Source organism: Streptomyces violaceorubidus (assembly GCF_000717995.1).
In the GTDB taxonomy this organism is placed as follows: Bacteria; Actinomycetota; Actinomycetes; order Streptomycetales; family Streptomycetaceae; genus Streptomyces; species Streptomyces violaceorubidus.
The window spans coordinates 114,155-171,825 of the sequence record NZ_JODM01000018.1 but is presented as its reverse complement, the minus strand read 5'-3'; the positions used below and the strand labels follow the sequence as shown (position 1 = coordinate 171,825).

Annotated in this window: 31 protein-coding genes and 2 pseudogenes (2 of these 33 running past the window's edge); 12 read left to right on the top strand and 21 right to left on the bottom strand. The window is 72.8% G+C overall.

Annotation, left to right across the window (positions count from 1 at the left end; translation table 11 throughout):
• Window positions 1-567: the 5' portion of a type VII secretion protein EccB gene (gene eccB / locus IE94_RS0121460; RefSeq protein WP_030186756.1), read on the bottom strand. 897 nt of this gene lie to the left of the window's left edge; the window shows 567 of its 1,464 coding nt (coding positions 1-567); the start codon lies at window positions 565-567; its stop codon lies beyond the left edge, outside the window.
• Window positions 568-615: 48 nt separating this feature from the next.
• Window positions 616-2,016 carry a type VII secretion integral membrane protein EccD gene (eccD, locus tag IE94_RS0121455; RefSeq protein ID WP_030186754.1) on the bottom strand — a complete coding sequence of 467 codons (1,401 nt, stop codon included), beginning with the start codon at window positions 2,014-2,016 and terminating at the stop codon, window positions 616-618.
• A gap of 262 nt (window positions 2,017-2,278) precedes the next feature.
• Here eccD and IE94_RS0121450 point away from each other — a divergent pair, with 262 nt between their 5' ends.
• Window positions 2,279-6,214, top strand: a complete 3,936-nt coding sequence (locus IE94_RS0121450) for a type VII secretion protein EccC (RefSeq protein WP_030186752.1) — start codon at window positions 2,279-2,281, stop codon at window positions 6,212-6,214.
• 74 nt (window positions 6,215-6,288) lie between these two features.
• Here the strand turns inward: IE94_RS0121450 and IE94_RS0121445 are convergent, their stop codons facing one another.
• The gene (locus IE94_RS0121445; RefSeq protein ID WP_245235298.1) at window positions 6,289-7,539 is read right to left on the bottom strand and encodes a S8 family serine peptidase; all 1,251 of its coding nucleotides are present in this window, start codon (window positions 7,537-7,539) and stop codon (window positions 6,289-6,291) included.
• Window positions 7,536-10,859, bottom strand: a complete 3,324-nt coding sequence (locus IE94_RS0121440; RefSeq protein ID WP_030186748.1) for a right-handed parallel beta-helix repeat-containing protein — start codon at window positions 10,857-10,859, stop codon at window positions 7,536-7,538. Before IE94_RS0121440 ends, IE94_RS0121445 begins: the two co-directional genes overlap by 4 nt.
• 572 nt (window positions 10,860-11,431) lie before the next feature.
• Here IE94_RS0121440 and IE94_RS0121435 point away from each other — a divergent pair.
• Window positions 11,432-12,496, top strand: a complete 1,065-nt coding sequence (locus IE94_RS0121435) for an RICIN domain-containing protein (RefSeq protein ID WP_051777590.1) — start codon at window positions 11,432-11,434, stop codon at window positions 12,494-12,496.
• 328 nt (window positions 12,497-12,824) lie between these two features.
• Window positions 12,825-15,572, top strand: coding sequence for a helix-turn-helix transcriptional regulator (locus IE94_RS0121430; protein ID WP_245235297.1), 2,748 nt, complete (start codon window positions 12,825-12,827; stop codon window positions 15,570-15,572).
• A gap of 204 nt (window positions 15,573-15,776) precedes the next feature.
• Here the strand turns inward: IE94_RS0121430 and IE94_RS0121425 are convergent, their stop codons facing one another.
• Window positions 15,777-16,202, bottom strand: a complete 426-nt coding sequence (locus tag IE94_RS0121425) for a hypothetical protein (RefSeq protein WP_063829727.1) — start codon at window positions 16,200-16,202, stop codon at window positions 15,777-15,779.
• Between the two features lie 177 nt (window positions 16,203-16,379).
• On the opposite strand from IE94_RS0121425, the gene IE94_RS0121420 reads away from it, so the two are divergent.
• On the top strand, window positions 16,380-16,853 hold the full coding sequence (locus IE94_RS0121420) for a Dps family protein (RefSeq protein ID WP_030186743.1): 474 nt from the start codon (window positions 16,380-16,382) through the stop codon (window positions 16,851-16,853).
• Window positions 16,854-16,874: 21 nt separating this feature from the next.
• Here IE94_RS0121420 and IE94_RS0121415 read toward each other — a convergent pair whose 3' ends face one another.
• The gene (locus IE94_RS0121415; RefSeq protein WP_030186742.1) at window positions 16,875-17,411 is read right to left on the bottom strand and encodes a CGNR zinc finger domain-containing protein; all 537 of its coding nucleotides are present in this window, start codon (window positions 17,409-17,411) and stop codon (window positions 16,875-16,877) included.
• 126 nt (window positions 17,412-17,537) lie between these two features.
• Here IE94_RS0121415 and IE94_RS0121410 point away from each other — a divergent pair, with 126 nt between their 5' ends.
• A complete protein-coding gene (locus tag IE94_RS0121410; RefSeq protein ID WP_030186741.1) occupies window positions 17,538-17,966 on the top strand; it encodes an SRPBCC family protein in 429 nt (142 codons plus the stop codon).
• A gap of 8 nt (window positions 17,967-17,974) precedes the next feature.
• Here the strand turns inward: IE94_RS0121410 and IE94_RS0121405 are convergent, their stop codons facing one another.
• The 8 genes from IE94_RS0121405 to IE94_RS0121370 all read right to left on the bottom strand — a co-directional run bounded on the left by IE94_RS0121405 (window position 17,975) and on the right by IE94_RS0121370 (window position 29,600).
• Window positions 17,975-19,519: an LCP family protein gene (locus IE94_RS0121405; protein ID WP_245235296.1), complete on the bottom strand. Its 1,545-nt coding sequence runs from the start codon at window positions 19,517-19,519 to the stop codon at window positions 17,975-17,977.
• A 92-nt stretch (window positions 19,520-19,611) separates the two neighbouring features.
• The gene (locus IE94_RS0121400) at window positions 19,612-20,811 is read right to left on the bottom strand and encodes an SGNH/GDSL hydrolase family protein (RefSeq protein ID WP_030186737.1); all 1,200 of its coding nucleotides are present in this window, start codon (window positions 20,809-20,811) and stop codon (window positions 19,612-19,614) included.
• Window positions 20,808-23,165, bottom strand: a complete 2,358-nt coding sequence (locus tag IE94_RS0121395; RefSeq protein WP_030186736.1) for a glycosyl hydrolase family 95 catalytic domain-containing protein — start codon at window positions 23,163-23,165, stop codon at window positions 20,808-20,810. The genes IE94_RS0121400 and IE94_RS0121395 overlap by 4 nt, the downstream gene beginning before the upstream one ends.
• Window positions 23,166-23,250: 85 nt before the next feature.
• A complete protein-coding gene (locus tag IE94_RS0121390) occupies window positions 23,251-25,068 on the bottom strand; it encodes an alpha-galactosidase D (protein ID WP_030186735.1) in 1,818 nt (605 codons plus the stop codon).
• A gap of 45 nt (window positions 25,069-25,113) precedes the next feature.
• Entirely contained in the window at window positions 25,114-26,034 is a 921-nt protein-coding gene (locus IE94_RS0121385) for a carbohydrate ABC transporter permease (RefSeq protein ID WP_030186734.1), read from the bottom strand.
• Window positions 26,031-26,945, bottom strand: coding sequence for a carbohydrate ABC transporter permease (locus IE94_RS0121380; RefSeq protein ID WP_037923126.1), 915 nt, complete (start codon window positions 26,943-26,945; stop codon window positions 26,031-26,033). Before IE94_RS0121380 ends, IE94_RS0121385 begins: the two co-directional genes overlap by 4 nt.
• 19 nt (window positions 26,946-26,964) lie before the next feature.
• Window positions 26,965-28,284: an ABC transporter substrate-binding protein gene (locus tag IE94_RS0121375; protein WP_030186730.1), complete on the bottom strand. Its 1,320-nt coding sequence runs from the start codon at window positions 28,282-28,284 to the stop codon at window positions 26,965-26,967.
• Window positions 28,285-28,337: 53 nt separating this feature from the next.
• Window positions 28,338-29,600 carry an ROK family transcriptional regulator gene (locus IE94_RS0121370; protein ID WP_078606546.1) on the bottom strand — a complete coding sequence of 421 codons (1,263 nt, stop codon included), beginning with the start codon at window positions 29,598-29,600 and terminating at the stop codon, window positions 28,338-28,340.
• Window positions 29,601-29,779: 179 nt separating this feature from the next.
• Between IE94_RS0121370 and IE94_RS0121365 the strand changes: the two genes are divergently transcribed.
• Window positions 29,780-31,924 carry an alpha-galactosidase gene (locus IE94_RS0121365; RefSeq protein WP_030186727.1) on the top strand — a complete coding sequence of 715 codons (2,145 nt, stop codon included), beginning with the start codon at window positions 29,780-29,782 and terminating at the stop codon, window positions 31,922-31,924.
• A 51-nt stretch (window positions 31,925-31,975) separates the two neighbouring features.
• On the opposite strand, the gene IE94_RS41560 is transcribed toward IE94_RS0121365, so the two are convergent.
• The 3 genes from IE94_RS41560 to IE94_RS0121350 form a co-directional block, all read right to left on the bottom strand.
• A complete protein-coding gene (locus tag IE94_RS41560) occupies window positions 31,976-34,735 on the bottom strand; it encodes an ATP-binding protein (RefSeq protein ID WP_030186723.1) in 2,760 nt (919 codons plus the stop codon).
• Window positions 34,736-34,821: 86 nt separating this feature from the next.
• A complete protein-coding gene (locus IE94_RS0121355; protein ID WP_030186722.1) occupies window positions 34,822-35,010 on the bottom strand; it encodes a hypothetical protein in 189 nt (62 codons plus the stop codon).
• A gap of 151 nt (window positions 35,011-35,161) precedes the next feature.
• Window positions 35,162-36,181, bottom strand: coding sequence for an alpha/beta fold hydrolase (locus IE94_RS0121350; protein ID WP_030186721.1), 1,020 nt, complete (start codon window positions 36,179-36,181; stop codon window positions 35,162-35,164).
• Window positions 36,182-36,363: 182 nt separating this feature from the next.
• Here IE94_RS0121350 and IE94_RS37235 point away from each other — a divergent pair, with 182 nt between their 5' ends.
• Window positions 36,364-40,419 (top strand): ricin-type beta-trefoil lectin domain protein, encoded by a 4,056-nt coding sequence (locus IE94_RS37235; protein WP_051777587.1) that lies wholly within the window; start codon window positions 36,364-36,366, stop codon window positions 40,417-40,419.
• Between the two features lie 140 nt (window positions 40,420-40,559).
• Window positions 40,560-40,916, top strand: coding sequence for a peptidase inhibitor family I36 protein (locus IE94_RS0121340; protein WP_030186719.1), 357 nt, complete (start codon window positions 40,560-40,562; stop codon window positions 40,914-40,916).
• 73 nt (window positions 40,917-40,989) lie between these two features.
• Here IE94_RS0121340 and IE94_RS0121335 read toward each other — a convergent pair whose 3' ends face one another.
• Window positions 40,990-42,069: an LLM class flavin-dependent oxidoreductase gene (locus IE94_RS0121335; protein ID WP_051777586.1), complete on the bottom strand. Its 1,080-nt coding sequence runs from the start codon at window positions 42,067-42,069 to the stop codon at window positions 40,990-40,992.
• Window positions 42,070-42,377: 308 nt separating this feature from the next.
• Here IE94_RS0121335 and IE94_RS0121330 point away from each other — a divergent pair, with 308 nt between their 5' ends.
• Window positions 42,378-42,644, top strand: coding sequence for a hypothetical protein (locus IE94_RS0121330; RefSeq protein WP_157849368.1), 267 nt, complete (start codon window positions 42,378-42,380; stop codon window positions 42,642-42,644).
• A 140-nt stretch (window positions 42,645-42,784) separates the two neighbouring features.
• Here the strand turns inward: IE94_RS0121330 and IE94_RS0121325 are convergent, their stop codons facing one another.
• The gene (locus IE94_RS0121325) at window positions 42,785-45,112 is read right to left on the bottom strand and encodes a M4 family metallopeptidase (RefSeq protein WP_245235295.1); all 2,328 of its coding nucleotides are present in this window, start codon (window positions 45,110-45,112) and stop codon (window positions 42,785-42,787) included.
• Window positions 45,113-45,853: 741 nt separating this feature from the next.
• On the opposite strand from IE94_RS0121325, the gene rpmF reads away from it, so the two are divergent.
• On the top strand, window positions 45,854-46,027 hold the full coding sequence (gene rpmF, locus IE94_RS38250; RefSeq protein ID WP_078606544.1) for a 50S ribosomal protein L32: 174 nt from the start codon (window positions 45,854-45,856) through the stop codon (window positions 46,025-46,027).
• A 79-nt stretch (window positions 46,028-46,106) separates the two neighbouring features.
• On the opposite strand, the gene IE94_RS0121315 is transcribed toward rpmF, so the two are convergent.
• Window positions 46,107-47,549 (bottom strand): aldehyde dehydrogenase, encoded by a 1,443-nt coding sequence (locus tag IE94_RS0121315; protein ID WP_030186713.1) that lies wholly within the window; start codon window positions 47,547-47,549, stop codon window positions 46,107-46,109.
• 205 nt (window positions 47,550-47,754) lie between these two features.
• Between IE94_RS0121315 and IE94_RS41170 the strand changes: the two are divergent.
• Window positions 47,755-48,237, top strand: a pseudogene (locus IE94_RS41170) (TetR/AcrR family transcriptional regulator); the annotation flags it as partial.
• A gap of 70 nt (window positions 48,238-48,307) precedes the next feature.
• On the opposite strand, the pseudogene IE94_RS40650 reads toward IE94_RS41170, so the two are convergent.
• Window positions 48,308-55,519 (bottom strand): annotated as a pseudogene (locus tag IE94_RS40650) (DUF5010 domain-containing protein); the annotation flags it as partial.
• Between the two features lie 773 nt (window positions 55,520-56,292).
• Here IE94_RS40650 and IE94_RS0121305 point away from each other — a divergent pair.
• A protein-coding gene (locus IE94_RS0121305; RefSeq protein WP_030186710.1) for a helix-turn-helix transcriptional regulator crosses the window boundary here: on the top strand, window positions 56,293-57,671 show its beginning. It continues 1,414 nt past the right edge of the window; only the first 1,379 of its 2,793 coding nucleotides appear in the window; the start codon lies at window positions 56,293-56,295; its stop codon lies beyond the right edge, outside the window.

Genomic DNA, 57,671 nt, shown 5'->3' with positions numbered 1-57,671 from the left:
ACGGTCGGGGCCCTTCGCGACGAACGCCTCCCCGGTGCCGAACGCGGTGCCCCCGACGGGGGATCCGGCCACCAGCGTGGTGCGGGAGTCCGAGGCCCGGGCACCGACCGTCGAACAGACCAACCACGTGTCACGGTCCAGGTTGCCGGCCCGCGGGAGAGCCTCGGGGGCGCCGGGGATACCGATGGGCCGGCCCACGGGCGTGCCGTCGAGGGAGGCGGTGGCGACGGTGGAGGTGGTGAGCTTGTCACCGGCGATCAGCCGTGCGGAGGCGTAGTTGCGCACCGGCCTGAGCCGGTCCTCCACGTAGAGGTAGCGGGCGCCCGTCTCCTTGTTCACGACGAGGGTGCCCGGTGTCTTCCACGAGGTCTTGCCCCCGGGTGAGATCAGTCCGTAGACCACGGCGCCGGCGGCGATGAGCACCGTGATGAGCACCCCGATGAACACCCCGCGGGTGGTCCGGCCCAGCGGGGTCTCCGGGGCGTCGGGTTCGGCGAGGAGCATGCCGGCCGTCAGCCGGCTCATGATGAACCCGTGCGCCTGGACCTGGTCGCGCTTCGACTGCATGGTGGTGGCCTACCTCGCGGCTTTCTTCGGAATCGGCATGGGGCGCGGTCAGCCGGAGATGGCGCGCAGTTCGCCGAACACCCCGACGGCCCACAGGGTGAGCGGCAGCAGGCTGATCGCCAGCGCGGACTGGAGCAGTTCGGCGGCGCGGCCCCAGTAGGGCAGCATCCGGCGTCCGGGGACGGTCCAGGTGACGACGGCCAGGAGCGCGGCCAGGCCCAGCAGTCCGGCGACGAACAGCGGCCGGTCGCCGGGCGCGAGGTGGGCGCCGGCGCCCACGAGGACGAGGGCCGCTCCCATGGCGCCGGGGACGACCAGGACCAGCCGCTGCCACACGTTGACCATGCCGCGTCCGTGCAGGAGCAGGACCAGGGACAGCACGACGGCGATCAGCACCTCGGGGAGACTGGGGCGGTGCACCAGTGGAACCAGGCATCCGGCGCACACGACGCCGATCGCGCCGTACAGGGCGATCATCCAGCCGCTGGCCAGCTCCGTGCGCGTGGCCACCTCGGGGCCGTCGTACGGGTCGATGCCCTCCTGGAGCTGCCCGGGGTTGTTCGGCAGCGGCGGCATTCGCATGCCGGCGAGTTTGAAGGCCATGGCGGGGACGAAGCCGCCGACAACCACCAGGAAGGCGCAGACCGCGCAGGCGGCCTTGTCCACGGGGACGTCGAAGACGCTCATCAGCGCCCCGGAGACGGCGGCGGCCACGCACACCACCGCGGTGGCGAGGAAGAGCGGGGGGTAGAGGGCGACGGCGGCGAGGGCGAGTACGGCAGCGCCCGCTCCCGCGGCGCCGGCGGCCAACAGCCTTGCCCCCAGCACGTGGTAGGCGTTCGGGCCCTCGATCTGGCCGTCGGGCAGCAGCCAGCCCGCCAGCGACAGCGCGGGGACCGCCATGACGCCGAGGGCGCCCGCGGTGCCACCGTCGCCGAGGGCGCGGGCCGCCGTGGCCGCTCCGGCGAGCAGCAGCAGACCGGTGACGCCCGCGGCGGCCGCGCGGGGCGCGACGGGGCCGCCGGGCCAGGCGAGTACGCCCAGCGCGATGAGCAGGACGCAGACCAGGAAGCCGCGCAGGAGTTGCCGGCTGCGGTCAGCGGTCCAGGCGTGGAGCCGGTCCCGGGTGACGTCGGCGATGCCCTGGACGAGGTCGTCGAGGCGGACCTCGGGCATCTCCTCGGACCGGGGGCGCAGGTGGAGGACCTCGCCGTCGTGCAGGTCGAGGGCCTCCAGGGTGGCCTCCTCGTCGAGGGCGGGGCCGCCCAGGCGCTGGATTACCCAGCCGCCGTGGTCGAGGCCCTCCTCCTCCATGCCCTCCACGCAGTACCGGAGCACGGTGGGGAGGAGGTCGGCCACCGGAACGTCCACCGGGACGGCTAGGTCGATCGTCCTGGAGGGCGCCCGGACGGTGAGGCGGCACAGGCTGGCCACCGAGGTGTCGCTCATGGTCGGCACGTTCGCTTTCGCGCAAGGTGTTCAGGGCGGATGGTCGTGCGGGTGGGAGACACCTGTCAACACGGGTGTGTGTTATTCGCTGAGGTGTTCATCCGTCTATCGTGTGCAGGGTACCTCCGTCCGCCGGGCTGTTCTCACGGCCCCGCTTCTCCCGCCAACGGGCCCGGTGACACCTCACTGGCTGCCGCCCGAAGGAGCCGATGCGTTGAGTTCCGTGCTTTTTCGTCGTCCCGCGCGTCGTCGTGGACCGGACATGCCCCAGGGGGAGTTGAGCCTCCAGGAACCTCCGGTCCTCGCGGAGACGGTCCCGGACAACTCCGCGGTGTGGACCTACGCGCCGATGGCGATGATGTCCCTGTCCATGATGCTGATCTTCCTGCGTCCGGGCGGGTCGAACGGTGTCTTCGTCTACCTGTCGCTGGGTCTGATGCTGCTGGCGTCCGCCGCCATGATCATCGGCCAGTTCATGCGGCGCACCAGCGAACGCAAGCAGCGGCTGCGAGGTGAACGGCGGGACTATCTGAGGTATCTGGGGCAGATACGCAAACAGATCCGGCGCGCGGTGATCGAGCAGCAGCTGGCGCTCGCCTGGCGTCATCCGGACCCGGCGGCACTGCGCGCCCTGGTGCGCACCACCCGGCTGTGGGAACGCCGTGTCAAGGACGAGGACTTCGCCGAGGTCCGGATGGCCGTCGGCGACCAGCAGCTGGCGATGAAGCTGACCCCGCTGTCCACCAAGCCGGTCGAGGACCTCGACCCGCTCGCGGCCCATGCGCTGCGACGGTTCATCCGTGCCTACAGCACGGTGCCCGATCAGCCGGTCGCCGTCTACCTGCGTTCCTGGTCGAGGGTGCTGATGCGGGGTGACGCGGACGCACGGCGGGACCTGGTGCGCGCGATGCTGGCGCAGCTGGCCGTCTTCCACGCCCCGGAGGAGATGTGGATCGTCGTGTGCACCGCCGACGAGCACCGGCCGGCCTGGGAGTGGGTGAAGTGGCTGCCGCACGGCCAGCACCCGCAGGAGGAGGACGGGGCCGGTCCGGCGAGGATGGTGACGTCCGCGTTCAGCGACCTGGAGGACCTGCTGGGTGCCGAGTTCGGCGAGCGCCCCGCCTTCGACCCGGAGACGCCGCCCGGACGTGAGGAGCCCTACGCGGTCGTCGTCCTGGACGGGGTCACCGTGCCTTCGGGCCACCGCATGGACGGCCAGGGTTTCCGCAACGCGGTGGTCATCGACCTGGCCGACACCCTCCAGTGGCGGCCGGGGCGCAGTACGCTCCGGCTCGACGTCACGCCCGAGCGGGTCGCGCTGGTGCGCACCGACCGCGCCCGCAAGGAGCAGACGACGGACCTGGGCAGGCCCGACGCGCTCGGTCCGGTCGCGGCCGAGGCGCTGGCCAGGATGGTCGCGCCGTACCGCATGCGGCTGTCGGCTTCGGCCGCCGAGCCGCTGGACTCGGACACCGAGCTGACCACGCTGCTCGGCATCGGCGACCTCCACCGGCACGATCCGCAGACCCTGTGGGAGCGGGCGCGGGGGGCGTCGAGGCTGCGGGTGCCCGTCGCGGTCGGCGCCGACGGGCTGCCGGTGGAACTGGACATCAAGGAGTCCGCGCAGGGCGGCATGGGTCCGCACGGGATGCTGATCGGCGCCACCGGCTCGGGCAAGAGCGAGCTGCTGCGGACCCTGGTGCTGGGCCTGGCCCTGACGAACTCCTCGGAAACCCTGAACTTCGTCCTGGTGGACTTCAAGGGCGGGGCGACCTTCCTGGGCCTGGACGAACTGCCGCACACCTCGGCCGTGATCACCAACCTGTCGGACGAGGTGGCACTCGTCGCCCGCATGCAGGACGCCCTGCACGGGGAGTTGATCCGCCGCCAGGAGCTGTTGCGGGCGGCCGGCAACTACTCCTCGGCCCTGGAGTACGAGAAGGCGCGTGCCGCGGGCGCGGAACTGGCCCCGCTGCCAAGCCTGTTCGTCGTGGTCGACGAGTTCAGTGAACTCCTTTCGGCACACCGCGAGTTCATGGAGCTGTTCGTGATGATCGGCCGACTGGGGCGCTCGTTGGGCGTCCATCTGCTACTGGCCTCGCAGCGCCTGGACGAGGGGCGCATGCACCAGTTGGAGAGCCATCTGTCGTACCGGATCGGCCTGCGTACCTTCTCGGCCATGGAGAGCCGCGGTGTGCTGGGGGTGCCCGACGCCTACCAGCTCCCCTCGCAGCCCGGCAGCGGCTATCTCAAGAGCGGTGTGGAGGCCCTGACCCGATTCCGGGCGGCCTACGTCTCGGGCGAGTACCGCAGGCGGGGCGGAGCCGGCGCCCAGGCGCGGGTGGCCAGCCAGGTGGTGCCCTGGACTTCGGGGTACGTGGTGCCGCGCACGGTGCAGCCGGCCGCGCCGGAGCCGGTCGCCGAGGAGGAGCAGGACAACGGCGACACCCTGCTCTCGGTGGCGCTGGACCGGCTGCGCGACGCCGGGCCGTCGGCGCACCAGGTGTGGCTGCCCCCGCTCGACGAGCCGACCCCCCTCGACGCGCTGCTGCCGGCGCTCGGCCCCGTCCCGGGGCGCGGGTACGCGGCGTCGTCGTGGGCCGGCGCGGGCCGGCTGAAGGCACCGGTCGGCCTGGTCGACAAGCCTTTCGAGCAACGCCGTGACCCGCTCGTGGTCGACCTGTCCGGCGCGGAGGGCCACGTAGGCATCGCAGGTGGTTCGCAGAGCGGCAAGTCCACGCTGCTGCGCACCCTCATCGCCGCGCTGGCCCTCACCCACACCCCGCGCGAGGTCCAGTTCTACTGCCTGGACTTCGGCGGCGGTACGCTCTCCGGCCTGTCCGGGCTGCCGCACGTGGGCGGCGTCGCCTCCCGGCTGGACAGCGAGCGCATCAGCCGGACCGTCGCCGAGGTCACCGCGGTCCTCAATCACCGGGAGCAGTTCTTCCTGGACCACAACATCGACTCGATGGCGACCTACCGGCGGCGCCGCGCGGCCGGCGAGTTCGCGGAGGAACCTCACGGCGACGTCTTCCTCGTGGTCGACGGGTGGCAGACCCTGCGCCAGGACTTCGACCACATGGTGCCGACGTTCAACCAGTTCGCGGCCCGCGGCCTGAACTACGGCGTCCACCTGGTCGTCGCGACGGCCCGGTGGATGGAGATGACCACGCAGGTGCGCGACCAGATCGCCACCCGCCTCGAACTCAAGCTCGGCGACAACATGGACTCGGTGATCGACGTGCGGCGGGCGGCGCTGGTGCCGCGCGTCCCCGGCCGCGGACTCACGGTCGAGGGCAAGCTGCACTTCCTGTCGGCACTGCCCCGCGTCGACGGCAGTTCCTCCGCGGACGACCTCACCGAGGGCGTCGCGGACCTGGTCGAGCGGGTCGCCGCCCGCTGGGACGGCCCCGGCGCACCCGTCGTGCGCATGCTGCCCCACCGGCTTCCCGTGGCCGACCTGCCCGCGCCCGAGGGCGCCACCGGTCTGCGGATGCCGCTGGGCCTGGACGAGGAGACGCTCTCCCCCGTCTGGCACGACTTCGCACGGACCCCGCACCTGATCGCCGTCGGTGACACCGAGAGTGGCAAGACGAACCTGCTGAAGCTGGTGACGTCCGCGATCACCGCCAGGTACACCCCGCAGGAGGCCCGGATCCTGGTGGTCGACTACCGGCGCGAGCTGGTGGAGAGTGTGCCGGAGGAGTACCGACTGGGGCACGCGGTGTCCCTGTCCGCCCTGGGGGAACTGGTGGGCGGCTCCCAGCAGGCGCTGCAGACGCGACTGCCGGGAGAGGACATCAGTCCTGCCCGGATGCGGCAGGCGGACTGGTGGTCGGGGCCGCGGCTCTTCGTCCTGGTCGACGACTACGACATGCTGGGCGGCAGCAACGCCTTCGACCATCCGTTCGCGCCGCTCTTCGAGTTCCTGGCGCTCGGCCACGAGGTGGGCCTGCACGTCGTGGTCGCCCGTTCCGCCACCGGCGCCGGCCGCGCCCAGGGCGACCAGTTGCTGCGTCGCCTGATCGAGGTCAACACCCCGGGCCTGCTCATGTCCTGCCCGCCCACCGAGGGCTATGTGTTCGGCAACGTCAAGCCGCGCACCCTGCCGCCGGGACGGGCCCTGCACATCGCCCGGAACAAGGCGGCCCTGCTGCAGACGGCGGTGGTGGAGGAACCGCTGCCCGAGCAGGAGTAGGTGCCGGGACCACGTGCGCGGGGGCGGGAAGGGACCAGCGGTCCCTTCCCGCCCCCGCGGGCGTCGCGGATGTTTCAGCGGCGCGGTGGACGCCAGCCGCGGGCCCGCCCCCGGGGGACGGCCACGGCGGCCCAGCCGACGAGCAGGAGCAGCGCCAGCCCCGCCGCCGCGACCAGCACCGCGGTCCGGGTGGCCCGCTCCCCCTGGGTGTGATCGGGCATCCGTACGGCCCGCTCGTGCGCGCCGGTGGTGGCGCCGGCCTCCTTCGTGCCGCCGTCCGCCGCCGAGGCCACCGCCGCGTAGGCGTCCAGCCGGGGCACGTAGTCGGGATAGGCCGTGGAGATCAGGCGCCGGGCGACCTGTGCGGCGGACATACCGGGGAAGGCCGACCGTACGAGGGCGGCGGCCCCCGCGGCGTAACCGGCGGCCAGCGAGGCACCACTGCCAACGAAGTGCCCGCCGCCCCGCGGCCCGATGCCGACGACGCCGTCGCCCGGGGCCGCCAGGTCGGCGTTGACCGGGAGCAGCGCGTCGTCCTTCCGCACACCCTGGACGTCCAGGTCCAGGACGCTCAGCACACCGGGATAGGCCGCGGGCCAGTAGTCGCGGGGGACGGGGGTCGCGTCGGGGGCGGCGTTCTTCGGCGGGTCCGGAACGGCGGCGGCCACGATCAGGGCGTCGTGCTTCGCGGCGTGGGCCACCGCGTCCCGCAGTACGGAAGACTTGCTCTCGAACGCCGCCGACACCTCCACCACCCGGGCACCGGCGTCCACGGCGGCACGGATGCCCGTCGCGACCGCGGACGGCGAGGGCGTGCCGTGCGGGGTGGTGGCACGCGTCGCGACGATCGTGGCCCGGGGCGCGACGCCGTGGAAGGCGACCCCGCCGGTCGGCGCCGCGGCGATGAGACCGGCCACAAAGGTGCCGTGTCCCACGCAGTCGTCGCCCCCGTCGCCGACGGCCTCCACCCGGCCCGCAAGTGTGGGCGCCTGCGCGGACACACCCGTGTCGACGACGCCGACCTTGACGCCCGACCCCTGGGAGATGCGCGCGGCACGTGGCAGTTCCACGCTCTGGTGCTCCCACGGCATGGCGGACGCCTTGGCGGTGGACTGCTTGGTGCACTCGGCGTCGTCGGCCAGCACGGCGTTCATCACGGGCAGTTTGACGGTGGGCGCGCCGTCGGCGGCGACGGCGACCGGTCCGGCGGCCAGCACGGCCGCGGCCGTCAGGGCGGGTGGCAGCAAGTGCGACACACCCAGGCGTACGGCGGGTCCGAGGCCCTTGGAGGGACGCGGAGGCCGCTGTCCCGGTCGGCGGTTCACGCGGGCAGTCCTTCCCGCCGGGGAGCGTCCTCGGGCAGCAGCAGCCGCAGGTCTTCCAGACCGGGTGCGGCCATGCGGCTGATCCGGCCCGCCTGACGCGTCATCATGCCCTCCAGTACCTGGCGGGCCAGGCGGGCGTTGCCGAAGGAGCGGTCGCGGGGCAGCGAGTCGAAGTACTCCCTCAGCACCGGGCCGGAGCCGGGACCGCACTCGTAGCCCGACGCCGCGGCGTGCGCCCGGACGATGGTGACCAGTTCGTCGGAGGAGTAGTCGGCGAATTCGACGCGGCGGGAGAACCGCGAGGACAGGCCCGGGTTGGAGGCCAGGAAGCCCTCGATCTCCTGCGTGTAGCCCGCCACGATCACGACGACCTCCTCGCGGTGGTCCTCCATCAGCTTCAGCAGCGTGTCGACCGCCTCGCGGCCGAAGTCCGAGGCGGAGGCGCCCGCCGGGGTCAGCGTGTACGCCTCGTCGATGAAGAGCACACCTCCGATGGCCCGCTCGAACACCTCGCGGGTGAGCTGTGCGGTGTGGCCGATGTACCGGCCGACCAGGTCGGCGCGGGAGACCTCGACGAGCTGACCGCGGGGCAGCACGCCCAGGGAGGCGAGCAGTTCGCCGTAGAGGCGGGCCACGGTGGTCTTGCCGGTACCGGGCGGCCCGGTGAAGACCAGGTGGTGGCTGATGCGGGGCGCGGGCAGGCCCGCCGCCTCGCGCTGGCGCGCCGTGGACAGCAGGTTGACCAGATCGGTGACGTCCCGCTTCACGGCCGCGAGCCCCACCAGGTCGCCCAGCCGGGCCAGCGGGTTGTTCTCATCGGCGGACTGCTCGGCCGCGACCGCGGCCGCGGCCTCCACACCCACGTCTTCGGGCAGCAGCAGTTGCAGGTCGTTCTCCGTGATCTCGGCGAGACCGGCCAGCCGGGTCGCCTGGCGGTCCACCATCTCCTCGAACACCCGGCGCGCCTCGCGGCCGTTGCCGAACGTCGCGTCCTTGGGCATGCGCTCGAACCGCACGGCCAGCGCCTGGTGGGTGCTCTCGTCCAGCCGGTACTGGTGGCCGAGGCACATCTTCTCGACGATGGCGACCAGTTCCGGCACGCTGTAGTTCTCGAACTCGATGGTCCGGGAGAAGCGGGAGGCCAGGCCCGGGTTGGACGCCAGGAACTCGTCCATCTGGGAGGAGTAGCCCGCGGCGACGACCACCACGTCGTCGCGGTGGTCCTCCATCAGCTTCAGCAGTGTGTCGACCGCCTCGCGGCCGAAGTTGGCGCCGGAGCCCTTGCCGTCGGACAGCAGCGTGTACGCCTCGTCGATGAACAGCACCCCGCCGAGTGCCTGGTTGAAGGCCTCGGTGGTCTTGATGGCGGTGCCGCCGACGATCTGGGCGACCAGGTCGGCCCGGGAGACCTCGACCAGGTGTCCCGACCGGAGCGTGCCCAGCCCGGCGAGGATGGTTCCGTAGAGCCGGGCCACAGTCGTCTTGCCCGTGCCCGGGGGGCCGGCGAAGACCAGGTGCCGGCTCATCGGCGGCGCCGGCATGCCGAGCCTGGCACGGCGCTGTGCGAGCTGGGTGAGGTTGACCAGCGTACGGACCTGCTGCTTGACGTTGTCCAGGCCGATCAGCGCGTCCAGCGCGGCCAGGGAGGCGTCGTCGCCGGCGGCGTCGCCGTGCTCCTGGGTGCCGGGGGAGGCGGCCGGGTCGGTGCCCTCGGCGTCGCCGACGCCCCAGGCGTCCCGCTTGCCGTTGCCCGTGCTGGTCAGACCCTCCACGGCGACCCGGTCGCCCTCCTTGGCCTGGATGACACCGCCGCCGGCGTTGTCCCGGACCGTGCAGTTGACGACGGAGACAGGTGCCGTGGAGTCGATGCGGATGCCGTCCTTGGCACCGCCGCTGATCTCGCAGGAGTTGAGGGCGGCCCGCCCGCCGTCGGCGATCAGGACGCCGTGCTCGGTGCTCTCGTGGGCCTTCACCCGGGTGGCCGTCAGGTCCCCGTCCCTGTCCACCAGGACGCCCTGGCGCGCCGCCGAGGTCACCGCGCAGTCCCGCACCGTCATGGTCCCCTCGGCGCCGACGAGGAGGCCGGCGCCCTGCGGGGATTCCACCGTGCCCCCGCCGACGTAGACGTTGCCGTCGTCCGCCACGTGGACGCCCGCGTCCCCGGGCTGCTGGAAGAGGCAGTCCTCGAGGCGCCCCCGGCCGTCCTTGACCACTTCGACGCCGTGGCCGGCCGGGGAGATGATCCGGCCCCGGCGGACCAGCGGATTGGCGCCGGTGCGGATCGAGATGCCGACGCCCTTGGCGTCCACGACCTCCAGCCGGTCCAGTTCGGCCGCGGACTCCTCCTCCAGCAGCAGGCCTGTGCCTGCGCAGTCGCGCACCGTGAGACCGACGAAGACCGGCGAGGACGATCCGGTGACCCGGACCGCCGGTGCCTCGCAGGAATCGGCCCAGCAGTCCTCGAAGGTGCCGCGCGAGCGGTCCGAGACCAGTACGCCGTGCTCCTTGGTGCGGGCGACCCGGCAGCGGCGCAGCAGCGGGTCGCTGCCCATGCCCACCGCGATGCCGGTGCCGGAGGTGTTGGTGACCCGCACGTCCTCCAGCACGGTGCGCGACGCGCTGGTCAGGTGCAGACCCGTGCTCGTGTCGTGTACCACCGTGCGCAGCACGGTGGTGGTGCTGCGGCCCTCCAGGGCCACCGCGGGCTGGTCGGTGGAGGAGATGTCGCAGTCCTCGACCGAGCCCTGGGCCTCCCCGTTGGCGAGGACGCCGTTGCCGCGCGCGTCGCGGATGGTGCAGCCCCGCACCGTCACCCGGCCCTGCTCGCCGATGACGACGCCGCTCGTGCCGAGGTGTTCGAGGGTGGAGGACTCGACGGAGCTGTCCGCCGGGGAGGTGACGACGACTCCGGCGCCGCCCGCGTTCGTCACCCGGCAGTCGCGCAGGGCCAGTGACCCGCTGTTGCGGGCGAGCAGCGCGGTCCAGGAGGAGGCGGTGATCTCGCAGCCGTCCATGGCCACCTGCCCGCGGGGGGCGTCGACGACCGGGAGTTCCTCGTCACGGCCGCGCAGCACCAGGTCGGTCAGCATGACGGCGTCGGCCTTCAGCGTCAGCGCCGTGCCCCGGCGCGGCGCTATCTCCACCGTGCCGCGGGCCTTGGCGGTGACGATGGTGACGGGCGTGGTGATCGTCAGATTCTCCGGGTAGGTGCCGGGGAGGACGCTGAGCACCGCACCGCTGCGGGCCCTGGCGAGCGCCTCCCCGATCGTCGACAAGCCGTCGGGACTGTCCGGACCGACGGTGAGTACCTGGCGGGACACGCGTGGTTCCTCCTCAGACGGGTACCCCGGACGGCAGCGGACCGGGGGTACCTTGCACGGGCGGCGACCATGTCTGCCGGGCGCGCCCGGTCGCCGGGTTGACGAACGGGCGGACACGTCGTCGACCGTGCGGCGAAAACCTGTGCACTCCGGTTTCCAGCCACACCCACTCGGTCGCCTCGGTGACCAACTCGTCCGGTTCCCGCAATCAGGGTAGTTGAGGTTCGTCTGCCGGGTGGACCCGGCAGCCAGGCACACATGTCGCCACGCGCCGTCCACGGCGCTTGTGCACATGTTCCGGTGACTCATACCTGCCGGTGGTAGGGTGCGCGCCTGTTCCCACCACAGGTCCGGGCAGCCCTCGTCGGCACCGCGGCGCCGTGTGGCCGGTTCCCGACCGGCGCGTCCGGCACGCCGGTTCGAACGGTGGCCCGGAGACCGGGAAGAGTAACCGGTCACACGCTCCGGGGGAACCCCTAGGACACAAGTCCGCCACACCTGTGACCGGAACGGCTCCCCGGAGCTCCGCCGTACCACCTGCCCGTGCCCCGAGCACTGTCCGGAAGGCCCCCATGACACCTCCACCCGCGCCCCCGCCGACGGGGGATCTGCCCAAACGTGTTCCGGGCAGTGGCAAGAAGGTCAGCCCGTCTCCCGCGTCCGGCCGGCCGGACCTCGCCCCCGACCGGCCGGACGCGGCCCCCCGCGCGGCCGGCCGGGAGGACTCCCTGCCCCGGCTCACCCAGTTCTCCTCCCTCGGGTCCCGTTCGCACTTCGACGGTCCGCGCGAGGAACCGGCGGCCTCCCGGCCCTCGTCGCCGCCCTCGGCACAGGACCGGCCGGGCGGCTTCCTGAGACGGCCGGGCGACCGGGCCCGGCGCGAGGGGCTGCGCGGCGCCCTCGGCGTGGTCGGCGTCGTGGGACTGCTGGCCGCGGGCGCCGTGGCGCTGGTCCTCGTCCTGACCGGCCAGGACGAGGGCGTGAAGGACGGGGCGTCGGTGTCCGTGGACGGCGGCGACTACCGTCCGGAGGACATCTACGGGCCGGGCGGTGAGGCGCGCCCGTCGGCGAGCGCCTCCCCCGGCGACAAGGGGAAGAACGGCAAGGACGGCAAGGCTTCACCGGCTCCCTCCGCCACCGCTTCCCCCACGGGCTCCGCGTCGGCCCAGGTGTCGAAGGCTCCCGGGGACAAGGCCGGCGCACCCGCCGGAAGTACTCCGGGCGCCGGGCAGGAGACTTCGGCGTCACCGTCGGGGGTGAGCGTCGTCAGCCACGCCTCGCAGCGCTGCCTCGACGTCGTGGGCGGCCGGCCCGTCGCCGGGGCCCGGCTGATGATCTGGGACTGCCGAGCGGACTCCGCCTCGCAGCGCTGGACGTTCCCGGCGGACGGCACCATGCGCTCACTGGGCATGTGTGTGCAACTCGCGCAGGGCTCGACCGCCGACGGCGCGGAACTGCAACTCGCGCGGTGCGACGGTGGCGACGCCCAGCAGTTCGAACTGAACCAGCGTCACGACATCGTCAACGGCCCCGCCGACAAGTGCGCGGACGTCCAGGACGCCCTGACCGACAACGGCACCCGCATCCAGCTGTGGTCCTGCAACGGCCTCGACCAGCAGAAGTGGTCGCGGTCCTGAGCGCACGCCCGCCACGGGCCGCGGACCGCGCCGTCCCGCCTGAGCGGCGCGCTCCGGCGTGACCCACCGCGATCGCCCTGTGACCAGCCAGGACACGATGCGCGACGGAGGCGGAGCGCTCCTAGAATGGCGGGCACAGACGGAGGGACGCGGATGACGGGGAGCGCGAGGGCACGCACGGGCGGTCCGGTGCGGCACCGCCGCGTCGGCATGCCGCCAGGCCGCCCGGCGGCGCGCGTACGGCCCGTGGTTCCGACCGCCGGCCGCGGCGGGAAGGGGTCGGCGTCCGGTGCACCGCGTTGAGGCGCCGCGACCGTCCGCCTCCCTCGTGGGACGCGAGCACGACCTGGACCGGGTCCGGGGACTGCTGGAGGGGCACCGGAGCGGCACCCTTCTGCTGTCCGGGGAGCCCGGCGTCGGCAAGTCGGCCCTGCTGGACGCCTTGGCCGCCGCGGCCGCCCGGGACGGCACCCGGGTGCTGCGCGCGGCCGGCGCCGAGTTCGAGGCGGACGTCGCCTACTCGGCGCTGAACCAAATCCTGCTCCCGCTGCACGGCATCCTCGACCGGCTCGACGCCGCGGCCCGGGAGGCGGTGAGCATCGCCCTGGGTTTCGGCGCCGGACCGGCACCCGAGCGCCTGGTGGTCTGCAACGCCGCACGCGCCCTGCTGCGGGCCGCGGCCGAGGACGGGCCGGTCCTGCTCGTCGTGGACGACCTGCCGTGGGTGGACCGGGCGAGCGCCGCGGTCTTCGGCTTCCTCGCCCGGCGGCTGACCGGTGAGCGTGTCCGCTTCGTCGCCGCCTCCCGCACGGGCGTCGACAGCTTCTTCGACAGCAGCGGCCTGCCGTCGTACGAGGTGCCCGCGCTCGACGGGGCCTCCGCCGCCCGCCTGGTCGACCTGTACTTCCCCGACCTGGCGCAGCCGGTGCGCCGCAGACTGCTCCACACGGCGCAGGGCAACCCGCTGGCCCTGCTGGAGCTGCCCGACGCGCTCCGGGCCGACCAGCGCCGGGCCCGGGAGGTGCTGCCGGCCGTCCTGCCACTGGGCGAGCGGTTGCAGTCCCTGTTCGCCGACCGGGTGCGCCGCCTGCCCGCCGACACCCGCGCACTGCTGCTGCTGGCCACCCTGGACGACACCGGCGACCTCGGGGTGCTGGCCGCCGCCGCCCGGGCGAGGGGCGATGACGCCGGCCTCGTCGCTCTGGACGCGGCCGAGGAGGACGGGCTGGTCCGGGTGGAGGATTCCCCGCACCGCCTGATGTTCCGCCACCCGCTGATCAAGTCGGCCGTGGTCGCGGAGGCCACCAGCAGCGCCCGGCGCGCGGCCCACCGTGCCCTGGCGGACGTACTGGCGGACAAGCCCGAACGGCGTGCCTGGCACCTGGGCGAGGCGACGCTTCAGCCCGACGAGGACGTGGCCGCGCTGCTGGAGGGCACGGCACGCCTGATCCAGGACCGCGGGGACGCCGTCGCCGCGATCGCCGCACTCACCCGGGCCGCCGACCTCAGCCCCCGGGACACCGACCGGGCGCGCCGGCTGGCCGAGGCCGCCTATGTGGGCGCCGAGGCGATCGGCGCGCTGAGCAGTGCCTCGGCGCTGCTGGAGGACGCCCGGCGGGCGGACCCCGGCCACGGCGCGTCGCTGCGCAGCGCCAACGCCGCGGTCCAGCTCGTGCTGAACAGCGACGGCGACCTGGCCACCGCCCACCGTCTGCTGGTCGGCGCCATCGAGGACGGCGAGCACGGCTTCGACGCCAATGACCCGGCCCTGATCGATGCGCTGCACTTCCTGCTGCTGCTGTGCAGCTACGGTACTGACGAGGCCCTGTGGGCGCCGTACTACGCGACCGTCGCCCGGCTGCGGCCCGCTCCCCCGCCGCTCCTACTGGTGGCCGCCCGCACCTGGGGCGACCCGGCGCACGCCGACACGGCGACGCTGCAGGAGCTGGACAGGATCATCGCCGGGACCACGCAGGACACCGACCCCGCCCAGATTGTGCGGGTGGGGACCGCGGCGGTCTACCCGGACAAGCTCGCGGCGGTCCGTGAGGTCTCGTGGCGGCTGGTGCGCCAAGGCCGCGACGGCGGAGCGGTGCGCCGGCACATCGGCGCACTGACGCATCTGAACCTGGACGACTACCACCGCGGCAGGTGGACCTCGGTCCTGGAACTGTCCGAGGAGGGGCTCCTCCAGTGCGAGCAGTCCGGGTACTCCGTCTGCCTGTGGTTCTTCCAGTTCACCAAGGGCCTGGTCACCGCGTCCCGGGGCGACACCGAGACCGCCCACGCGCTGGCCGAGGCGATGATCAACTGGGCGGCGCCGCGCGGCATCCGCGAGGCCGTGCACACCGCCCTGCACGTGCACGCCCTCGCCGACATCGCCGACGGCGACTTCGACGCGGCCTACCGCCGGGTGACCGCGATCAGCCCGGCCGGCAGTTTTCCGCCGTACGTCGCGCACGCCTGCTGGGTGTTCTTCGAGCTGGTGGAGGCCGCGGTGCGCACCGACCGGCGCGCGGAGGCGGTCGCGCACGTGCGTGCGCTGCGCGAGGAGACGAACATCGCGGGGCTCTCCCCGCGGCTCGCGCTGCTGGCCGACGCCGCCGAGGCGCTGGTGACGGAGGACGACGCCGAGGCGGCCCTGCTGTTCGACCGGGCGCTGGCCGCACCGGACCCCGAGCGCTGGCCGTTCACCCTGGCGCGGGTGCGGCTCGCCCAGGGCGAGCGGCTGCGGCGGGCGCGGGCGCTGTCGGAGTCCAAGGCCCCGCTGACGGCCGCGCTGCGGACCTTCGAGCGGCTGGAGTCCACGGCCTGGGCGGAGCGGGCCCGCAAGGAGCTGCGGGCGGCCGGGCGGGTCGCCCCGCACGGCGAGGGCGGCACCGGGACGGCCCTGACCGCGCAGGAGCGCGAGATCGCGGAGCTGGCGGCCACCGGCCTGACCAACAAGCAGATCGCCGAGCGGCTGTTCATCTCCCACCGGACCGTCGGCGCGCACCTCTACCAGATCTATCCCAAGCTGGGCATCGCCTCACGGGTGGCGTTGCGCGACGCGCTGCGACGCCAGGAACAGGACTGACCAAACGGGCGGTGCGGCCGGTCCGTCCGCGCCAACCGGCTCCTCGTGAGCGACCGCCGACCCGGGACGGGGGGGCTCCGGGCCGGCGGCCGGGGCGGTCCGTCTCGTACCACGGGGACAGAACCGCTCCGTCGCCCGACGCCGACGAAAGGGGCGGCGGCGAGCGTCCTCCACCTGGGCAACGGTGCGGACCCCCGAGAAGGTTCAGTCGGTGGCCGGAGAAATGCCGCGCCACGGCTCCCCGCCGCCGTCCGCACCCTCGGCCCCGGGGTCCAGGGGCTCCAGACGCCGGAAGACCCAGGCGATCGGGTCGTACTCCCGCCCGTCGGGCAGTTCCACGACGGGCGGGGCCGCCGGCCCGCCGTCGGCCGGTGCGGGCCGCCAGACGCCGCCGAAGTGACGGGCGAGGACCTCGCCGACGTAGCACCCGAAGGCGACGAGGGACTCCGCCATCTCCCCGCCGTTGACCCCCTCGGCCCGGAAACCGTCGATGATCTCTTCCACGGCCAGGAGGCTGTCGGGGCTGTAGTCCAGCGTCGCACCGCTGATGTCGGCCGCGGCCTCGACGATGGCGGCTGCCAGTCGGGGCACGTCACCCGGTTCCGGTGGGGGGATGTGGTGCGTCTGCATGCGGGTCCTCGGGCCGTCGCTTCCATGTGGTCGAGGCGCTCCGCACTCCCTGTGCGATGCCCCGGCTCGTATCGAAGCACACGTGTCACAGTCAAACGACTGATCTGCCATGCGCGTTCGGCCATCATCATGAGGTGTGAGGACACCGCTGACCAGAGCGAGAGGAACCGCACACCCATGAACGTCATCGACAATCCGCTGCCGGAGCAGGACCGCGCGGTCGCGGGGGTCGCCCTTCAGGAGACCCTCGTCGACCTGCTCGACCTGTCCCTGGTGGCCAAGCAGGCGCACTGGAACCTGTACGGTCCGCGCTTCAGCTCCATCCACATCCAGCTCGACGACATCGTCACCATGGCCCGCGCCTACTCCGACACGGTGGCCGAACGGGCCGCCGCCCTGGGGATCAGCCCGGACGGGCGGGCCGCCACCGTCGCGGAAACCAGCGGACTCCCCGCCTTCCCCGCGGGCTGGACGAAGGACGGCGACGCGGTCGAGGCGATGGTCCGGACGTTCTCCGCGGTCATCACGCGGGCGCGTCGGCGGATCGAGCAGACGGGCCCGGTGGACGCCGTGACCCAGGACCTGCTGATCGGCCTGACGGCCGAGCTGGAGAAGCAGAGCTGGATGTTCCAGGCGGAGAACCGCGACTGAGCGGCGCGGGAGGATCGCTCCTCATCGGCGCCGCGCCCGCATCGCCGCGGCCTTGACGCGGTTCCCGCAGCTCAGCATGGAGCACCACTGCCGTCGGCGGCCCCGGGAGCGGTCGAGGTAGATCTGCGTGCAGTCGGGGTGCCCGCACTCGCGCAGCAGCGCGGCGTGTTCGCCGGCGACGATCTCGACACTCTCGCGGGCGAGGTCGGCCAGGGCCTGTGCGGCCGTTCCGTGCCGGTCCACGCCGCCGGAGCGCAGGACGGCCTGCACCGGCACCGTGGCGGCCCGCCGGTTGACCGCGACGACCGCCGCGGCGGGCAGCGCACGGCCTTCGAGCCGGGCCCGGACCAGTGCGTGCACCGCCTCCCGCAGGGCCAGGGCGGCACTGAGGTCGGCCGCGCCGCATCCCGGCTCCTCGTCGAGGAGCCCGGCCTGCACGAACCAGGCGTCCAGCAGCCCGGGCGAACCGAGCCGTTCCAGGGGAACGGGCCCCCGGCGGGCCTGCAGGGTGCCGACGAAATCCAGGGCGCGCGTCCCGCAGGGAAACACGTGTCTCATCTGATTCTCCTGACAGATGACCGACTGCCCCCACACACAGGATAACCGCCTTGACAGGTGACGCCTACCCGTGGGAGTCTCACGTCACCGGTCAGAACAGTTACTTCTCGGTGAGGAATCAATCCCATGGCGGTCATCCAGTTCCACCTCGTCTCCCCGCTCAGCCCGAAGGACGTCCTGGGCGTGCTGACCGACTTCGGGCCCTCGCGCGCCGAGGCGTGGCCCACCATCGACACCGAGCACTTCGAGGTCCACAGCCTCGGTGACACCTGGGCCGAGGTCACCGAGGGCACCGCGGCCGCCTGGGAGCGCGCCCGCTACGAGTGGAAGCCGGACGGGGACACGGTCACCATCACCACCCTGGACTCCAAGGTCTTCGGCCCCGGCGGCGGCTGGGTCTTCAAGATGACCCCCGAGGGCGGCGGCACCCGGGTCGACGTCAAGCTGACCCGGGAACCGGAGGGGTTCAAGCGCAAGGCCCTGGCCTCGCTGCTGCCGCTGGTGGCCACCTCGTCCCTGAAGAAGTCCTTCGCGGTGCCCTTCAAGGCCAAGTGACCCCCTCCTCAGGAGTCCGAGTCGGGCACGTCCTTCGCCAGCGCGTAGGCCTGGGACGGCGTCATCGCGACCCCGTCGAGGCTGACCGTCCGGTACCGGCCGACCTGGGCGCACTTGCCCGCCCGGTCGGCGGTGGCGGCGTGGGCACGGGCGGTGGCGCCGTCCGCCGGGACCGGCGACGGCGCGGCCCCGGGGTAGGTGGTCCCGCTCGGCCAGTCGGCGCCGATCACCAGGGTCAGGCCCGCTCCACCGCCCGGCGCCGTACGGGAGGCCGGCAGGCCGAGCGCGGCGGCCGTCCGCAGGGCCTGCTCCCGCAGGCCGGGGCCGTAGCCGAGGGTGGTGGTGGGGGCGGAGCGCGGCGCGTTGCCCGCGACGGTGCCGGAGCCGAAGCCCTGCACGGTCAGCGCGCCGGCGACGGCGGCGGCCCGGCCGGTGATGCCGGTGCCGTTCTCCACCCGCACGGCGATCCGGGACACCGGCACGGACGGGACGGGCGGGGACGGGACGGGCGAGGGGGTGGACCTGCCCGCGCCGGAACCGGCGCTCAGCGACCGGTCGCCCGCGATGTCGGCGAACAGCGCCCGGGCCTCGGGCGCCACGACCACGCGGTCGGTGTCGTCCGGGTCGGGGTCGGTCTGCATGGTGACGAACGTGACGCGCCCGGTGGGCACCTTGTTCAGGTCGGCCGCGAGAGCGACCAGGGCGCGGACGCTGCCGAGACCGTCGTCCACGGTCAGCGCCTTGGTCGCGGCGTCGGCGAGGCGGTAGACGGCGGCCGGGTCGGTGAGCGTGTCCCCGCTCTTGACCTTGCGGAGCACGGCGCCCAGGAAGAGGTGCTGCGACACCGTGCGGCCGAGGTCGCTGCCGTCGCCGAAACCGTGCCGGGAACGGAGGAACTCCAGGGCCGCCACCCCTTTCAGGGTGTGGGTGCCCTTGGACAGCTTCAGGTGTGAGTAGGTGTCGTAGACGTCGTCGCTGACGCAGACGGAGACACCGCCCACCGCGTCGGACATCTTGACCACGCCGGAGAAGTCGAGCTGCGCGTAGTGGGTGACGGGTATGCCGGTGAGCCGGTGGACGGCGGCCACCTGGCAGGCCGGCCCGTACCGCAGGGCGCTGTTGATCTGCCCCCGGTAGCCGGACTCCGAGGCGCCGGTCGCGCTGTCGCGGCAGGCGGGGATCTCGGTGACGGTGTCGCGGGGGATGCTCAGCACGGTCGCGTTGGAGCGGTCGGCCGCTATGTGCACCAGCAGTTCCACGTCCGCGTTCCCGCCGCCCTTCTGCACGCCCGTGTGCGCGCAGCCGCCGCCGAGCCCGCAGTCGGCCGCGCTGGTCCGGCCGTCGGAGCCGATGACGAGGATGTCGACCGGCGTGCGCCCGGAGGCGTCGGGCCGCTCCGTGCCGCCACGGGCGCCGATGGAGACACTGCGGATGTTGCCGTCCAGCCGCTGGTAGAACCACCAGCCCGCGCCGGAGGCCGCGATGACCACCAGCGCCAGCACCAGTCCCAGCAGGCGCAGCGGCCGACGCCTCCGGGCACGATGGGTGGTCACATGTACCAGGATGACATATAGGCGGTATGTGTGAACATGGGTGTGTTCTCATTCACGGTCCGGCGCCCCGGCTGCCGCTGCCCCGCGCTCGGTCAGGCGGGCGGATCGCCGCACTGGAGTGCCGTGAGGTCCACGGCGTCGGCCATCGCCTGCATGCCCTTGTCGTTGGGGTGCAGATGGTCGCCGCCGTCGAGGGCGGGCAGCATGAGCTCCCGGTCGTAGGGGCTGCGCAGGACTCGGTCGAAATCGGTGAACGCGTCGAACGCGTCGCTGGTGCGCACGAACGTGTTGACCTCCTGGCGCACGGCCTCGGCGTCGGCGTCCCACTCCCCCCAGCCCTTGAACGGGGCGATCGTGGCGCCGACGACGCACTTGCCGGCCGCGTGCGCCCGCGCGGCGATCTGCCGGTACCCGTCGACGAGGTCGTCGGCGGTGACCCCGGTGTGGGCCTTGAGGTCGTTCACACCCTCGAAGAGGAACACCGTGCGCAGGCCCGGCAGGGACAGCACGTCCCGGTCGAGGCGGTTCAGGGCGCTCGGCCCGGCACCGTCGGCGAGGACCTTGTTGCCGGAGATGCCCTCGTTGGCGACGCCCCGGACCTCGGAGCCGGCCCGTTGCAGGCGGCGGGCGAGGTAGTCGGGCCAGCGGCGGTTCAGATCCGAGGTGGACTGCCAGCCGTCGGTGATGGAGTCGCCGAGCGCGGCGACGGCGCCGGTGCGGGCGGGGGTGCGCACCGCGACAGCGTCCAGGTAGAACCAGGAGCCGGTCCGTCCCGTCCAGTGCTCGTCGCTCTCCTCACCACCGTGGTCGCCCTCGGCGGTGTACGAGGTCTGCATCGCCATGCCGTGCCCGCTCGCCGGACCGGCCGCGTCGGGGCTGTGCAGGCTGACGACGAGGTTCGCGCCGCCGGGCAGCCGGCCGGGCAGCGGGTCGCTCCACAGCGTCGCCCCGGCCGGGACTCTCACCGAGGGCGCACCGCCGAAGGTGAGCCGCCGGTTGCTGCCGGGCACGAGCCGGGCGCCGGTGTCCTGCGTGCCGGCCCACACGCTGTCCAGGGTCAGCGGCCGGTCGCCGAAGGCGTTGGAGAGCCGGACCCGCAGGCCGTCGCCGCCCGCGCTGGTGCGCAGGACGAGCCGGTAGGCGCGGTCGGGCACCCCGTCGCCGAGCCGGTCGGCACTGGCGCCCCAGGTGACCACGGAGTGCGTGCCCGAACCGGCGGCCGGAGCGGGTGCGGCGACCGCGAGGAGTACGGCGGCCAGGGCGGCGGTCCCCGCCGGGCGTGCCGCCCTCATCGGGCGAACCCGTTCAGCGTCACGGACTCTCCCGGCTTCAGGGCGACCGTGCGCGAGGTGCCGCCGTGGACCACCGTGGTGCGGCGTCCGCCGGTGCTGCGGATCCGCACCGAGGTCGGCTCGCCGTCCCGCCACGCCAGGTCGACGGTGAAGCCGCCGCGCGCCGGGAGCCCGCTGACCGAGCCGGCCGACGACCAGGCGGCGGGCAGGGCCGGGAGGAGTTCGAGGTGGCCGGGGCGGGAGTAGAGGACCATCTCGCTGACGGCGGCGGGGGTGCCGAGGTTGGCGTCGATCTGGAAGATGCCCCGGCCCGGCCCGGTCTGGTAGATGTCGAAGAGGTTGAAGGCCGTGCCGTTGGCGCCGCCCGTGGAGGGCCGCAGGTTGTTGACGACCAACTGGTACGCCTTCTCGGCGTTCTTCAGCCGGGCCCAGCACAGCGCGCGCCAGGCGTTGGCCCAGCCGAAGCTCTCCGTGCCGCGTGCGGTGAGCAGGGCGGTGGCGCCCTCGACGATCTCCTTCGGGGTGGAGCCGTCGGGGCGGATGCGGTCGCCGGGGAAGAGACCGACCAGCGGGGACAGGTGGCGGTGGGTGGTCTCGCCGAGGTTCTCCGGGCTCATCCACTCCTTGAGCCAGCCGGTCTTCGGGCTGACGCCAGGCAGGTACAGCTTCTCGCGCAACCGTGCGATCCGGGCGGCGTGTTCGTGGTCGCGCCCCAGTTCCTCCGCCGCCCGCGCGTAGTTGCCGAACAGCGTCCACACCAGCTCCTGGGCGTAGGTGATGCCCTTGGCGTCCAGGGGACCGTGTTCGGGCGACCAGTCGCTGTCCGCGATCAGGACCTCGCCCGTGCCGTCGGGTGCGTCGGCGGTGACCAGCCGCGCCTCCCAGAAGTCGACGGCGCCCCGCAGCAGCGGATGGATGCGCTCCAGGTGGGGGCGGGAGAGCGTGTACTCGTAGTGCTCGAAGAGGGTGTTGCACAGCCACGCGTTGCCCGCCGGGTGCCACCACCAGCCGTTGCCGCCGTGCGGGTTGGTGGAGATGGCGACCGTCCAGCCGGCGGTCTTCCCGGAGGAGTTGCGGTAGCGGTTGCGCGGGTCGCCGAAGAGGCGGTGGGTGAGGTCGGTCCAGGCGGGGAGCTGGGCGAGGCAGTAGTCGGTGAGGGCGTCGAAGCACGGGGACAGGCCGGTGCGGTCGGCCATCCAGTAGTTCATCTGGAGGTTGATGTCCGTGTGGTAGTCGCCCATCCAGTCCGGGTCGTTGCCGTCCAGCCAGAGCCCTTGCAGGCCCATCGGGAGGCTGCCGCGCGAACCGGCGATCATCAGGTAGCGGCCGAAGTGGACGTACGCGGCCTCCAGTTCTGGGTCGGGCTCGCCACCGGTGTGGCGGAGGTTGACGCGCTCCCATGTGTCCAGGCCGCGCGCGCGGGCGGTGGAGGTGCCGAGGTCCAGGTCGAACCGGCGGTACAGGGCCTGGTGGTCGGCGACATGGGTGCGGCGCAGCACTTCTGCCGGGTGGGCGGCGGCGTCGCGGACCTTGGTGCGGGCGAGCTCGAGGGGGTCGAGGGACGGGTCGCGGTACCCGGCCGCCGCGTCGGGCGCGTAGTTCGTGCCGCCGCCGACCACGACGGTGAACTCCCGGCAGCCCGCGACGTCGATCCGGTCGCCGCGCACCCGCACCCGGCCGCCGCTGCCGTACGCGGTGACGGCGGCCCCGTAGCGCAGCCCGCCGGGGAAGGAGGCGCCGAAGGAGGGGGCCGGGTCCTCGCCGTGCGTGCCCTCCAGGGTGACGGTGCCGGTGTACCGGCCGCCGCCGCTCTGCGTGAAGTGGACGACGATCACGTCGTCGGGGCGGCTGGCGAAGACCTCCCGCCGGTAGGTCGCCCCGCCTTGGACGTAGGTGCAGCCGACGACGCCCCGGTCGAGGTCGAGCGTGCGGCGGTAGCCGGTGACGGAGCCCAGGTCGTGGTCGGGGAGGTCCACGGTGAGGCGGGCGAGGAGGGTGAGGGAGCCGAAGTCGTCGCGGCCGTAGGGGAACTGGCCGTCGGCGTCGAGGGTGTCGTTGAGACCGCCGGTCCACATCGTGGCGTCGGTGATCAGGAGCAGTTCGCGGCCGGGGTCGTTGCTCGCGAGGGCGCCGAGGCGGCCGGTGCCGACGGGCAGGCCCTGTTCGATCAGCGAGTGCGCGTCGCCGGGGGCCCGCCACCACAGCAGGTGCCGGGCGTCGGTGCGCCCGGCCGGTTCGTCGGCGGGGCGGGCGGGGGCGGCGGAGGCGGTGAAGGCGGGCAGGCCCGCGAGGGCGGCGGTCGCGGCCAGGGTGAGCAGGGTGCGTCTGGCGGGTTCCGGGGTGCTGCTGGTCATGGCGGCTCCTGTACTCGGGGAGGAGGGGGCCCGGCGGGGGCGGACCGGGCCCCCGGCACGGGGGGCGGGGAGACCTCACGGAGGGTCAGGAAGACCTGATGACGTCGATCCGGTCGATGTCCGGCGCGTAGTCGGAGCCGCTGTCGACGGTGACGGTGTTGGCGCCCGCCTTCAGCTGCACGGGGACGGTCGCGGTGGAGACGGTGCCCCAGTCGCCGGTGGCGGCGAAGGTGTGCCGGACGGCGCCGTTCCCGTTCGCCGAGACGGATGCCGGACGGGCATCGCCGCTGACGTAGGAGATCCGCACCTGGTAGGTGCCCGCGGCGGGGACCACCACGTCGTTGAAGGTGAGCCTGCCGCCGGTGTAGAGGTTGCCGACCTTCTTGCCGCCGGAGCAGGCGGAGCAGTCGGCGACGGAGGCGCTGCCGGCGAGGGTGTTGCCGCCGGACTCGGCCTCGTAGCCGGTCCGGGAGACGTCCGCGGCGCCCTTCGGGGTGAGGGTGAACAGGCGGGAGCCGTGCGCGGGCAGCGCCTGGGTGATCCCGTCCCGGTGGGTGCCGAGGCTCTCGTGGTTCCACAGGTCGCGCACGGCGGCCCGGCCGGTGAAGCCGAGGGCGGAGAAGTCGGCGGTGACGGCGGCGGGGCGGTCGGCGAGGTTGAACAGGGCGACGGTGTACGTGCCGTCGGGGTTCTTCGCGGCCCACACCTGCTGCGGGTCGGAGGCGGTGACCAGGTGAGCGGGCGGGGTGTCGCCCTGGTTGACCGCGATGACCTCCCTGTTGGTCAGCAGCGACAGTCCGTAGGAGTCGAGGCGGGTGAGGTCGTCGCCGGTGTACAGCGGTGACTTGGCGATGGCCCACAGGGTGGCGGCGCTCTGCCGTTCGGCCTTGGTGAGGCCGTCCATCTCCCCGTTGCCGACGTCCAGGGCGTCCAGGTCGTTCCAGCCGCCGGGGCCGGCGTGCCGGGTCCACGCGGGGAGGTCCACCCAGCGGTCGTCGACGGAGTTCTCCCAGCTCACGAGGGTGTTGCAGTAGCACTCGACGTCGGTGTCGATGCGCCAGCCCTGGGAGTGCTTCTTCCAGTCGGCCGCGTGGCCGATGTTGAGGGACCAGGACAGTTCGAGGTGGATCGGGCGGCCGGTGGCGGCGATGGCCTTCTGCCAGGCGGCCACGTCGGCGACGTTGTCGTAGTTGTCGCCGCTCTTGAAGGAGCCGGGGCCGACGCCGTCGAGCTTGAGGAAGTCGTAGCCCCAGTCGGCGAACATCCGGGCCTGGGAGTCGACGTACTTCTGCGCACAGGGGTCCGAGAAGTCGATCTTGTACGCGCTGTCCCAGCCGTTGGTGGTGCGCAGGTCGTCGTACACGATGTCGGCGGTGGTGCAGCCCTCGGCGTTCCAGATCGGTGTCTTCCCGTCGTCGTACGCCTCCTTCTCCAGGCCGACGGGGAGGTAGATCCCGGCCTTGAGGCCCTTGGCGTGCAGGTCGTCGGCGACGGCCCCCATGCCGCGCGGGAAGCGCTTGGGGTCGGCCTTCTGCCGGGCGTAGCCGTCGAACTCGGGGGTCCACGCCCGGTCGCGCCACCAGCCGGCGTCGATGTTGACGTACTCGTAGCCGTACTTCTTCAGCTTGGCGGCCATGGCGTCGGCCTGCTTGAGGACGTTGGCCTCGGTCAGGTAGCTGTAGTCGCCGTCCGGGTTGAGGCCCGGGTACTTCGAGGACTGCATGCTCCAGCTGGACCAGCCCATGTAGGGCTTGGCCGCGGGCGCGGTGGACGACGCCGGGGACGAGGGGGCGCTGTCGGCGCGGGCGGCCGGGGCGGTCGTCGCCAGGCCGGCGGCCACGGCCAGGACGACCACGGCTCTCAGACCGCGTGCGGGCAGGACGGAGTACGAGGATGACCCCATGGGCCGTACCTCCAGGGTGGGTTGCTTGCGGCGGGAGGGGGCGGCTCAGCCCTTGCCCGAGCCGAGGGTGAGTCCGCTGACGAACTGCCGCTGGAGGGCGAAGTACACCAGCAGCGTGGGGACCGCGGTCATCAGGGCGCCGGCCGCGATCAGGTTGGGGTTGGTGAAGTAGGCGCCCTGGAGGTTGGCCAGGGCGGAGGTGACGGGCCGCTTGTCGCCGGTCTCGATGAGGGTGAGCGGCCAGAAGAAGTCGTTGTAGATCCAGATCGATTCGAGGGTGGCGAGCGCGGCGAAGGCCGGCCGGCACAGCGGGAGGACGATCTGGAGGAACTGCCGCCACACGGGGGCGCCGTCGACGAGGGCGGCCTCGGTGATCTCCTTGGGGATCGTCTTCATGTAGTTGCTGAGGACGAAGGTGCAAAAGCCGCACTGGTAGGCGATGTGGATGGCGATGATGCCCCAGGCGGAGTTGTAGAGCAGCAGGCTGTCGCTCATCCACCACGGCAGCGGGACCAGGAGGTACAGGCGGTACAGGGGGGTGATGAGCACCTGGGCGGGCAGCAGGTTGCCCGCGGTGAACAGCATCAGCAGGGCCAGGTTGAGACGGAAGTCGAAGCGGGTGACGAAGAAGGCGACGGCCGCCGAGAAGAGCAGGGTGCCGAGGACGGCGGGGACGGTGATGAGCAGGGAGTTGAAGAAGAAGTGCGGCATGCCCGACTGGGACCAGGCGTCGGTGAAGTTCGCGAGGCTCACCTCGCGCGGCCAGGAGAAGTAGCCGTGCGCCGCGGTGTCGCCGTAGGGCCGCAGGGAGGTGTAGACCGCCCACAGCAGCGGGACGAGCCAGGCGGCGGAGACCGTGGCGAGGAGCAGGTGGCGGCCCGTGTCGCGGCGGGGGCGGGCGGGCCTCGGGGCGGACGGTCGCCGCGCGGGGAGCCGGGTCTCGGGGCGGGGCGTGGTGGTCCTCACGCGTCCTCCTTGCGGAAGGTCTGGACGAGGAACGCGCCGATGGCCGCCAGGGAGACCAGCAGCAGGAGCACGGCGAGCGCGGAGCCGTACCCGATGTGGCCGGACTCGCCGACGATGTTGTCGGTGATGAGCAGGGAGAGCAGTTCCATGCCGGGTTTGCTGCCGGTGCCGCCGCCGAGGACGTAGACGATGTCGAAGGCGCGCAGCGACTCCATCACGGTGACCACCACGATGATGACGTTGACCGGCTTCAGGGCGGGCAGGACGACGCGGAAGAAGGTCTGGCGGCCGTTCGCGCCGTCGAGCGCGGCGGCCTCCTTGAGGGACGGGTCGAAGCTCTTCAGGCCGGCCAGGTAGAGGATCATGATGTAGCCGGTGTGGCGCCAGGCCGAGGCGACCAGGACGGCCCAGAGGTTCAGGTCGGGGTCGCCGAGCCAGTCGATGTGCCCGCTGCTTCCGGCGGCGTCCAGCAGGCTGTTGAGCAGGCCGGTGTCGGGGTCGTAGATGATCTCCCAGATGAAGCCGACGACGGCGAGGGAGAGCACCATCGGCAGGAAGATCGCCGTCTGGTAGAAGCGGGTGAACCGGATCCTGTGGTCGAGGTGGTAGGCGAGGAAGACGCCGAAGGGGGTCGGCAGCAGGGCGGTGAACAGCAGCCACAGCACGTTGTGGCCGACGGCCGGCCAGAACGGCGGGTAGTTGGTGAGGATCTGGGTGTAGTTCTCGAAGCCCGTCCCGTGGATGCCGGACAGCTCGATGCCGTCCCAGGTGGTGAAGGACAGCGCGATCGAGGCGAGCGCGGGCAGCCAGACGAGGGCCAGCAGCGCCAGCAGGGGCACGCCGACGACGAGCGCCAGGAAGAGGCGGTCGCCGCGGCCCAGGCGGGAGGGCGAGGACGTCGCGGGAGGCATGGGAACCGGTCCGCGGGGCTCAGGCGGTGAAGAAGCGCGAGCGCTGCGACTCGATCTTCTTCAGCGTCGCGGCGCCGTCGTCGGGGTGGCCGAGCCACTCGGTCAGGCCGGGCAGGACGACCGTGGAGATGAAGCCGGGGTCGCTGTCGCGGTCGGCGAACTGGCTGATGTGCTTGGCCCGCGCGATCAGTTCGGCCGACTTCTTCTGCAGCGGGTTGTAGGAGGCGGTGCTCGCCTTCTCGTTGACGGCGAGGTTGCTGGGGTCGGCCTTCATGTACGCCTCCTCCGCCGCCGCGCCGCCGAGGTAGGTGAGGAACTTCTTCGCACCGTCCTCGTTCTTCGGCCTGCGGCTGAGCATGAAGCCGTCGGTGGGGGCCTCCACCGCGTCCTGTCCGTGCGCCGGGTCGATCTCGGGGAAGGCGAAGAAGTCCAGGTCGGCGCGTATCTTCTCGTCGGTGACCTGCTGGCCGAGGAAGAGCCCGATGACCGCCATGCCGGTCTTCTTGTCCAGCAGCGACTGGGCGGCGTCCTGCCAGGACCGGCCGCCGCCGCTCTTCTGGTAGTGCGGGGTCAGCTCGCGCCACAGGTCCAGGACGCGGGTGGTCCGCTGGTCGGTCCAGGAGGTCTCGCCGCGCATGAGCGCCATGTGGAAGTCGTAGCCGTTGGCCCGCAGGTTCAGGTAGTCGAAGGCGCCGAGGACCGACCAGCTGTCCCCGCCGCCGTAGCCGGAGGCCACCGGGTCGAGCCCGTCCGCGCGCATCCGCTTGGCCAGGGCGATGAACTCGTCCCAGGTGGCCGGGGCCTCGTAGCCGCGTTCGGCGAACAGGCTCTTGCGGTAGAAGACCGCCCACGGGTAGTTGTACAGCGGCACGAAGTAGTACGTGCCGTCCTCTCCCCGCGAGAGCTGCCTGGTCGCGTCGCTGAAGCCGTCGCCCAGCTTCTCCCACACGTCGTCGAGCGGCGTGGCGAGGCCCTTCTTGGCGAAGTACTGCATGCGGTACCCGGCGAACCAGGTGAAGACGTCGTCCGGGGTGCCCTGGAGGTAGCTGGTGATGCTCTTCTGGAACGTGTCGTGGTCGACGGTGTTGGTCGCCACCTTCAGGCCCGAGTCCCGGGTGAAGGCCTTGGTGACGGCGGCGTAGGCGGACTTCGGGGCGGCGTCCGCGCCGTTGGAGCCGAAGGTGACCGTCTTCGGGTCCACCTTCGGCCCGCCGCCGCAGGCCGTGAGGACGGGCGCGGCCAGGGCGGCGGCCGTCAACCCGAACAGGCCGCCGACGACTCCTCGGCGTCCGGGGCCGGAGCCGGGAGCGAGGGGCGTGGGGCGGCTCGCTTGCGTCATGGGTGCTCCTCGTACGTACTGGTCCGGTCTGGGCACGGGTCTTCTCGGTGCGCTCACGGGCGCGGTCCGCCCGCGGTGGCGGGCTTGCCGGCGAGCAGCGGTGCGGTGGCGGACGGCCCCGCGGACGAGGGTCCGTTGCGGGACTGGCCGATGAAGGACTGGATGGCGCTCGCGGCGGCGCCGCGGGCCCACTCCTCGAAGGGCAGGGGGCGGGTCCTGACGTCGCACCGCGCGGCGGAGCCGAAGGCGGCGGCCGCGAAGGAGTCGCGGATCTGCTCGGCGAACAGGTCGTAGGCGGCCAGCCCCTCGCCGGAGATGATCACGCGTTCGGGGCCGAGCAGATTGGCCACGGTGGCGATGCCCCGGCCGATCGCCTCGCCCGCCCTGGCGTACGCCTCCTGCGCCGCGGCCACCCCCTGGTGGGCCAGCGCGGCGGCCTCGGCCGCGTCGGCGACCTCGGTGCCGGTGGCCCTGCGCACCCGGTCGACGATGGCGGCCTCCCCCGCGACGGCCTCCACACAGCCGCGGTTGCCGCAGTGGCACAGCGGGCCCGCGGGGTCGACCGTGACGTGACCGATCTCGCCGGCCACGCCGTGCGCCCCGGCCACCACCCGGCCGTGCACGACCAGTCCGCAGCCGATGCCGGCGCCGACGGTGACGAGCGCGAAGTCGGACAGGCCGACACCGGCGCCGAACCACTGCTCGGCGACGGTCAGGGCGCGGACATCGTTGTCCACGGTGACCGGCAGGCCCGTGGTCATCGCGGCCAGTTCGGCCAGCGGCACCTCCCGCCACTCCAGGAACGGCGAGTAGCGCACCAGGCCCCGGGCGCGGTCCACGTCGCCGGAGACGGCCACGCCCGCGCCCACGACGTGCACGCCCAGGCCGTCGGCCTCGGCCAGCAGTTCCTGGGTGAGGTCGGCGAGGGTGGCCAGTACCGCCTGGGGGCGACGGTCCGCCAGGGGCAGGTGCCGGGCGACCAGTACCCGGCAGCACAGATCGGTGAGGACGCCGATGACCTCGTCGCCGGTGACCTTGACGCCGAGGAACAGGGCCCGTCCGCCGTCGACCCGGACCAGGCTGGCGGGCCTGCCCAGGGCCGGGCGGGACTCGTCGTCGGCGCTCTCCGCCAGGTATCCGGCCTCGATGAGGGGCCGTACGGCCTTGGTGACGGCGGCCGGGGACAGCCCGGCGCGACGGGCCAGCTCCAAGCGGGTGAGCGGGCCCTGGGAGAGGGCCGTGACGAAGACCTGCGAGGCGGCGGGCGTGTGCGCGGGGAACGACTCGGCACGGGGAGACGACGACGGGGCGGACATGGCGGGGAACCTAGGCGGGTTATTTTCCGCTGTCAATGAAAGAAACATGATTGGTTCGATGGTTGACCACAGACGCACTTCTGCTTTCAAATGACCCGTGCACGCGCGGTGTTGCCTGGTGATCAAAGGCCCTGCTGCTCCCCGCGACTCCCGTCGTCCCCACGCGAACACGAGGCCTGATGCCGATGATCTTCCGTGTCCCCGACTCCGGGCTCTGGCTGCTGTCGACCCCGCGCACGTCCTACGTCCTGCGCGTCGACGCGACGGGCGCCCCCCGGCACGTGGCGTGGGGTCCGAGGCTCACCCCCGAGGAGGCCGGGGACCTGCTCGTGCCCGACCCGTCCCAGGAGGTGAGCAGCTTCGAGGGGCGGGACCCGGTCGGCGAGGAACTCCCCGTCGACGGCGGCACCCGGTACGGGCCGCCCTCGCTCCAGGTCCGCCACGCGGACGGCACCCGCGCCTTCGAGTGGCGGCCGACCGGTCACCGGGTCGTCGAACCCGCCCCGGGCAACGCCGAGTTGGTGCTGGAGTTCCGGGACCGGCTGCGCCCGCTGCACGTGGCCCTGCACTACACCGTCCGCGACGACACCGACGTCATCGAGCGCCGTACGGTGCTGCGCAACGCCGGTGAGGAGCCCGTCGACCTGCTGCGGGCCGACTCCGCCGCCTGGTCGCTGCCCGCGCTGCCCGACTACCGGGTCAGCCATGTCACCGGGCGGTGGGCCGCGGAGTCCCGGCTGCGCCGCGAGCCGCTCCCGCACGGCGAGACGGTGCTGACCAGCCGGCGCGGCATCACCAGCCACCACGCCGGGCCCTGGGTGATGCTGGACGACGGCCGGGCGGGCGAGGAGCACGGCAGGGTGTGGAGCACCGCGCTGGCCTGGAGCGGCAGTTGGCGCCTCACCCTCCAGCGCACCCACGACGGCCGGGCGGGGGTGACGGGCGGGGCCGGCCACGACGGCGTCGCGGTGCCGCTGGGCCCCGGCGAGGAGTTCACCACCCCCGTCTTCGCGGGGCTGTTCACCGAGGGCGGTTTCGGCGCCGCGAGCCGGTCCTGGCACGCGTACACCCGGCGGCACGTCCTGCCGCACGGGGCGGAGACCGCGCCGGTGCTCTACAACTCCTGGGAGGCCACCGGCTTCGACGTCGACGAGGCGAGCCAGCGGGCCCTGGCCGAGCGGGCCGCCGCGCTCGGCGCGGAGCTGTACGTCGTCGACGACGGCTGGTTCGGCGCGCGCCGCGACGACCGGGCCGGCCTCGGCGACTGGACCCCGGCGCCCGAGCGCTTCCCGCACGGCCTCGCCCCGCTGTCCGAGGCGGTGCACCGGCTCGGCATGCGGTTCGGCGTGTGGGTGGAACCGGAGATGGTCAACCCCGACAGCGACCTGTACCGCGCGCACCCCGACTGGGTGCTGCACCAGCCCGGCCGCACCCGCAGCGAGCTGCGCCACCAGCTCGTGCTGAACTTCGCCCGCGACGACGTCGCCGACTGGGCGTACGGCTGGCTGACCCGGCTCGTCGCCGACGCGGGCGTGGACTTCCTCAAGTGGGACATGAACCGCGCCCTGAGCGAGGCGGGCTGGCCGGACCGGCCCGGCGGCCACGACCGCCTGTGGACCGCCTACGTGCACCATCTCTACGGCGTCCTGGACCGGCTCCGCGCCGACCACCCCGGGCTGCGGATCGAGACGTGCAGCGGCGGCGGGGGACGCGCCGACCTCGGCATCCTGCGCCGCACCGACCAGGCGTGGACGTCGGACAACACCGACGCGGCGGACCGCCTCCTCATCCAGCACGGCTTCGGGCAGGTGCTGCCGGCCCGGGTGATGTCCGCCTGGGTCACCGACGTGCCCAACCACTTCACCGGCCGCACGGTGCCGCTGCGGTACCGCTTCCACGCCGCCATGGCGGGGCTGCTGGGCATCGGCGGCGACCTGGGCCGCTGGTCCGAGGAGGAGCTGGCGGAGGGCGCGGAGCTGGTCGCCGCCTACAAACGGGTGCGGCACCTCGTGCAGCACGGGGACCTGTACCGGCTCGCCGGGCCGCGGGGCGAGGGTCCGGCGGTCGTGCAGTACGCCGCCGGGGACGGCGCCGAGACGCTGGTCCTGGCCTGGCGGCGGGGGCCCGGGGAGCAGGGTCCGCCGCCGGAGGCACCGGTGCGGCTGCGCGGCCTCGCGCCGGGCGCCCGCTACCGGGACGCGCGCACCGGCGCCGTCCATCACGCCGGTGTCCTCGCGGCGTACGGCCTGCGCCTGGACCTGCCGCACGGGGACTGGGCGAGCACGGCCGTGCACCTGGTGCGGGTGGGCGGCGCGGAGGACTGAGGCGGCCGGGGCCGGGCCGACACGGTCCGGCCCCGTCCCCTCAGTACACGTTCAGTGCACGTTCTCCATGTCCAGGGCGTCGCGCAGGGCGGTGCGGGAGCTGATGCCGAGCTTGCGGTAGAGCTGGTAGAGGTGCGTTCCTATCGTGCGGTGGGACAGGAACAGCCGTTCGGCGATCTGCTTGTTGGTCAGTCCGGACGCCGCGAGGGTGGCGATCTGCCGTTCCTGGGGCGTCAGCGCCGTCCGGCCCGAGGTGGCCGTCCCGGCGCCCGCGCCACCGGCGCGCAGTTCGGTGCGGGCGCGGTCGGCCCAGGGGCGGGCGCCCAGTTCCTCGAACGTGTCCAGGGCCGTGAGCAGGTGGTCCCGGGCCTCCTTGGCCGCACGGCGGCGGCGCAGGCGTTCCCCGTACAGGAGGTGGACCCGGGCGGTGTCGAAGGGCCAGCGCCCGGGCTCGACGGCGGCGAGCGCACGGTCGAACAGGGGGAGGGCGGCGTCGCCGGGTGTGGTGAGGGCCTCGCAGGCCAGGGCCAGCAGGCGCAGGCGGGGTGAGAGGGCGGCCATCGCGCTGTCCTGGACGGCCCGGGCGTGTGCGGCGGCCTCGGCGTGCCGCCCGGTCCGCACGGCCGCCTCCACCAGGTCCAGGGTCCCCGCCATGGCCTGCGGCAGGTAGGGGGCCAGCGTGCCGGGCGGGGTGAGGGCGCGGGCGTGGTGCCAGGCGCTCTCCGCGTCGCCGCGGCCGAGGGCGGCCAGGCCCCGGACGTGGTCGGCGAGGGCGCGCAGGCCGTGGGCCCCCCGCGGGGCCGCCCAGCGGACGATGTCCTCGGCCAGTCGGGCGGCGGTCTCCGTGTCACCCGTGGCGGCGGCGACGAGCGCCCGCACGTACTGGAACTTGCCGGTGAAGTAGCGGTGGTTGTGCTCCTCGCACAGGGAGATCCCCTCGTCGGCCAGGTCGGTGGCCTCGTCCCACAGGCCCGCGTCGTAGTGGTCCTGGGCGAGGTGTATGAGGGCCGCGATGTGGCGGCGGGCCGGCGTGGCGCCCGCGCGGCCCTGTTCGACCAGGCGGTACGACGCCCGCCGGGAGTCGGCCAGCCGGTCGGGGTAGAACGAGCAGGTGCCGATGCGGACGATCCGGGCCGCGTCGGAGCCGATGTCGTCCAGCAGCGCGTCGAGGCGCGGCAGGGCGCCGGGACCGGTGCGCGCGGGGTCGCCGAAGGTCTGGACGCACACCCACAGCAGGTCGGGCGGCGCGGGTGTCAGCCGGTCCAGGGCCCGCAGCAGGGGCCGCCACAGGAGCGGGTCACCGCCGTACCAGCACAGCATGGTCAGTGTGAACAGGGCGTCGACTAGGGCGCCGTCGGAGGCGTCGTAGTGGTGGTCGCCGGTCTCGATCGCGCCGACCAGCAGCCGGTGCGCGGTGCCGATGTCGCCCTCGCCGTTGATCAGGAGGAAGGCGGAGGCCGCCGCCGCGTGCAGCGACCGCCGGCCGCCGGGGTCGGCCTCCCGGGCTCCCGCCAGCAGCCGCGAGGCGGCGGACAGGTCGCCGGAGTCGGCGCCTATGTAGGCCGCCTCGGCCAGCCGCCGGGCCACGTCGGCCGTGTCGGGGCTGAGTTCGGCGGCCCGGGTGAGCGCGGCGACCGCGCCGAAGGCGTCGCCGCGCCCCAGGCGCAGTCGCGCGGCGTCCTCCAGCCGGACCGCGACCGTCTCGTCGGGGTGCGCCGTGGCCTCGCCGAGGTGGTGCGCGCGGCGTTCCGGCCGGTCGCCGAGGACTCCGGCGAGGGCTTGGTGCGCCCTGCGCCGGTCGGCCGCGGTGGCCCGGAGCACCACCGCGGCGCCGATCAGCGGGTGGGCGAAGGACAGGTGCTGGGGGAACGCGCTGACCCGGACCAGCCGGTCGCGTTCGGCGGGCGCGAGGTCGTCGAGCACGGCCCGGCCGGCCGCCGCCTCCACGGTGGCGAGGTCGCCGGTGCCGTCGAGGGCGGCGAGCAGCAGCAGTTCCCGGGTCGGTGCCGGCAGGGCGCCCACCCGGGCGGCGAACAGCGCCTGGAGCCGTTCGCCTAGCGGCAGTACGGCGGGGACGGCCCGGCGCGCCTCGCGCTGGTCGCGGTCGAGCGCGGCGGGCAGTTCCACCAGGGCCAGCGGGTTGCCGCGGGCCTCGGCGACGATGCGCCGACGCACCGTCGGGGCCATGGCCGGGTGGGCGCGGGCGACGAGAGCGGCCGAGGAGGCGTCGTCCAGGGGCTGCACCCGGTACTCGGTGAGCAGGCCGGTCTCGAAGAAGCTGTCGGTGCCGGTGCGGGCGGCGGCGAGGAAGCCGACGCGCGAGCCGGCCAGCCGCCGGACCACGAAGCCGAGGACGGAGAGGGTCGCCCGGTCGAGCCACGGCAGGTCGTCGACGACGAGGCACAGCGGCTGGTCCTCGGCCATGCTGCGCAACAGCAGCAGCACCGCGGTGGAGATGAGGAGCCGGCTGGGCGGCGGACCACCGCCGACGCCCACGGCGACGCGCAGCGCGTCACGGTGACCGGCGTCCAGCCGGTCCAGGGAGTCCAGCAGCGGCAGGAGCAGCTGGTTGAGGCCGGAGTAGCCGATGTCCGTCTCGAACTCGGCGCCGCTCGCCCGCAGCACGCGGACACCGTCCTGGCCCAGTTCCGTCGCCAGCGCGTCGAGGAGGGCGGTCTTGCCCGCCCCGGCCTCCCCGGACAGCAGGAGTGCAGCGTCGGCGGTCCCGGTCAGACGGGACCGCAGGGCCGCCAGGTCCTGCGACCGTCCGATCAGCCGGGACGGGTGGCACGCGTGGCGCGGGTGGTTCATCGGCAGTGCTGTCTTCCAGGGCGTGTCGGGGGTGTGCTGTGGCTCCGTCCGGCCGCCGCGCGGAGCGAGGGGGCCGGACGGAGACGCTACAGGCCCAGGTCGAGGGCGAGGCACGAGTAGAACTTCCACGAGTTCTCGGGGTTGTAGGTGTCTCCCCCGCCCGGCGCGGATTCCACCTGCGTGGTCATGTCCTCGTAGCGGATCCGCTCGGGGAGCTTGCCGAAGCGCGCGTGCCGTACCGCCGCGTCGGCGGCGATGGCGAGTTCCTTGTTCATGGCCCTGCCCCACTTCCTCGGTCGTGGATCGCGTCCTGCTCGTCACCCGGGGCGACTGATGCCAGCATGCACCATCCTCCGTCACCAGTCAAACCGGTGACGCATGTTTCGCGGCACCCCGTGTCCCGGCACACATGTGTCCCGGCCGCCCTCACCCCATCCCGTCGGCCTCCAGGACCGCCGCGGCGAAGGCGTTCGGCCGTTCCTGGGGGAGGTTGTGACCGGCGCCCGGGACCACGTGGTGCGTCCAGGGGCCCGAGAAGTGCGCGGCGTAGCCGCTGCCGTCGGTCGGCGGCGTGACGCCGTCGGCCCCGCCGTCCAGTGTGACCGAGGGCACCGTGATCACCGGCTGGTCCAGCAGCCTGCGCTCCAGGTCCGCGTACTGCGGGGCGCCGGGGGCGGCGGCCATCCGGTGCCGGTAGCTGTGGATCACCACGTCGACGTAGTCCGGGTTCCGCCACAGCGGGGCGGTCTCGGCGAACTCGGCCTCGGTGAAGTCCCACGCGGGCGAGTTCCGGTGCCAGACCACCCGGGCGAGACCCTCCCGGTCGCGCCGCAGCCCCTCGCGTCCGCGCTCGGTGAGGAAGTAGAAGAAGTACCACAGGCCCTCCTCCACCGCCGGGGCCAGCGGCTTGTCGGCCGCGGCGAGGTTCTGGATCAGATAGCCGTTCACGGAGACCAGGCCGGCGCAGCGCTCCGGCCACAGGGCGGCGGCCACGTCACCGGCCCGGCCGCCCCAGTCGTACCCGGCGAACAGGGCCCGGGGCAGGCGCAGCGCGTCCATGAAGGCGATCAGGTCGGCGCCGAGCGCCGCCTGCTGCCCCGACCGGAAGGTCGCCGCCCGCAGGAACCGGGTCCGCCCGTGGCCGCGCAGGTAGGGGACGTAGCAACGGTAGCCGCGCGGCGCGAGTGCCGCGGCGACCTCCCGGTAGGAACCGACGGGGCTGAAGGGCCAGCCGTGCAGCAGGATCACCGGCGTGCCGCCGGCGGGCCCGGTGACGTGGTAGGCGATCTCCAGTTCCCCGGTGCGCACCCGGTACAGCGGGCCCAGGCCGGGCGCGCCCCGTCCGCCGTCGCCGGCGCTCGCGGACCCCGCGCCCGCCCCGAGGAGACCGGCGGCTCCCGTCGCCGCCGCCGTCATCGCTCCGGTCACACTCCGCCTGCTGATCATGTTCGCATCCCTACTGACACTTCGTCACCTGTCTGACAGGTGACGATAGTTGCCGTCCCGGGGGACATCTGTCAAGAGCGCACACGTTTCGACCCTCGGGCGGGGCCGCGGTGAACCCCGGGTCGTCCCGGCCACGTCGTCGCGGTGTGACCAACAGGAGACACTCCGACAGGAAGTACCCGATGCGCAGACACAGACCCGCCGTCCGGGGCGCGCTCACGGCCGGTGCCGTGACCGCCCTGGCCCTCGGGGCCCTCGCCCCGACCGCGGTGGCCGCCCCGGCGGCCACCGGCGCCACCGCGGCGGCCACCGCCGCGACGACGGCCTGGCGGGACGGCGCGTTCCAGGTGGACCGGCCCGCCGTGATCCACCGCTCCGACGTCGTCCTCGGCCGGCCGAACACCGATCCCACCGAGTCCATGCCGCTCGGCAACGGCACCCTGGGCGCCGCCGTGTGGGCCGCCGACGGCCTCACCGCCCAGCTCAACCGGGGCGACACCTTCCCGGACCGCAAATCCCCGGGCCGGGTCACCGTCCCGGGCCTGAAGAAGATCACCGAGGCCGACGACTTCACCGCCCGCCTGGACGTCTACAACGGTGTGCTCACCGAGTCCGGCGGCGGCATGACGGCGACCGTCTACACCCGCGCCGACCGCGACGAACTCGTCGTCGACGTCACCGGCGCCGACCCGAACAGCGCCCAGAGCGTCGACGGCGACCTCTGGGACGGCCGCTCGCCCTCCGCCGCGGCCTCGGGCGCGGTCGCCACTCTCGCCGAGACCTGGAAGGACGACGGGGGCGGCGGCTCCGGCGACACCTTCGGCACCCTCCTCGGCATCACCGCGGGCGGGCGCAACGTCACCACCTCCGTGACGGACGGCCACAGCGTGCGGGTCGCCTTCAACCCGGCCGCCGACGGCTCCTTCCGGGTCGTCGTCGCCGCTCCCCACTGGGCCGGCGGGGACGCGGGCGCGACCGCGGCGTCGTACCTGGGCAGTGACGCGAGCGCGTCGGTGTCCGCCCTGAAGACGCCGCACCTGGACTGGTGGCACGGCTTCTGGGACCGGGCCGGCACGATGAAGATCGAGTCGGCGGACGGCACCGGCCCGTACGTGGAGAACCTGCGTACGGTCTTCCTGTACCAGTCGGCCGCCAGCAACCGGGGTTCGCTGCCCGGTACCCAGGCCGGTGTGGCGGACCTGTTCTCCTTCACCAGGGACGAGCACGACTGGTCGCCGGAGAGCTACTGGTGGTGGAACCTGCGCATGCAGGCCGCCGCCCACCTCACCTCGGGCGTCTCGGACCTCAACACCCCGTTCTACGAGCTGTACACGTCCAACCTCGCCAACATCGAGGCGTGGACGAAGGACCACATGCCGGGCCACACCGGCGCCTGCGTCCCCGAGACCATGCGCTTCAACGGCAACGGCTACTTCGACGGCGGTCTCGGCAATGCCTCCTGCCAGGCCGGCATCACCGCGTACAACGCGCAGACCGTCTCCACCGGCGCGGAGGTCTCCCTCGCGCTGTGGCAGCAGTACCGGACCACCGGTGACCTGGACTTCCTGCGTGACAGCTACCCGCTGATGAAATCCGCCGCCCAGTTCCTGCTGTCGTACGCCACGACCGGCTCCGACGGCCTGCTGCACACCCGGGGCAACGCGCACGAGACCCAGTGGGGCGTGCAGGACCCGGTCACGGACAGCGCCGCCATGCAGGCGCTGTTCCCGGTGGTCGCCGCGGCGGCCAAGAAGCTCGGCACGGACACCGACCTCCAGTCGCAGCTCACCGCCGCGCTGGCCAAGGTGCCCCCGCTGCCGCGCACGGACGCCGCCACCCACACCAAGGTGCTCACCCCCTCCGCGGACGGCACCGGCGAGGACGTCATCGCCCTCTCCGGGGAACCGGCCGCCGAGACGCACAACTCCGAGAACCTGGACCTGGAGCCGGTCTGGCCCTACGGCCTGATCGGTGACACCGGCACGCTGCACGACCTCGCGGTGCGCACCTTCGACAACCGCCGCTGGCCCAACGACGCCAACTGGAGCTTCGACGCGCTCCAGGCGGCCCGACTGGGCAAGGCCGACGCGGTGAAGGCGGGGCTGCTGTTCAACGTCACCAACCAGCTCTACCCCTCCGGTCTGACCAGCAACAACAACGTGCTGACCGGCCGTGAGCCGTACAGCGAGACGACCGGTGTGATCGCCGCCGGCGTCAACGAGGCGCTGGTGCAGGACTACGACGACGTGCTGCGCATCGCCCCGGCGGTCCCCTCCGACTGGGACGTGGACGGCACGGTGACCGTGCACGACAACGCCAAGGTGGACGTGCAGACCCGGGGCGGCGTCCCGGTCGGCGCCGTGCTGGAGGCCGGGTCCACGGCCGACTTCACCACCCGCAACCCCTGGCCCGGCCAGTCGGCCGGTGTCGTGGACGCGGCGGACGGCTCGACGGTCGTGGCGTACTCCACGGCCGCGCAGTTCACCATCCCTGCCAAGGCCGGGCACGACTACCTCATCCAGCGGCAGTCCACGCCCGTCGGCTCGCTGCCGTACGAGAAGATCGGCGGCAGGGCGGCCGAGCTGCCCAGGCACCTGTTCAAGACGCAGATCGGGCTCGACTTCCCCGCCTCCCCCGCTCCGGCGGGTCCGGTCGGGACGCTCGGCGCGGTCGGTGGGACGTGTGTCTCGCACGCCCCGGGTCTCGCCCATGGCACGGCGGTGCAGACCGCCACGTGTGACGGCGGCGCCTCCCAGGTGTGGATCGCGGGCCGGGACGGTTCGCTGTGGGTGCAGGGCCAGTGCGCGATGCCCGCCAAGAAGAGCGGGGCCACCGGCACCGCCCTGGTGCTGGCGGCGTGCGACGGCTCCACCGCCCAGCAGTGGAAGACCGGCACGAACGGCTCCCTGGTCAACCAGGCGTCCGGCCTGTGCGCGGAGGTCAAGGGCTCCTCGACCACCCCCGGCACCGCCCTGGCGACCGCCACCTGCGCCACGGCCACCACCGGGCAGCGGTTCACCCCGCCCACCACCCCCGCCGGTCCGCAGGGCCACCTCACCGGCATCGGCGGCATGTGCGCCGACAGCGAGGGGGACAGCCAGACGCCGGGCACCCCGCTCGTGCTGGACAACTGCTCCTCCGCCGACTCCCAGCAGTGGAAGGTCGCCTCCGACGGCACGCTGCGGGTGTTCGACTCGCGGTGCATGACACCCGAGGGCGGCGGCACGGGCGACAACGGCACCCCGCTCGTGCTGGAGATCTGTGACGGCTCCGCCGCGCAGCAGTGGCACGCGGGCGCTGACGGCGGGGTCGTCAACGACCTGTCCGGCCGGTGCCTGGACGTCAAGGACACCGTCGCCGAGGCCGGCGCGGTCCTGTGGCTGTGGAACTGCGGTCCGGTGACCGACGGCAAGGTGTGGCACCTGCCCGTCCAGCAGCGCCAGGACCCGACGGGCCGGATCTCCGGCTACGGCGGCAAGTGCGCCGACCTCTCCGGGTCGGGCTCCACCAGCGCCGCCGGTACCCAGGTGCAGCTCAACACCTGCGGCACGGGGACCTCCCAGAAGTGGACGGTCGCCACCGACGGCACGGTGCGCGTGCTCGGCAAGTGCATGGCGCTGAAGTCCGGCGCCACCGCGGACGGCACCCGGGCCGTCCTCGCCGACTGCGACGCATCCTCCACCGCCCAGCAGTGGACGTGGGCCGCCAACCGCGGCCTGGTCTCCAAGAAGTCGGGCACCTGCCTCGACGCCACCGGCCCCAGCTCCGCCAACGGCACCCCGTTGCAGATCTGGGCCTGCGCCTACTCGGACAACCAGCGCTGGCAGCTGCCCGCCGGGGTGCCGACCGGTCACCTCACCGGCCTCGGCGCCAAGTGCGCCGACCTGGCCGGATCCGGCTCGACCAACGCCGCCGGTACGGCGGTCCAGCTGAACACCTGCGGCACGGGCATCTCCCAGGACTGGTCCGTCGCCGCCGACGGCACCGTGCAGGTCCTCGGCGACTGCATGGGCGTGGCGAACAACGCCACGGCCAGCGGCACGGCGGTCACACTCCAGGTGTGCGACGGGAGCAACGGGCAGAAGTGGAAGGCGGGCGCCGACGGCAGCCTCGTCAACACCCTGTCCGGCCGGTGCCTGGACGCCACGGACGCCAGCTCGGCCAACGGCACCAAGCTCCAGATCTGGACCTGTGGCGGCTCCACGCAGCAGAAGTGGAACCTGCCCGCGTCCGCCTGACACGTGTGTCGGTGGCCGGTTCCGCTCTTCCCCAACATGGTTGAAGGTGCAAGAATCTTGAGCGGCCGGCCACACACGATCGAACCAGTCGCGCCGCCGCCTCCCCCGGGCGGCGGCGCATCCGAGAAAGGGTGGGTCGTATGTTCTCCCCCAAGACGAAGTTCCGCACCGCAGCCGTCGTCGCGACCGCCGCCGCGGCCCTGACCGGCCTCGGCGCGGGGACGGCGAGCGCCGGCGACTGGCCTGTGCTGCAAGAGGGCGCTTACCTCTACTCGGGCACCGGCGGTACGGGTGCCGTCACCGAGGTCGACCTCGGTGACTACGGCACCTGCCACACCCTGTCCCAGTCGGCCAAGTCGATCCAGGTCGCCAACGGGTCGGCGTCCGTCGTGGTGTACAGCGGCGCCGGCTGCACCGGCTCGGCGTGGGCCAGCGGCTCGCTGGCGCAGTCGGACCTCCCGGTCCCGGCACTGAGCTACCGCGTGGTTCCCGCCTGACCCGTCGGCCGGAGCACTGACGGCCGTGGCCCGGCCGGGGACAGGCGTCCCCGGCCGGGCCACTTCGGCGAGGTCAGTCGCCCAGCTCGCCGTCCAGGGCGAACTCGTCCGCCACCAGCGCGAGGGAGCGCATGCGGACCGGGAAGTCGTGGATCATCGACACGAGCATCAACTCGTCGGCCCCGGTGCTCGCCTGCAACCGCGTCAGCCCGTCCCGCACCCGGTCGGGCGTGCCGTGGACCGCGGACTCCAGCAGCAACTCGGCAATCCGGCGCTCCTCCTCGGTGTACGGGTAGAGCGCCGCCGTCTCGGGGGAGGGCAACGGGGACTGCCTGCCCTGCCGGGCGAGGGTCAGCATCAGCGGACGCGACCGGGCCTGGGCCAGGGCCTCGGCCTCCGTGTCGGCGCAGACGACGTTGACGGAGACCATCAGGTACGGCTCGCGCAGCCTCTCGGAGGGGCGGAACTCCTCGCGGTAGACCGAGACCGCCTCGGGGACCTGCGCCGCGTTGATGTGGTGGGCGGCGACGAACGGCAGACCGAGCCGCGCGGCCACCCTGGCCCCCGTCGTACCGGACCCGAGCATCCACACCGGCAGGCCGGACGCGGCGGGCACCACGTACACGTGGTCGCGGCGGTAGGGGTGGCCGTCGGGGAAGCCGTCCCCGGCCTCCCCCAGGAAGCCCAGTACCTCCCTCACCTGCTCCTCGAACGCCTCCGGCCCGGGGTCCTCGGCCGCCCGGCGCAGCGCCTGGGCGATCGTGGTCAGACCGCCGGGCTTGCGGCCCATGCCGAGGTCGATGCGGCCGGGGTACAGGGTGTCGAGCAGTCCGAACTGCTCGGCGACCACCAGGGGCGCGTGGTTGCTCAGCATGACGCCGCCCGAACCGAGCCGGATCCGGCTGGTGAGCCCGGCGAGATGGGCGAGCAGCACCGCCGGGGCCGGACTGGCCGACGACGGGAAGCTGTGGTGCTCCGCGACCCAGAACCGCCGGTATCCCCGGCGCTCCGCCTCCTGTGCGACGGCGGCGGTCTGCGCCAGGGCCTCGGCGGCGTCGGTCTTCTCCCCCACCACCGACAGGTCGAGCACCGACAGGGGGGCCGGAGCGGTGCCGTGCACCCTGGAGCCCGTGGACATCACCGTGTCTGCCATCCGTCACCTCTGCTACTGGACCTACGTGTGGGCGCGCGAGTCCGCCTGACCCGCACCGAGGGGAGCCTGGGGCCCGGCCGAGCGGTCGCCGCTTCCCGCATACTCCCTCCACGAGCCGAAGGCGCCGGCGCGTTCACACGGGCCCGGACGCTCAGGGTCGCGGACGCCGGGGTGACGGTCCGGTCGTCCGGGTCCGGGGAGGGAGCCGGAGCGTCGGGGCGGCCGTAGGCGCCCTACCACCGGATCGCGGCGCGTTCGCGGGCGAGGGCGGCGTCCCGCTGCCGTCGTCGACCCCGAGGTGATGGGCGTTGGCCTGGTTGCCTCCCCGGACGATGATCCTGCTCGCGGCGGTGACGTCGAGGCAGGCAGGCATCGCGCCCGCGGCCCGCCTGGACCGCAGGGCCCTGCGCACCACCGCGTCGAACCCTTCGAGGTCGGCGGTGCAGAAGTCGCTGACGGCCGGCTCCGTCGTCCCCCGTGCCCGGGTCCCAGTTGCGGGCCGGTTCCAGCAGCGACTCCCGCAGATGTCGGCGAGGCGGACCAGGACGTCCGACTGGCCGTGGAAGTGGGCGTAGAACGTCGCCCGGGAGACGCCCACCTGCCGCCCTCTCCGCCCTCACCTATCAGCCAAAGTCGTCGTCCACACGGGTCCGGTCAGACGTGTGCCCGCACCGGGAGCCTCGGCGCGGGCACACGCGTGCGCGGTCCGGGCGGGTCAGAAGGTCAGGCTCCAGCGGTCCAGGTATCCGCCCTCACTGGGCGCGATGCCGGGCGCGGCCGGCGTGTAGTCGGTGACCCTCAGCTTCCACACCCCGTTCGCCGCGACGGCGGAGGCGTCCACCGTGAACGTGTCGTGCAGCTCCGTTCCCGTGTCCCAGCGGAAGTCCTTGACCAGCAGGACCGTGCCGTCCGGGGCGACGAGCTGGATCACCTGGGCGCCGATGAAGGTGTGCACGAGGTCCACGGAGACCTTCAGACCGGCCGGGGCGGCGCCGGTGCGGCCGGTGACCGTCAGCGGGGTCTCGACGCTCTTCCAGGCCGCGTAGTCGTGGCGGTCGGGGTCGACGAAGAAGTCGCCGCCGGACTGCACCACGGTCCAGTCGAAGGAGTAACGGCGCTGTTCGGCAGCCGAGTTGGTGAAGGTGATCGTCGTCGGGAAGGTGCCCGCGGCACTGGGAGTGCCGGAGATCAGGCCGGTGGTCGCGTCGATGGCCAGACCGGTCGGCAGTCCGCTCGCGGCGTAGGTGACGGGACCGGGCCGGGTGGAGATGGCGGAGACGGTCCGGGTGACCTGCTGGCCGACGGCCGCGTCGCGGGTCGACAGCGAGGTGATGGCGATGTGGTTCACGAAGCGCGGGCCGACGTTGACGGCCGCCCAGGCGTTGGCCACGGACTCGTAGGCGGCACTGTCGGTGCCGAACAGGTCGGTGGCCGCCTGGAGGGTGGCGGTGCGGGCGTCGGCGTAGTCGGTGGTGCTGGTCATGTAGTGGGTCAGGGCCCGGTACCAGACGTTGGTGGCCTGGTGCAGGCCGATGCCGGGGACGGGGAGGCCGTCGTAGGTGGGGCTGTCGTAGTCCACGCCGCGGATGTTCTTGTGCCCGCTGCCCTCGGCGAGGAGGTAGAAGAAGTGGTTGGCGACCCCGGCGCCGAAGTGGGGGTCGATCAGGTGGGTCCGGGGAGTCCAGTAGTCCTGCGAGGTGCCCTTCTCGGAGGCGTCCTTGGAGGGCTGGTCCATGTAGCGCAGGGGCTTGCCGGTGCCCCGGACGTCGGCGAGTTCGCCGATCGTGTAGTCGGGGACGTCGTCGTGGTCGTGGGCGGAGAACTCCACGGCGGTGGCCATGATGTCGCTGGTCGCCTCGTTGAGGGCGCCCGACTCGCCGGTCTCCAGCAGGCCGGCGGTGGCGGCGGTGACGCCGTGGGTCATCTCGTGGGCGGCGATGTCGAGTTCGGTGAGCGGGTGCCGGTTGTCCAGGCCGTCGCCGTAGGTCATGCAGAAGCAGCTGTCCAGCCAGTAGGCGTTGGCCAGCCCCGCCACGTGCACGCGGGAGACGGCTCCCACGCCGTCGTCCGCTATGCCGTTGCGGCCGAACCGGTCGTGGTAGAAGTCCCAGGTCGTGGCCGCGCCGTAGGCGGCGTCGACGGCGGCGGTCTGCGGGTTGTCGGCGGTGCCGTCGCCCCACTGGTCGTCGGCGTCGGTGAACAGCACGCCCGAGCCGCCGTTGGTGACGTCCCGGACGCTGTTGCCGCCGTGCTGCGGGTCGACCAACTGGTAGGTGCCGTCCACGCGTTGGGTGCCGAGCCGGACGGTCCCGCTGTACTGGCTGTCGCCGGTGCCGGAGTTCACCTCGTCGTAGGCGGCGAGGCGGGCGCCGCTCGCCGCGTCGAGGACGACGTGCAGGCGGCTGGGGGTGCCGTCCGCCCGAGAGCCGGTGACAACGTTGTCCCAGGCGAGGCGCGGGGTACCGGACACGGCCCAGACGACGCGTCGGGCGGCGCCGGCGGCGGCACGGGCGACGTGCAGGTCCTTGACCTCGGCAAGGGCCCGGCTCCTGGCGCGGGCCGCGCCGAACCCGTCGTGGACGGCGGGAACGGACAGCGGGGCGTCGAGCGAGTCGTCGATGCTCCGGCCGCCCGTCGCCCCCGCGTGCACGATCAGGTCGCCGCCCTCGACGGGCATCCCGGCCCAGGTGCGCCGGTAGCGGGTATGGACGGTGCCGTCGGTGTCCTTCAGGACGTCCGCGGCGACCAGGTCCTCCTGGGCACCGGCGCGCAGTGCGCGGCGGACGTCGGCGCGGTCCTCGTCGGCGCGGGCCAGCAGTCGCCGGCGTCCGTCGGAGGTCAGGGCGACCGCCTCGGCGCCGGACCGGGCGCGGGCCTCGACGAGCGGGGGCGCGGGGGTGTCGGCGGCCTGGCGCGTGGACGCGGCGGCCGGCGGGGCGGGGGCGGGCGTGGGGGCCGGCGCGGCGAGGGCGGGGGTGGCGGAGGCGGACAGGGTGAGCGCGCTCAGGGCCGTCGCCAGGACGGTGGCGGTCAGGACGGGCACAGCGCGGGAGCCGACGGGTCTGGTCCGTCCTGCCGATGGCGCCGACCGGTCCGCGCGCGGGGCGCGCCGGGGTGAGGCGGTGAAGGGGAACATGGCTCTCCTGACTCGAAAACCGAGGAGTGGCGGACGCTGCGGCATCGGAGCACCCGGTGGGGGGTGAGGGGAGGTGTGAACACAAACGACGGGATCGTCGCAGGTCCCGCTCCCGGTGTCAGCATCCCGGTGATCGGTGTTCGCATTCCGGCCATGAGCGGGTCACGTCCCGGTGGCCATGTCCGGTCGGTCCACAAGCGCTTTTACGTGGCTGAAATCTTCGGCCGGGAAACGACTTTGGCTGATTCTCGTCATCGCGGCCGGTAGTCGTCGAGGACGGTGGCGCCGGTGCACACACACCTGTGCCGACGAGGCACTGCGTTGCACCGCGGCCCCGGCGGTTGCTAGCCTCCTCGGCGTGCTGATCGAAGTCGACAGAGCCTAGCCTGAGCCCACCGCCCCCGGTCCGGCCCAGGCCCCTGGGACGTACCCGCCGAAGTCCCGCACTCCGGCACGGCGAAAGCGCGCTCACCTCGCCCTCTTCCAAGGCTCCGACCTTCACGGCCCTTCACCGCGCCGAGCACACACCCCCACCACGTCAGCGCACACCCGTGTGTCCTGTCTGTGCGCACCCGTCCGCCGGACCGTGCCGTGCCCCCACACCGGTCGGAGCGATGCCACACGTCATACGGAAACGGAAACACCGCCATGATGAACAGGAAGTCCCGTTCTCGGGTACGTCACCGCCGAGCCCACTGGAAGGCGACCGTGCCCCTGCTGGTGAAGTGCCCCAACGCGGCCTGCGGGCTGCCGACCCCGCCCCACGCCGCCTGCGCCCACTGCGGGATGTACAAGGGCCGTCAGGTACTGCCGCCGTCCTGACCCGCGGTCGCCGGACGTCTCGCCGGGTCCGCGCACACCTGCGGCGCGGACCCGGCCCACCGGTGTCCCGGCCCCGAGGTCAGACGGTGATCGTCTTGTACTCGGTGTAGGTGCCGAGGCCGACGGCGCCGTACTCGCGGCCGATGCCGCTGGCCTTGAACCCGCCGAACGGGCCGTCGAAGGCGATCGGGGCTCCGTTGACCGTGACGGTGCCGGTGCGCACGCGGCGGGCGACGGTGAGCGCGTGCTCCTCGTCGGCGGACCAGACGCCGCCGGACAGGCCGTACTCGGAGTCGTTGGCGATGCGGACCGCGTCGTCCTCGTCGTCGTAGGCGATGACGACCAGGACCGGGCCGAAGATCTCCTCCTGCGCGATCCGCATGGAGTTGCTGACGTCGGCGAAGAGGGTGGGGGTGACGTAGTTGCCCTTCTCCAGGCCCTCCGGGATCTGCGGGCCGCCGGTGACCAGCCGGGCGCCCTCCTCGATGCCGAGCCGGATGTAGTTGATCACCCGCTGCTGCTGGTCGGGGCGGATCATCGGGCCGATGAAGGTGTCGGGGTCGTCGGGGTCGCCGACCTTCAGCGACTCCATCAGCTCCTTCAGACCGGCGACGACCTCCTGGTACCGGCCGCGCGGGGCGAGGATGCGGGTCTGGGCGATGCAGGACTCGGCGTTGTTCAGCAGGGAGCCGAACTTGACGCCCGCGACGGCCTTGTCGATGTCGGCGTCGGGGAGGATGATCGCGGCGGACTTGCCGCCCAGCTCCAGGCTGACCCGCTTGAGCTGCTCGCCCGCGAGGGAGGCGATGCGGCGGCCGGCGCGGGTGGACCCGGTGAAGGCGATCTTGTCGACGCCCGGGTGCCCGACCAGGTACTCGCTGGTCTCGCGGTCGGCGGGCAGGACGCTGACGACGCCCTCGGGCAGGCCCACCCGCTCCAGCAGCTCGGCGAGGAAGCCCATGCTCGGGGAGTTCTCCGGGGAGACCTTGAGGACCACGGAGTTGCCGGCCACCAGCGCCGGGATGATCTTCGAGGTGGCGGAGGAGAAGGGCGAGTTCCACGGGATGACCGCGGCCACCACACCGATCGCCTCACGGCGCACCACGCTGCGCACGGGGGATGCCGGGTCCGACGGGGCGAAGGTCTCCTCCCAGCCGAACTCCTCCGCGGCCTTCAGGTAGGCGTTGGCCTGCCGGGTGAGGCCGGACTGGCCGGCGCGGGTGAACCAGCCGGCCGAGCCGTTCTCCAGGGTGATCAGGGCGGCGATCTTCTCCGCGTTCTCCTCGCGCAGCGCGTTGAACCGGCGCAGCAGCGCGATCCGCTCGGCCGGCGGGGTGAGCCGCCACCCGCCCTCGTCGAAGGACTTCCGGGCCGCGGCGACCGCACGGTCGATGTCGGCGGGCTGCGCCTGGGCGGCGCGGGCGATCACCGACCGGTCGTGCGGGGAGGTGATGTCCAGCAGCTCGGCGTCGCTGGGCTCGACCCAGGAGCCGCCGATGAAAAGCCGGTCGTAGGTGATCATGTGCTTTCTCTCTTCCGTCTTCCGTGCACTCAGCCTGTTCGGACCAGGACTCTATCTAACTGCCACTTCAATGTAGCACTTGCTTGAGTTAGATGCACATAAATGCCGCTGAATGTCTATCCATCTTCCCCACCAGCGATACTCTTGAGGGATGAGAGCCGACGCCGCACGCAATCTCGAGGCCGTTCTGACCACCGGAGCGCGCATGCTCGCCGCCGACCCCGGCGCCAGCATCGCGAGCATCGCCGCCGAGACCGGCGTGGACCGGCGCACCGTCTACCGGCGCTTCGCCTCCCGCGAGGACCTGCTCGCCGCGATCCACGCATGCCGCGTCACGGCCGTCGAGCGGGCCATCGAGGACGCCCGGCTGCGCGAGGCACCCGTCGCCGTCGCCCTGCACCGCTACGTCGAGAACGTCATCACCGTGAACCGGACCTGGCCGGTCGACCTCGCCCTGATGCTCGCCGACGCGGCGATTCGCCGGCGCCGGGACGCCTGCGTCGCCGAGGTGGACGCGTTCCTGCGGCGGGCCGCGGAGGAGGGGCTGCTGCGCCGGGACCTGCCGAAGGGGTGGGCGGGGCCGCTGCTGCCCGAGATGGTGGGCCTGGCGGCGCACCGGCACGGTCACCTCTCCCCCGGGCAGGCCGCGGACGTCGTGGTCGACACGTTCCTGCACGGCGTGGGAGCACAGTCAAGGGCCCGGCGGGAGCATGCTCCCGCCGGGCCCGACCCCTGTTGCACGAGGCGAGCTGCACCGCCGTACCGTCAGCCGTCGCACCGCCCGCCACCGTCATGCACTTGCCCAGCGCCCGCAGCGTCCCGTCGGCCGCCACCGTCCAGGACTGGCCACTGCCCGAACCGCACGTGTTCAACTGGACCGCCGTACCGTTCGCCGTCGCACTACCAGCCACCTCGGCGCACTTGCCACCGTAGCCACTGATCACACCCGTCGGGCGCGACGTCGGCACACTCCACAGCTGGTTGTCCGACGCCGCACACGCCCAGATCTGGAGCTTCGTGCCGTTGGCGGAGCTGGGACCGGTCGCGTCCAGGCACTTGCCCGAACCCGTACCGACCAGCTGGCCCTTGGCGTCCGACGCCCACTTCTGCGACGCCGCACCCGAGCAGGTGGCCGTCGTCACCGCCGTGCCGTCCGCCGTCGCGGCCGCCGTCATGCACTTGCCCAGCGCGCGCACCGTCCCGTCCGACGCCGCCGTCCACACCTGCTGCGAGCTCGAACCACACGTGTTCAGCTGCACGGCACCGCTGTCGACCGCCTCGACGCACTTGCCGTTGTACCCGGCGATCCGGCCGGAAGGACCGGACGGCGTGGTCGGCGTCGTCGTGTCGGCCGGGACCTTCCACTTCTGACCGGCGTCACCGGCGTTGCAGGTCCAGACGATCAGCCGGTTGCCGTCGGCGGTGGAGCCGTCGGAGTTCTCCAGGCAGAGCCCGGAGGCGGCGTGGACCAGGTAGGCGTTGGCGGAGTCCACCGTCCACTGCTGGGCCTTGGAGCCGTCGCAGGCGGCGATCTGCACCTTCGTACCGTTGGCCGTGGCCGCGTTCTCGGTGGTCAGGCACTTGCCGAGGACGCGCACCGACCGGTCGGAGGCGGCCGTCCACTGCTGGGTCGACGCGGAGGAGCAGGTGTTCAGCACCACCTGGGTACCGTTCGCCGCGCTGCCCCCGGCGAGGTCGACGCACTTGCCGCCCTGCCCGGTGATCTGGCCGGTGGGTCCGGCCGGAGCGGGCGTGGCCGGCGGGCTGAGGGTGGTCGCCGTCCAGTGGTTGGCGTTGAGCGAGCCGGTCGGGAACTCCAGCCGGACCTCGTGGTGGGTACCCGCCCGGAACTGGAAGGTGCCCGCGTCGACCGTCGTGTACTTCTGCCAGTCGCCGGTGTTCGGCACGGCCACCGTCGGACCGGCGACGCCGTCCACGACGAAGCGGACCTGGGCGCCGTCGTTGGGCGTGGCGAGCCGTGCGGAGAGCTTCACCGTGCCCTGCATCGGCTGGCTCTTCCAGGTCAGGGACTGCCCCGCGGCGATGTCGCCGACGTCCCAGCCGCCGCCGGTGTCGCCGGTGGGCTCGACGTCGAGGTCACCGGCGCGGTAGACGCCGTTGTTGCCGGGGGTGGCGCCGGAGTGCGCGTCCGCCGTCTCCGCCTCGACCTTGAGGGTCTCGGGGAAGGGGTCGGAGGAGTACCGCCGGGTGATGTCGAGCATCTGGTTGGGGTAGTCGGTCAGCCGTTCCGCGTACGTGCCCTCGGCCGTACGCGCGACCATCGCGTTCTCCTCCCAGTCGGTGAAGCCCTCCAGGAGCGTGATGTCCGCGCCGCCGTTGACCGTGGCGTCCAGGGTGCGGTTGAGGTGGTTGCCGTGGTCGGCGTCCATCACCATGTCGACGTCGTCGTTGACGACCCGGAAGCTCGGCGTCGCGACGCCGAAGGTACGGCCGTTCAGCGAGGCCGCGCGGTTGGTGAGGACCTTGAAGCCGTCGACGCTGACCTCGGTGGCGGTCCTGCTGGTCACCTTGATGGAGTGGGTGCCGTCGGTCAGGCCGGACTTCTCGAAGACGTTCTGCTGGGTCTTGAGGGTGCTGCTGGTGTCGAGCCGCACCGTGACGGGAGTGCCGCCGTCAACGGACACGTCGACGCTGCCCTGGCCGCTGGCGGTGCGCGCGAGGTACTGCACGCCGGTGCCGATGAACGAGTACGTGACCGAGACACCCGACTGCGAGGTGGTCTGGTACGTGTTCTTGTAGTCGCCCGCGCCGTCGGAGGTCCGGTAGGCCCAGCCGTCGCCGAAGGTGAGCTGCCCGTTGTCGATGATCGGCTGGTACGTGGCGTTGGACCAGCCGGTCGGCAGCTGGAACCAGTTGTTGACGCCGTCGATCTGCGAGACGACGGACGGGTCCCGGTCGGGCCAGCTGCTGTCGACCACGTAGTACGGGTCGAAGCCGAACTCCGCCTTCGCGTGCGAGCGGGCGTACTGGAGCAGCTTGGAGAGGTTGCCGTTGCCCTGGTTGGTGAAGGCGGGCGCGTTGGCGGACCACTCGTAGATCAGCGGGCGGCCGTCGACCTTGTAGAGCATGTCGGAGGGGATGCGCTGGAAGAACTCGCGCTGGTTCTGGTCCCAGAAGTACTTGTAGCCGCCCTCCCCGGTGCCGTCGGCGTCGCCGAAGTCGAAGGGGGGCTCGTAGCCGCCGGTGTTGTGGACCGCGCGGTTCTTCTTGTCGGTCAGGGTGGCCGGGGTGTCGTCCAGCGCGGCGATCTTGAGCTGGCCGGCGACGCCCCGGCGGTTGATGGCGTCGATCAGCGGGGTGAGCGCGCGGGGGTCGCCGGCGCCGTCCGGCACCGCCTTGGCCGGGTCGAAGCCGCGCAGGTCGACGGCGACGAAGTCGACGCCGGCGGTGACCAGTTCCTCGACGTAGTTGTCCCAGAAGGACGCCGGGTCGTCGGCCTTCGGCTGGTACATCGGCCGGTTGTAGTTCTTGTTGACCGGCTGGTCGTAGGGGCCGCCGGCCAGGGTGATGTCGGAGAACCCGAAGGTGACGCCGACCGCGCCGGTCCTGCCCGCGACGCGGCCGGGCAGGACGCTGCCGCCGTCGACCACGATCGGGGTGTCGGCGGAGGTCGCGGCCGACGCGGCGGGGGCCGCCGTGGCCGTGGCCACGGAGGTCAGGGTCGTGCACGAGGCGAGCTGCACCGCCGTACCGTCAGCCGTCGCACCGCCCGCCACCGTCATGCACTTGCCCAGCGCCCGCAGCGTCCCGTCGGCCGCCACCGCCCAGGACTGGCCACTGCCCGAACCGCACGTGTTCAACTGGACCGCCGTACCGTTCGCCGTCGCACTACCAGCCACCTCGGCGCACTTGCCGCCGTAGCCACTGATCACACCCGTCGGACGCGACGTCGGCACACTCCACAGCTGGTTGTCCGACGCGGCACACGCCCAGATCTGGAGCTTGGTGCCGTTCGCCGAACTCGGACCGGTCGCGTCCAGGCACTTGCCCGAACCCGTACCGACCAGCTGGCCCTTGGCGTCCGACGTCCACTTCTGCGACGTGGCACCCGAGCACGAGGCCAGCTGCACCGCCGTACCGTCCGCGGTCGCACCGCCCGCCACCGTCATGCACTTGCCCAGCGCCCGGAACGTACCGTCCGAAGCCGCCGTCCACACCTGCTGCGTACCTGTACCGCACGCGTTCAGCTGGATCGCCGTACCGTCGGCGGTCGCACCGCCCGCCACCTCGGCACACTTGCCGTTGTAACCCGCGACCCGCCCCGAAGGACCGGACGGCGTGTCGGTGGGTACTTTCCACTTCTGGCCGACGTCGCCGTTGTTGCAGGTCCAGATGATCAGCGGGTTGCCGTCGGCGGTGGAGCCGTTGGAGTTCTCCAGGCACAGCCCGGAGGCGGCGTTGACCAGGTAGCCGTTGGCGGAGTCCACCGTCCACTGCTGGACCTTGGAGCCGTCGCAGTGGTCGAGGACCACGTCGGTGCCGTTGGTGGTGGCGCCCTGGGCGGTGGACAGGCACTTGCCCTGGTTCCACAGGGTCTTGTCGGTGCCGAGGGTCCACTGCTGGGAGGCGTCGTCGCCGCAGGTGTCCAGGACCGCCTGGACGCCTGCCGCCGGCCCGGCCGCGAGGCCGACGCACTTGTCGCCCTGGCCGGTGATGCGGCCGGTCGGGCCCTGCGGTTGCGGGGCCGGGGTCTGCGAGGCGCCGCCGATCGCCATGGCGAAGACGTGGCCCTGCGGGGTGCCGGCCGGGCCCGAGGTGGGCAGGACGACGGCCTGGACCGTCTTGCCCGCGGCGAGCGGCACCTTGGTGGTGAAGAGGCTGACCTTCTGGTTCACCTTGCCGTCGTGGCTGTTGATGTAGTCGTAGGTGCCCAGCCGGCTGCTGCCCTGGGAAACGTTGTCGTTGTCCCACCAGTCGGAGAAGCCCAGGCCGTAGCTCTGGGTGGATCCGTCGGTGTAGACGATGGTGCCGATGCCCTGATGGGGGCCGCTGGTGCCGCTTCCGACGAAGCCCAGCCAGCCGCCGGTCCCGGAGAACAGGACCGCCTGTCCCTTGGTGTCGATGGCGTTGGCGGCGCCCGTGGCGTCGGGCCACTGGTAGGTCAGGCCGCCGGTGCTGAGGCTCCCGGCGGACACCCCCTGGGCGGCGAGTGCCTGCTTGGAGAAGCTGAAGCCGCCGCCGTCGTACTTGCCGGGCGCGGGGTCGGCGTCGTCGGTGATGCCGACGTTGGTGTAGGCCGCCTTCACCGACGTGAACGGCACCAGGAGGGTGGCGTCGGCCGTGTAGGAGCCGCCGCTGTGGGTGGCGGTGGCGGTCAGCGGGTAGGTGCCGGCGCTCACCCCCGAGGGCGGGGTGACCAGCCAGGTGGTGGTGGCCGAGGCGCCGGCCGCGACGGACCCGAAGCTGGTCGCGGTGGTGGCCTTGACGGTCCAGCCGGACGGGGCCGGCAGCGTGACGTTCACGTTGGACAGCGCGGAACCGGTGCCGTTGGTCACGGTGGTGGTCACGGTCGCCGCCTGGCCCGCGGTGACGAGCTGCGGGGTGTGCAGGGCGAGGGAGTCCTTGACCACCATCACCATGGAACCGGTGACGCCGCCCACGGTGGCCTTGATGGTCGCCACGCCGTCCGCGCCCGCGGTGACGAGGCCGGCGGAGTTGACGGTGGCCACGGACGGGTTGCTGCTGGAGTACGTCACGGACGTCTTCGACAGGTCCACGAAGGACTGGTCGTTGTTGACCGCCTCGACGATGTGGTCGGCCGTGATGGAGGTGTCCCGCTGCTCCTTGGCCGGGTCGGTGTCGTCCTTGAGCCAGGGGTTCTTCCTGGTCAGGTCCAGCGTCTCACCGGCGTGGTAGACCAGCTTGCCGGGCTGCACGGTGACCGTGGAGACCTTCGGGGTCAGGGTGCCGGTGATGTTGACGGTGGCGGTGCTCTGCACGGTGGCGGAGTCCGAGGCCACCTTCAGCGCCCAGGCGCCGGGGAAGACCGTCTGCCGGGAGGTCGAGGGGTTCCACACACTGAGGTCGGACGCCTTGACCGGCAGCGTGACGTGCAGCTTCTCACCGGGCGCCAGGACGCCGGTGTTCTTGAAGCCGACGAGGCGCTGCTTGGGCATGGTCACGCCGGAGACGGTGAAGGAGTTCGCCGCGTACAGCTGGGCGACGGTGGCGCCGGCGACGCTCCCGGTGTTGGTCACGTCGAAGGAGACGTCGACCGTTCCGTCGGCGGTGATGCTGCTCTTGTCGACGGTCGCGGCCGAGTACGAGAACGTCGTGTAGCTCCGGCCGTAGCCGAAGGGGTAGGACGGCGTGCCGGTGAAGTACTGGTACGTCTGGCCCTTGCCGTCGCTCTGCGCGGGGGTCAGGCCGTAGTTGTTCTTCCCGGCGAGCTGGGAGTCGTCCTTGTACCAGGTGAAGGTCAGATGCCCCTGCGGGTTCTGCTTGCCGAACAGCACGTCGGCGACGGCGGTGCCCTGGCTCTGGCCGTTGTAGGCGCTGAACAGGATGGAGGCGGCCTTGGACTGGCGGGCCGAGATGTCCACCGCACCGATCGCCTGGATGTCCAGCACCACGTTCGGGTTGCCGAGGGCGGCGACCTGGTCGATCAGCGAGTTGTAGTTGCCGGGCAGCGCGAGGCCCGCGCGGTCCTTGCCCTCGCTCGCGGTGTTCTGGTCGGTGCCCACCGCCACGACCACCACGTCGGCGGCCTTGACGGCGGCCTGGGTGGCGGAGCTGAGGGAGACGGCGGCCGTGTTGGTGGTGCTGGTGCCGGCCGCGTCGTAGGTGACGGTCGCGGCGGGGTTGGCGGCCTTCAGGGCGTCGGTGATGCCCTGGCGCACCGAGATCTGCCGGTCGGGGCCGTTGCCGTAGCTGCCGAGGTTGACGGTGTCGCCGAGATCGCCGAGGACGACGACCTTGTTCACGGCGGACGCCTTCAGCGGCAGCAGGGGCTTGCCGGTCGCGGCGAGGTCGCTGTTCTTCAGCAGCACCATGGAGGCGTCGGCGGCCTTGGTCGCCAGGTCCACGTGGGCGGCGCTCTGGATGACCGACTTGTCGATGGAGGTGTACGACACGCTGCCGGCCGGGTCGAACTCGCCGGTCCGCATCCGGACGGTGAACACCCGCACCAGCGCCGTGTCGAGGACGTCCTCGCTGAGCAGGCCCGCGCGCACCGCCTCCATCACGTTGGCGGTGGTCATCTCCTCGCCGCTGCAGTTCAGGTCGTTGCCCGAACGCAGGGCGAAGGCCTGGCCGGCGGCGCGGGCGTCGACGGTCTCGCCGGTCTCGCCGTCGATCCACTGCGGGGTGGTCTTGGACCCGTTGGTGGACCAGGGCGCCGGGGCCCAGTTGTGGCCGTCGTCGGGCAGCTTGTAGGTGGTGCCGACGCCGCCGCAGTCCGAGGTGGTCAGGCCCTGGAAGCCGTAGGTGCGCTTGGCGAGGGTGTCGTTGGTGTAGGTGTTGGCGACCGCGGGGGTGCCGTTGATGGCGTTGTACGACGTCATCAGGCCCGCGACGTGCGCCTGGCCGATGAGGCCGGCGAACTGCTTGGTGTAGTAGTCGCGCAGCTGCGCGTCGTTGACGTCGGAGCTGATGGCGGTGCGGGCGTCCTCGACGTTGTTGAGGGCGTAGTGCTTCGCCGTCGCGGCGGCCTTCAGATAGCCGTTGAGCGACGTTCCGTCGGGCTTTTGTCCCTGGAAGCCGTTGACGAACTGAACGCCCAGTTGCGTCTGGAGGTACGGGTCCTCGCCGAAGGACTCGTCGTGCCGGCCCCACAGGGGGTCGCGGTCGTTGTTGACGGTCGGGGCGAAGTAGGTCAGCGCGCCGTAGTTGTCCGCGGAGCTGCCGAGGTTGTTGCGACTGACGCCGAACAGCGACTTGTCGAGGAAGCCGCGGGCCTCGTCGGAGATCGCCGAGCCCTCCTGGTACTGGAGGGTCGGGTCCCAGGCCATCGAGGTGGCGAGGCTGGTGGGGAAGCCGGTGGCCTTCATCGGCCACGCGGTGTCGTTCCCGGCGTTCTTGGAGTTGCCCAGCGACTGGACGCCGTGCAGGGCCTCGCTCCAGTACGTGTAGCCCTGGACGCCGAGATCGGGGATGGCCGGGGCGTCGTTGGTGATGAGCTGGCGGACCTTCTGCTCCAGCGTCATCCGGGAGACCAGGTCGGCCGCCCGCTCCTCGAAGGAATAGCTGGTGTCCTTGTATATCGGGGTGGCCGTGGACGTCGTGCCGTGGGTGGCCGCCGCGGGCGAGGCGGCGGCGTACGGGGACGCCAGGGTGAGGCCGACAGCGACGGCGATGGCGACTGTGGTCGCCGTTGCGCCGCCGCGACGGCGTCTCGGGCCGTGCATGATCACTCCAGGGGATGGGAGGGGAAGCGCCGTCCCTCAGAAGGACGGTCGTGGATCATCAGATGCACGATGGCACACGTGCTTCGGCCCAGAAGCATGTTTCGGGCTCCGGAAGATCACGACTTCACTCGGCGGCCGTTCATACGTCGCTTGTAGGCGGTGATGTCACTTCTGTGGAGGTGGGGGCGGGATGGGGCCGGGCGGGGCCGCACCGGGCCGGGGCCCGAATCCGAGAGGGTCCCTTTCCGGTTATCCGGTGACGAAACGGTACATGTGGCCGTACTCTGCTCGTGAGGTGTGCACAGGCCGGGCTTCAGCACACATAGGCTCCAAGGGCGCACACATGTCTGGTCCGGTGGTGAGGGGAGTGGGGCACCGTGGAGTCACTCGTGCCGGTGATCGGCAGGGACGCCGAGAGAGAGCAGCTGGCCCGGTTCGTGGCGGCCGGTGAGGGACAGGCGCTCGTCCTGCGGGGCGAGACGGGCGTGGGCAAGAGCGCCCTGCTCGACCAGGCCGCACACCTGGCGGCGCGGACCGGCCAGGTGGTGATCCGGGCGGCCGGGGTGGAGGCCGAGTCCGGGCTGCCGCTCGCCGGGCTGCACCAGCTCCTCCACCCTCTGCTGCCGACCGTGGACAGCCTGGACGAGGTGCACCGCACGGTGTTCGACGCCGCTTTCGGCCGGGGCCGTGGAAAGCCGCCGTCGGTCATGTCGCTCGGCATCGCCGTGCTGGACCTGCTGTCCCTGGCCGCCTCGACCCGTCCGCTGCTGCTCGTCCTGGACGACGGCCAGTGGCTGGACGCGTCCAGCGTCGCGGTGCTCGGGTTCGCGGGACGCCGGCTCACGGGCGGCTCCGTGAAGCTCCTGGTGGGCCTGCGCTCCGACACCCCCTCGGACTTCGACACCGCCGCCCTGCCGGAACTGCCGCTCCAGGCCCTGCCGGACGAGGCGGCGCGCGCCTTGCTGGACCACCACCACCCGGACCTCGCCCAGGGGGTGCGCGAGCTGGTGCTGGACCGCGCCCGGGGCAATCCGCTGGCCCTGCTCGAACTGCCCGCCCACGCCCTCGGCGGCGCCGCCCACCCCCTCTCCGCCCCCGCGGACCTCGCGACGGCGGACTGCCTGGGCCTGCGCGACGCCTCGCTGCCGCTGCCCCGACGGCTCCACCAGGTGTACGGCAGTCGCCTGGACCGGCTCGGCGGCCGGGTCCGCGAGGAGTTGCTGCGCGGTGCCCTCGACGGCGTCGGCGCGGCCCGGGGCGCGCCACCGGCACCGGGTGTGCGGCAGTACCGGATGCGGGACGCCGAGGAAGCGGTGGCCGCCGGTCTGCTGGAGGTCGATCCGGCAAGCGGCGACTTCGTCTTCCGGCATCCGCTGATCCGCTCCACGGTGGTGCAGTCGGCGACGCCGAACCAGCGCCGGGCCGCGCACGCCGTACTCGCCCGGGTGCACCACGACGACATCGAGCGCCGGGCCACGCACCTGGCCGCCGCGACGGTCGACCCCGACGACGAGGTCGCCAAGGCGCTGGAGGCGGCCGCCGACTCCGCGACCCGGCGGGGCGGCGCGGTGGCCGCGATGACCTGGCTGACCCGGGCGGCCGAGCTGAGCGAGAGTCCCGGGGAGCGGTCCCGCCGGCTCGGCGACGCGGCCTTCGTCGCGGGCCACGCCGGGCTGTTCGACCAGGCACGCCTGCTGGTGCGCGGCGACCGCGCCCCGGACACGGACGATCCGCCGGTCTCCGTGCTCACCTCGGC

Coding starts and splice junctions, on each gene's coding strand:
- rpmF (WP_078606544.1), top strand. CDS start 45,854: ATGATGAACAGGAAGTCCCGTTCTCGGGTACGTCACCGCCGAGCCCAC.
- IE94_RS0121350 (WP_030186721.1), bottom strand. CDS start 36,181: ATGATCAGCAGGCGGAGTGTGACCGGAGCGATGACGGCGGCGGCGACG.
- IE94_RS0121400 (WP_030186737.1), bottom strand. CDS start 20,811: ATGAGGGCGGCACGCCCGGCGGGGACCGCCGCCCTGGCCGCCGTACTC.
- IE94_RS41560 (WP_030186723.1), bottom strand. CDS start 34,735: ATGAACCACCCGCGCCACGCGTGCCACCCGTCCCGGCTGATCGGACGG.
- IE94_RS0121450 (WP_030186752.1), top strand. CDS start 2,279: ATGCCCCAGGGGGAGTTGAGCCTCCAGGAACCTCCGGTCCTCGCGGAG.
- IE94_RS0121420 (WP_030186743.1), top strand. CDS start 16,380: ATGAACGTCATCGACAATCCGCTGCCGGAGCAGGACCGCGCGGTCGCG.
- IE94_RS0121380 (WP_037923126.1), bottom strand. CDS start 26,945: ATGCCTCCCGCGACGTCCTCGCCCTCCCGCCTGGGCCGCGGCGACCGC.
- IE94_RS0121335 (WP_051777586.1), bottom strand. CDS start 42,069: ATGGCAGACACGGTGATGTCCACGGGCTCCAGGGTGCACGGCACCGCT.
- IE94_RS0121395 (WP_030186736.1), bottom strand. CDS start 23,165: ATGACCAGCAGCACCCCGGAACCCGCCAGACGCACCCTGCTCACCCTG.
- IE94_RS0121370 (WP_078606546.1), bottom strand. CDS start 29,600: ATGTCCGCCCCGTCGTCGTCTCCCCGTGCCGAGTCGTTCCCCGCGCAC.
- IE94_RS0121435 (WP_051777590.1), top strand. CDS start 11,432: ATGACACCTCCACCCGCGCCCCCGCCGACGGGGGATCTGCCCAAACGT.
- IE94_RS37235 (WP_051777587.1), top strand. CDS start 36,364: ATGCGCAGACACAGACCCGCCGTCCGGGGCGCGCTCACGGCCGGTGCC.
- IE94_RS0121410 (WP_030186741.1), top strand. CDS start 17,538: ATGGCGGTCATCCAGTTCCACCTCGTCTCCCCGCTCAGCCCGAAGGAC.
- IE94_RS0121415 (WP_030186742.1), bottom strand. CDS start 17,411: ATGAGACACGTGTTTCCCTGCGGGACGCGCGCCCTGGATTTCGTCGGC.
- IE94_RS0121375 (WP_030186730.1), bottom strand. CDS start 28,284: ATGACGCAAGCGAGCCGCCCCACGCCCCTCGCTCCCGGCTCCGGCCCC.
- IE94_RS0121315 (WP_030186713.1), bottom strand. CDS start 47,549: ATGATCACCTACGACCGGCTTTTCATCGGCGGCTCCTGGGTCGAGCCC.
- eccD (WP_030186754.1), bottom strand. CDS start 2,016: ATGAGCGACACCTCGGTGGCCAGCCTGTGCCGCCTCACCGTCCGGGCG.
- IE94_RS0121425 (WP_063829727.1), bottom strand. CDS start 16,202: ATGCAGACGCACCACATCCCCCCACCGGAACCGGGTGACGTGCCCCGA.
- IE94_RS0121390 (WP_030186735.1), bottom strand. CDS start 25,068: ATGGGGTCATCCTCGTACTCCGTCCTGCCCGCACGCGGTCTGAGAGCC.
- IE94_RS0121355 (WP_030186722.1), bottom strand. CDS start 35,010: ATGAACAAGGAACTCGCCATCGCCGCCGACGCGGCGGTACGGCACGCG.
- IE94_RS0121340 (WP_030186719.1), top strand. CDS start 40,560: ATGTTCTCCCCCAAGACGAAGTTCCGCACCGCAGCCGTCGTCGCGACC.
- IE94_RS0121365 (WP_030186727.1), top strand. CDS start 29,780: ATGCCGATGATCTTCCGTGTCCCCGACTCCGGGCTCTGGCTGCTGTCG.